Source organism: Roseibium sp. (assembly GCF_039982295.1).
GTDB lineage: Bacteria > Pseudomonadota > Alphaproteobacteria > Rhizobiales > Stappiaceae > Roseibium.
Window position 1 is genome coordinate 1 of record NZ_JBDWYP010000092.1, and the last position, 57,671, is coordinate 57,671.

Annotated in this window: 50 protein-coding genes (1 of these 50 running past the window's edge); 25 read left to right on the forward strand and 25 right to left on the reverse strand. The window is 58.3% G+C overall.

Annotated elements, in window-relative coordinates; all coding sequences use genetic code 11:
- Together ABJZ52_RS20255 and ABJZ52_RS20260 are read left to right on the forward strand one after the other, a co-directional pair.
- Positions 1–1,354: Ig-like domain-containing protein (locus ABJZ52_RS20255; protein WP_348190553.1), on the forward strand; the 1,354-nt coding region annotated here is incomplete at its 5' end.
- Between the two features lie 373 nt (positions 1,355–1,727).
- Positions 1,728–2,675 carry an NAD(P)-dependent oxidoreductase gene (locus ABJZ52_RS20260; protein WP_348190556.1) on the forward strand — a complete coding sequence of 316 codons (948 nt, stop codon included), beginning with the start codon at positions 1,728–1,730 and terminating at the stop codon, positions 2,673–2,675.
- Positions 2,676–2,692: 17 nt separating this feature from the next.
- Here ABJZ52_RS20260 and ABJZ52_RS20265 read toward each other — a convergent pair whose 3' ends face one another.
- From ABJZ52_RS20265 to ABJZ52_RS20275, 3 genes are read right to left on the reverse strand one after another with little or no spacing between them, the layout of a single operon-like run.
- Positions 2,693–4,123, reverse strand: coding sequence for an aldehyde dehydrogenase family protein (locus tag ABJZ52_RS20265; RefSeq protein WP_348190558.1), 1,431 nt, complete (start codon positions 4,121–4,123; stop codon positions 2,693–2,695).
- A 32-nt stretch (positions 4,124–4,155) separates the two neighbouring features.
- A complete protein-coding gene (locus ABJZ52_RS20270; RefSeq protein ID WP_348190561.1) occupies positions 4,156–5,364 on the reverse strand; it encodes a mandelate racemase/muconate lactonizing enzyme family protein in 1,209 nt (402 codons plus the stop codon).
- A gap of 20 nt (positions 5,365–5,384) precedes the next feature.
- Entirely contained in the window at positions 5,385–7,001 is a 1,617-nt protein-coding gene (locus ABJZ52_RS20275; RefSeq protein WP_348190564.1) for a GMC family oxidoreductase N-terminal domain-containing protein, read from the reverse strand.
- A gap of 156 nt (positions 7,002–7,157) precedes the next feature.
- Here ABJZ52_RS20275 and ABJZ52_RS20280 point away from each other — a divergent pair, with 156 nt between their 5' ends.
- The 15 genes from ABJZ52_RS20280 (at position 7,158) to ABJZ52_RS20350 (ending at position 24,547) form a co-directional block, all read left to right on the forward strand.
- Entirely contained in the window at positions 7,158–8,048 is an 891-nt protein-coding gene (locus tag ABJZ52_RS20280; protein WP_348190567.1) for a LysR substrate-binding domain-containing protein, read from the forward strand.
- Between the two features lie 305 nt (positions 8,049–8,353).
- Positions 8,354–9,754, forward strand: coding sequence for a YfcC family protein (locus tag ABJZ52_RS20285; RefSeq protein WP_348190570.1), 1,401 nt, complete (start codon positions 8,354–8,356; stop codon positions 9,752–9,754).
- 67 nt (positions 9,755–9,821) lie between these two features.
- The gene (locus ABJZ52_RS20290; RefSeq protein WP_348190573.1) at positions 9,822–11,219 is read left to right on the forward strand and encodes an amino acid permease; all 1,398 of its coding nucleotides are present in this window, start codon (positions 9,822–9,824) and stop codon (positions 11,217–11,219) included.
- Position 11,220: 1 nt separating this feature from the next.
- Positions 11,221–12,453, forward strand: a complete 1,233-nt coding sequence (arcA, locus tag ABJZ52_RS20295) for an arginine deiminase (RefSeq protein ID WP_348190576.1) — start codon at positions 11,221–11,223, stop codon at positions 12,451–12,453.
- A gap of 39 nt (positions 12,454–12,492) precedes the next feature.
- Positions 12,493–13,494: an ornithine carbamoyltransferase gene (gene argF, locus ABJZ52_RS20300; RefSeq protein WP_348190580.1), complete on the forward strand. Its 1,002-nt coding sequence runs from the start codon at positions 12,493–12,495 to the stop codon at positions 13,492–13,494.
- Between the two features lie 2 nt (positions 13,495–13,496).
- Positions 13,497–14,429: a carbamate kinase gene (gene arcC, locus ABJZ52_RS20305; protein ID WP_348190583.1), complete on the forward strand. Its 933-nt coding sequence runs from the start codon at positions 13,497–13,499 to the stop codon at positions 14,427–14,429.
- Between the two features lie 99 nt (positions 14,430–14,528).
- Positions 14,529–15,911, forward strand: coding sequence for a V-type ATP synthase subunit B (locus tag ABJZ52_RS20310; protein ID WP_348190586.1), 1,383 nt, complete (start codon positions 14,529–14,531; stop codon positions 15,909–15,911).
- Entirely contained in the window at positions 15,911–16,534 is a 624-nt protein-coding gene (locus tag ABJZ52_RS20315; RefSeq protein WP_348190589.1) for a V-type ATP synthase subunit D, read from the forward strand. The genes ABJZ52_RS20310 and ABJZ52_RS20315 overlap by 1 nt, the downstream gene beginning before the upstream one ends.
- Positions 16,531–18,324, forward strand: a complete 1,794-nt coding sequence (locus ABJZ52_RS20320) for a V-type ATP synthase subunit I (protein ID WP_348190592.1) — start codon at positions 16,531–16,533, stop codon at positions 18,322–18,324. The genes ABJZ52_RS20315 and ABJZ52_RS20320 overlap by 4 nt, the downstream gene beginning before the upstream one ends.
- Positions 18,321–18,770, forward strand: a complete 450-nt coding sequence (locus tag ABJZ52_RS20325) for an ATP synthase subunit C (RefSeq protein ID WP_153769282.1) — start codon at positions 18,321–18,323, stop codon at positions 18,768–18,770. The genes ABJZ52_RS20320 and ABJZ52_RS20325 overlap by 4 nt, the downstream gene beginning before the upstream one ends.
- A 9-nt stretch (positions 18,771–18,779) precedes the next feature.
- Positions 18,780–19,481: a hypothetical protein gene (locus ABJZ52_RS20330; protein WP_348190596.1), complete on the forward strand. Its 702-nt coding sequence runs from the start codon at positions 18,780–18,782 to the stop codon at positions 19,479–19,481.
- A 4-nt stretch (positions 19,482–19,485) separates the two neighbouring features.
- Positions 19,486–20,208, forward strand: a complete 723-nt coding sequence (locus ABJZ52_RS20335) for a hypothetical protein (RefSeq protein ID WP_348190599.1) — start codon at positions 19,486–19,488, stop codon at positions 20,206–20,208.
- Entirely contained in the window at positions 20,205–22,034 is a 1,830-nt protein-coding gene (locus ABJZ52_RS20340; protein WP_348190602.1) for a V-type ATP synthase subunit A, read from the forward strand. The genes ABJZ52_RS20335 and ABJZ52_RS20340 overlap by 4 nt, the downstream gene beginning before the upstream one ends.
- 96 nt (positions 22,035–22,130) lie before the next feature.
- Complete coding sequence (gene galE, locus ABJZ52_RS20345) at positions 22,131–23,153, forward strand: UDP-glucose 4-epimerase GalE (protein WP_348190605.1); 1,023 nt, start codon at positions 22,131–22,133, stop codon at positions 23,151–23,153.
- A gap of 176 nt (positions 23,154–23,329) precedes the next feature.
- A complete protein-coding gene (locus tag ABJZ52_RS20350) occupies positions 23,330–24,547 on the forward strand; it encodes a zinc ABC transporter substrate-binding protein (protein ID WP_348190608.1) in 1,218 nt (405 codons plus the stop codon).
- Positions 24,548–24,655: 108 nt separating this feature from the next.
- On the opposite strand, the gene ABJZ52_RS20355 is transcribed toward ABJZ52_RS20350, so the two are convergent.
- Positions 24,656–26,632 (reverse strand): L,D-transpeptidase family protein, encoded by a 1,977-nt coding sequence (locus ABJZ52_RS20355; RefSeq protein WP_348190610.1) that lies wholly within the window; start codon positions 26,630–26,632, stop codon positions 24,656–24,658.
- 398 nt (positions 26,633–27,030) lie between these two features.
- Complete coding sequence (locus ABJZ52_RS20360; protein ID WP_348190613.1) at positions 27,031–27,597, reverse strand: single-stranded DNA-binding protein; 567 nt, start codon at positions 27,595–27,597, stop codon at positions 27,031–27,033.
- 642 nt (positions 27,598–28,239) lie between these two features.
- Here ABJZ52_RS20360 and uvrA point away from each other — a divergent pair.
- The 3 genes from uvrA (at position 28,240) to ABJZ52_RS20375 (ending at position 32,194) form a co-directional block, all read left to right on the forward strand.
- Complete coding sequence (gene uvrA, locus ABJZ52_RS20365; protein WP_348190616.1) at positions 28,240–31,203, forward strand: excinuclease ABC subunit UvrA; 2,964 nt, start codon at positions 28,240–28,242, stop codon at positions 31,201–31,203.
- A gap of 221 nt (positions 31,204–31,424) precedes the next feature.
- Complete coding sequence (locus ABJZ52_RS20370) at positions 31,425–31,574, forward strand: DUF1127 domain-containing protein (RefSeq protein ID WP_348190619.1); 150 nt, start codon at positions 31,425–31,427, stop codon at positions 31,572–31,574.
- Positions 31,575–32,044: 470 nt separating this feature from the next.
- On the forward strand, positions 32,045–32,194 hold the full coding sequence (locus ABJZ52_RS20375) for a DUF1127 domain-containing protein (RefSeq protein ID WP_348190622.1): 150 nt from the start codon (positions 32,045–32,047) through the stop codon (positions 32,192–32,194).
- A gap of 134 nt (positions 32,195–32,328) precedes the next feature.
- Here ABJZ52_RS20375 and ABJZ52_RS20380 read toward each other — a convergent pair whose 3' ends face one another.
- Positions 32,329–32,961, reverse strand: coding sequence for a hypothetical protein (locus ABJZ52_RS20380; protein WP_348190625.1), 633 nt, complete (start codon positions 32,959–32,961; stop codon positions 32,329–32,331).
- A 204-nt stretch (positions 32,962–33,165) separates the two neighbouring features.
- Between ABJZ52_RS20380 and trmFO the strand changes: the two genes are divergently transcribed.
- Entirely contained in the window at positions 33,166–34,581 is a 1,416-nt protein-coding gene (gene trmFO / locus ABJZ52_RS20385; protein ID WP_348190628.1) for a methylenetetrahydrofolate--tRNA-(uracil(54)-C(5))-methyltransferase (FADH(2)-oxidizing) TrmFO, read from the forward strand.
- A 16-nt stretch (positions 34,582–34,597) separates the two neighbouring features.
- Here trmFO and ABJZ52_RS20390 read toward each other — a convergent pair whose 3' ends face one another.
- From ABJZ52_RS20390 to yajC, 5 genes are all read right to left on the reverse strand, one after another.
- Entirely contained in the window at positions 34,598–35,455 is an 858-nt protein-coding gene (locus ABJZ52_RS20390; protein ID WP_348190631.1) for a phytoene/squalene synthase family protein, read from the reverse strand.
- 27 nt (positions 35,456–35,482) lie between these two features.
- Positions 35,483–35,860, reverse strand: a complete 378-nt coding sequence (locus tag ABJZ52_RS20395) for an MTH938/NDUFAF3 family protein (RefSeq protein ID WP_348190634.1) — start codon at positions 35,858–35,860, stop codon at positions 35,483–35,485.
- Positions 35,861–35,868: 8 nt separating this feature from the next.
- A complete protein-coding gene (gene secF, locus ABJZ52_RS20400) occupies positions 35,869–36,828 on the reverse strand; it encodes a protein translocase subunit SecF (RefSeq protein WP_348190637.1) in 960 nt (319 codons plus the stop codon).
- 15 nt (positions 36,829–36,843) lie between these two features.
- On the reverse strand, positions 36,844–38,454 hold the full coding sequence (gene secD / locus ABJZ52_RS20405) for a protein translocase subunit SecD (RefSeq protein WP_348190640.1): 1,611 nt from the start codon (positions 38,452–38,454) through the stop codon (positions 36,844–36,846).
- 78 nt (positions 38,455–38,532) lie between these two features.
- Positions 38,533–38,865: a preprotein translocase subunit YajC gene (gene yajC, locus ABJZ52_RS20410; protein ID WP_153769295.1), complete on the reverse strand. Its 333-nt coding sequence runs from the start codon at positions 38,863–38,865 to the stop codon at positions 38,533–38,535.
- 238 nt (positions 38,866–39,103) lie between these two features.
- Here yajC and ABJZ52_RS20415 point away from each other — a divergent pair, with 238 nt between their 5' ends.
- Positions 39,104–39,976, forward strand: coding sequence for an ATP-binding protein (locus ABJZ52_RS20415; RefSeq protein WP_348190644.1), 873 nt, complete (start codon positions 39,104–39,106; stop codon positions 39,974–39,976).
- Between the two features lie 78 nt (positions 39,977–40,054).
- Here ABJZ52_RS20415 and ABJZ52_RS20420 read toward each other — a convergent pair whose 3' ends face one another.
- From ABJZ52_RS20420 to nagZ, 11 genes are all read right to left on the reverse strand, one after another.
- Complete coding sequence (locus tag ABJZ52_RS20420) at positions 40,055–41,572, reverse strand: peptidoglycan DD-metalloendopeptidase family protein (RefSeq protein ID WP_348190647.1); 1,518 nt, start codon at positions 41,570–41,572, stop codon at positions 40,055–40,057.
- A gap of 173 nt (positions 41,573–41,745) precedes the next feature.
- The gene (locus tag ABJZ52_RS20425; RefSeq protein ID WP_348190650.1) at positions 41,746–42,438 is read right to left on the reverse strand and encodes a protein-L-isoaspartate(D-aspartate) O-methyltransferase; all 693 of its coding nucleotides are present in this window, start codon (positions 42,436–42,438) and stop codon (positions 41,746–41,748) included.
- Between the two features lie 22 nt (positions 42,439–42,460).
- A complete protein-coding gene (surE, locus tag ABJZ52_RS20430; RefSeq protein WP_348190653.1) occupies positions 42,461–43,219 on the reverse strand; it encodes a 5'/3'-nucleotidase SurE in 759 nt (252 codons plus the stop codon).
- The gene (gene serS, locus ABJZ52_RS20435; protein WP_348190656.1) at positions 43,219–44,493 is read right to left on the reverse strand and encodes a serine--tRNA ligase; all 1,275 of its coding nucleotides are present in this window, start codon (positions 44,491–44,493) and stop codon (positions 43,219–43,221) included. The genes surE and serS overlap by 1 nt, the downstream gene beginning before the upstream one ends.
- A 69-nt stretch (positions 44,494–44,562) precedes the next feature.
- Entirely contained in the window at positions 44,563–45,357 is a 795-nt protein-coding gene (gene tatC, locus ABJZ52_RS20440) for a twin-arginine translocase subunit TatC (protein WP_348190660.1), read from the reverse strand.
- Complete coding sequence (gene tatB, locus ABJZ52_RS20445; protein WP_348190663.1) at positions 45,354–45,779, reverse strand: Sec-independent protein translocase protein TatB; 426 nt, start codon at positions 45,777–45,779, stop codon at positions 45,354–45,356. Before tatB ends, tatC begins: the two co-directional genes overlap by 4 nt.
- A gap of 60 nt (positions 45,780–45,839) precedes the next feature.
- A complete protein-coding gene (locus ABJZ52_RS20450; protein WP_348190666.1) occupies positions 45,840–46,076 on the reverse strand; it encodes a twin-arginine translocase TatA/TatE family subunit in 237 nt (78 codons plus the stop codon).
- A 118-nt stretch (positions 46,077–46,194) separates the two neighbouring features.
- On the reverse strand, positions 46,195–47,328 hold the full coding sequence (locus ABJZ52_RS20455; protein WP_348190669.1) for an ABC transporter ATP-binding protein: 1,134 nt from the start codon (positions 47,326–47,328) through the stop codon (positions 46,195–46,197).
- A 5-nt stretch (positions 47,329–47,333) separates the two neighbouring features.
- Positions 47,334–47,951: an SMC-Scp complex subunit ScpB gene (scpB, locus tag ABJZ52_RS20460; RefSeq protein WP_348190991.1), complete on the reverse strand. Its 618-nt coding sequence runs from the start codon at positions 47,949–47,951 to the stop codon at positions 47,334–47,336.
- Between the two features lie 76 nt (positions 47,952–48,027).
- Complete coding sequence (locus tag ABJZ52_RS20465; RefSeq protein ID WP_348190672.1) at positions 48,028–48,837, reverse strand: ScpA family protein; 810 nt, start codon at positions 48,835–48,837, stop codon at positions 48,028–48,030.
- Positions 48,838–48,867: 30 nt separating this feature from the next.
- A complete protein-coding gene (gene nagZ, locus ABJZ52_RS20470) occupies positions 48,868–49,887 on the reverse strand; it encodes a beta-N-acetylhexosaminidase (RefSeq protein ID WP_348190675.1) in 1,020 nt (339 codons plus the stop codon).
- Positions 49,888–50,023: 136 nt separating this feature from the next.
- Here nagZ and ABJZ52_RS20475 point away from each other — a divergent pair, with 136 nt between their 5' ends.
- Positions 50,024–51,031, forward strand: a complete 1,008-nt coding sequence (locus ABJZ52_RS20475; RefSeq protein ID WP_348190678.1) for an alpha/beta hydrolase-fold protein — start codon at positions 50,024–50,026, stop codon at positions 51,029–51,031.
- An 83-nt stretch (positions 51,032–51,114) separates the two neighbouring features.
- On the opposite strand, the gene ABJZ52_RS20480 is transcribed toward ABJZ52_RS20475, so the two are convergent.
- The 3 genes from ABJZ52_RS20480 to ABJZ52_RS20490 all read right to left on the reverse strand — a co-directional run bounded on the left by ABJZ52_RS20480 (position 51,115) and on the right by ABJZ52_RS20490 (position 56,593).
- Complete coding sequence (locus tag ABJZ52_RS20480; RefSeq protein ID WP_348190680.1) at positions 51,115–53,445, reverse strand: SPOR domain-containing protein; 2,331 nt, start codon at positions 53,443–53,445, stop codon at positions 51,115–51,117.
- A gap of 68 nt (positions 53,446–53,513) precedes the next feature.
- Positions 53,514–55,283: an arginine--tRNA ligase gene (gene argS, locus ABJZ52_RS20485; RefSeq protein WP_348190683.1), complete on the reverse strand. Its 1,770-nt coding sequence runs from the start codon at positions 55,281–55,283 to the stop codon at positions 53,514–53,516.
- 92 nt (positions 55,284–55,375) lie between these two features.
- Positions 55,376–56,593, reverse strand: coding sequence for a deoxyguanosinetriphosphate triphosphohydrolase (locus tag ABJZ52_RS20490; RefSeq protein ID WP_348190685.1), 1,218 nt, complete (start codon positions 56,591–56,593; stop codon positions 55,376–55,378).
- 193 nt (positions 56,594–56,786) lie between these two features.
- Here ABJZ52_RS20490 and erpA point away from each other — a divergent pair, with 193 nt between their 5' ends.
- Both erpA and xth read left to right on the forward strand, forming a co-directional pair.
- Complete coding sequence (gene erpA / locus ABJZ52_RS20495; RefSeq protein ID WP_348190688.1) at positions 56,787–57,128, forward strand: iron-sulfur cluster insertion protein ErpA; 342 nt, start codon at positions 56,787–56,789, stop codon at positions 57,126–57,128.
- A gap of 116 nt (positions 57,129–57,244) precedes the next feature.
- Positions 57,245–57,671 carry the 5' portion of an exodeoxyribonuclease III gene (xth, locus tag ABJZ52_RS20500; protein WP_348190691.1) on the forward strand. 356 nt of this gene lie beyond the right edge of the window, so only the first 427 of its 783 coding nucleotides appear in the window; the start codon lies at positions 57,245–57,247; the stop codon falls past the right edge of the window.

Below are 57,671 nucleotides of genomic sequence, written 5' to 3' on the forward strand. Positions count from 1 at the left end.
CGGCACCAGCTATACTGCGACGCTGACACCTGTTGCGGATGGGCGGGTTGCTTTGTCGGTAGCGGCTGGCACATTCAGCGACGCCGTTGGAAATACGAACACTGCTGCCTCAAACGAGGTAACGTCGACCTATGACACCACCGCCCCAACAGTCAGCATCTCGACCTCCACGAAAAGTGTGACCGGGCCGGAGACGGTCAGTATATCCGTCACCTTTTCCGAAGATGTCACCGGGTTTGAAATGAGCGATTTCACCGTGGCCAACGGTGCAGTCACGAACTTGCAGGGCAGCGGGGCGGATTATGTCGCAAGGGTTGCCGCAACGGGGCGAGGAGATCTGGAAGTCTCCATCCCGGCGGGCGCCGCATCAGACCCGTCTGGAAATGCCAATACTGCTTCGAACACACTTTCCATTGCCAATGAAATTGTCGAGCAAACGCAGAAAATTATTGCGCAATTCATGCAGACAAGGGCAAGCCAACTGCTTTCCAGCCAGCCAGACCTTACCGGGTTCCTGTCTGGAGGCACTCAAGGCTCCTTTGACTTCGCCATGACAAGCCTGAATGGCACATTCGACTTCGCAAGTCAGCCCGGCTCAGATAGTGGCCTCTGGACAAGACTAAACGGGTCTTGGACCCGGGAGGATACTGCAAAGTCGCAGTATGTTTTCGGAGCAATCGGCCACCATTTCAGGGTATCTTCCACGCTGCTGATTGGCGGAATGGTCGAGTTCGACTATCTGAGCCAGACTGATGAGGCTGCGCGGATAAATGGTTACGGCTGGCTTGCCGGTCCCTATGCCGTTGCCCGCCTGCCCGACCAGCCCCTGTTCCTGGAAGGGCGGCTGCTCTACGGACAGACATCAAACGACATCTCTCCTTTGGGCACCTATACGGACAGTTTCGAGACCGAGCGCATCCTGGCGCAGCTCAAGGTCTCTGGTGAGATAGGCTTTGAAAGAACGCTCGTCACGCCGTCAGTTAAACTATCCTACACGAGCGACGATCAGGAGGCTTATAGCGACAGCTTTGGCAATGTCATTCCGGAACAGGGGCTTCAATTGTTCCAGGGCGAACTTGGCCTCGATGTCAGGCATCAGGTCGGTTTGCCGACGGACAGCGCAAGTCTGGAACTGATGGGAGGATTTTCAATGATTGGCTCCTCGACCCAAGGCTCCGGCAATGCCGCACTGGTCGTGCCGACGTATGACGGCGGGCGCGCCAAGGTCATGATGGGCGCCAATTACATCTTGTCAAACGGCGGCGACTTTCTGCTGGACGCCTACTATGATGGCATCGGGGTCCAGGATTATGAAAGCTACGGCCTTCAGCTCGGCTTCAAGCTGGCATTCTGATGGCGCTGCAAACAGGTTTCACCTGACGTGAAATCTGGAGCTCTACGCCGCGCAATTTCCAGATGGTCAAGTACCAAGCAGTCACCGCAGCTTTGGTCGAAATCACCATGGGTGCGAACACTGCGACGACCATCGTGGACCTGGCTGAAACACGGTGTACGGCTCGGCATGAGGTCGTCTGCCTGCTGCATTTGAAACCGAAGCATCCCTGTCCCGGCGGGGATGCGTTTTTGTATCTAAGCAACGAGGTCAGCCGAGCCTTAAATGAGGTTTGGCCTCAGGGCGCAAAACCATTGTTTTCGCTTTGTCGGAAAAGCTGAAATCTAGGCATTGAACTCAATCAAAACGTCAGAGTCCTGAGGGAATTAAGTCAATGAAGATAGGTTTTGTGGGGCTGGGCAACGTTGGTGGAAAACTCAGCGGCAGCCTTTTGCGCAATGGTGTGGATCTCACGGTCCACGATCTCAATCCGGCCCTGGTTCAGGAATTTGTCGGTCGAGGCGCCAAAGCGGCCGAAAGTGCCGCCCAGCTGATGCGTGATTGTGACGCGGTGATCACATGCCTTCCCTCACCTGCCGCCTCCGACGCTGTCATGCAGGAAATGTTGCCGTTCGTCACCGAGGGCAAGATCTGGATGGAAATGTCCACCACGGACCAGGAAGAAGTCCAGCGTCTGGGCGCTTTGGTGATTGAGCGCGGCGGTGCGGCGGTTGATTGCCCAGTATCTGGCGGCTGTCACCGCGCGGACACCGGCAACATCGCGATTTTCGCTGGCTGCGACCGGGCGACTTTCGAACAGATCCTGCCGACACTCACCCTGATGGGGCGGCGGATCCTGCACACCGGTGATCTTGGGACCGCGTCTGTCTTGAAGGTCGTGACCAACTATCTGGCCACCGCTCACCTGCTTGCAAGCTGTGAAGCACTGATCACCTGCAAGGCTGCCGGGATGGATCTCAACACCGCCTATGAGGCGATCCGTATTTCCTCGGGCAACAGCTTCTCTCACGAGACAGAGAGCCAGGTGATCCTGAACGGATCGCGCGACATCTCTTTCACCATGGACTTGGTGAAGAAGGACATCGGCCTGTTCCAGAGCGTTGCTGATCGCGCGGGCGTTGCCCTCGACATCAATCCGGTGATGATCGACATCTTCAACGACGGGATCGAGCGCTACGGCGAACGGGAACTGTCCCCCAACATCATCCGCCGCCTTGAAGACGCAACCGGACTACAGGTCCTTGCACCGGGCTTCCCGGCGGAAATGACCGACGACGAGCCGGAAGAGCCTGGCTACGAAGTGGTTCCGAAGGGCCGCTGACGCGGCCCTTCTCGGCATCAATTCGCGAAGGGCGGGCGAACCTTGAGTTCCTGGTAATCCTCGAGCCCGAAAAGACCGCCCTCGCGACCGTTTCCGGAGCGTTTGAAGCCACCAAACGGTGATCCATAGTCCGCATTGCGGCCATTAATGTGGATACCGCCTGCGCGCAGGCGGCGCACCACCCGTTCTGCCCGTTCCGGGTCGCCGGTCTGGATATAGGCTGCCAGTCCGTATTCCGTGTCATTTGCCATGCGAATGGCGTCCTCTTCGGTGTCGAAGGGCATGATCACCAGAACCGGACCAAAGATTTCTTCGCGGACAATGCGCATCTCGGGCGACACATCGACGAAGATCGTCGGCTTGACGAACCACCCATCCTCAAGTCCTTCAGGTTTGCCAAGCCCACCAACAAGAACGCGGGCGCCTTCATCGATCCCGCTCTGGATCATGGCTTGAACGCGGTCATACTGGATCTTGTCGAACAATGGGCCGATATGGTCGCCTTCCTTCGACGGCAGACCAACTTCCTGGGCCTGTCCGGCCGCTTCTGCCAGAGCGATCGCTTCGTCGTAACAAGAGCGTTCGACGAGCATACGCGTCGGCGCATCACAGGACTGGCCCGTGTTGTAGAAGCATGTCGCAACGCCTTCAGCAACACGCGCAAGCAGGTCGCTGTCGGCAAAGACGAGGTTCGGTGATTTTCCGCCCAGCTCCAGGGTCACGCGCTTGACTGTTGCCGCAGCATCCTTGCTGACCAATGCACCTGCGCGCGTCGAGCCTGTGAAGGACATCATGTTCAGGTCTGGATGTTGGGACATGGCCGCGCCGACAGTTGGGCCATCGCCGTGAACCAGGTTGAAAACACCGGCCGGATAACCGGCTTCATGAACGATTTCGGCATAAATCGTGGCGGAAAGCGGTGTGTGTTCCGACGGCTTGAGGACACAGGTCGCGCCTGCTGCCAAAGCCGGGATAACCTTCAGGGCAATCTGGTTGATCGGCCAGTTCCAGGGCGTGATCAGCCCGCAAGGTCCAATCGGCTCGCGAGTCAGAATATCGCCGTTCGGCAGGGTCTCGCGCTCTTCCTGGCTCTTCAGGGCCGCAATGAAACCTTCAAGGTGACCGGCACCACAATCTGCCTGGGATTCGCGCGACATCGTGATCGGTGCGCCCATTTCCGAGGTGATCGCCTGAGCCAGATCTTCCATGCGAGCCCGCGTCACGTCAAGAAGCCGCTCCAGAAGCGCAAGCCGTTCGGCCTTGCTGGTCAGCGAGAATGTCTCGAAGGCACGCTTTGCGGCAGCAACTGCGCGCTGAACATCTTCTTCATTGCCAAGTGTCAGGGTGCCGATCTGGCTGTTGGTTGCCGGGTTCATGATCGGCATTGTTGCGGTTGAGGCCGGTTCGACCCAAGCCCCGTCCATATAAAACCTGTTCAGAGTCTTCATGTGTTTTCCTTTTGTATCTCGTCTTAACGGCGTCAAGGCACGACTTGTTCCTGTGCCATCCCGAGATGCAGCTCGGTGCCTGTATAGGGATTTGCGGCGATCACATCGTCGTTCAACTCGACACCCAAACCGGGCTCCGTGGGCGGAATGATGTATCCGTCTTCCCACTGGATTTTTGATGACAAGACAGACATGTAGGCGCCGTCGAAGGTTCCAATGCTTTCCAGGATCAGGAAGTTGGGGCTGCACGTTGCAATCTGGATGTTGGCCGCGGCAACGACAGGCCCGCAATACAGGTGAGGTGCAATCTGCGCCTGCCGCGTTTCAGCCATTGAGGCAATCTTCTTGGCTTCCAGAATGCCGCCGACACGCCCCAGATTCATCTGGAGGATAGACGCGGCACCCGCTTCAAGAACCCGCGCGAATTCATGCTTGGTGCAAAGACGCTCACCTGCCGCGATGGGAATCGCCGTGTAGCCCGCAATTTCCGCCATATCAGACGGGTTTTCTGGGGTCGTCGGCTCTTCGAACCAGAGCGGGTCATATTTCTCCAGCCGCCGCGCCATGCGCTTTGCGCCGGAAACCGTGAACTGGCCATGGGTGCCGAACAAAAGGTCTGCCTTGGTTCCGACAGCTTCCCGGATGCGTTTGCAAAATTGTTCGCTGAGCTCAAGGTCTTCAAGACGCGGCTGATGACCGTCATAGACTGAATATGGGCCTGCCGGATCGAATTTGACCGCCGTGAAGCCTTTGCGAACCATCTCGACAGCGACCTCGGCGGCCAGGTCCGCGTCGTTGTAGACATTCGGTTTGTCCGGATCGGGGTAAACATCCCCTTCTGGCGGATAGAGATACGTGTAGCTGCGCAGCTTGTCGTGGACCTTGCCACCTAGAAGCTCGTAGACTGGCTTGTTCGCCGCCTTGCCGACGATATCCCAACAGGCCATCTCGAGCCCGCTCAGAACACCCATGACCGTCACATCAGGTCTCTGGGTAAACCCCGCGCCATAAGTGCGTCGCCAGAGCTTCTCGATATGATGGGGATCATTGCCCGCAAACTGACGCTCGAAAACATCCTCGGCCATCGCCGCACAAAGATCGGGTCCGAAGGTCGCGTTGTAAATCTCGCCAAGGCCGGAAATGCCGCAAGCCGTTGTCAGCCGAACGAAAATGAAATAGCGGCCTCCATGGCGTGGCGGCGGGTTGCCGACAACGAAGGTTTCGATTTTTTCCAGTTTCATGGCGTTTCCAGTTTGGGTTGTCAGGCTTGGCGTGAGTGCGCTGCCTGATCTTCCAGAATTAGATCTGCGGCCCTCATGGCCAGCATGATCGTGGGGGCATTGGTGTTACCCGAGGTCACATTTGGAAAGGCCGACGCGTCCACAACGCGGAGCCCCTGCGTGCCATGAACCTTGAGCCGCGCGTCAAGCACCGATTCACCCGCGTCATGCCCCATCCGGCAGGTGCAGGTCGGATGAAAATTGGTCAGGGCACGTTCACGAAAATTCTCAAGCAGGGCTGTATCGTCCATCTTTGAAATATCCGGTTCCTTCGCAGACTGCGTAACCCGTGTGATGGCCGGCGCACTAGCTAGCACCTGCAGCAGGCGTCCTGCTCGAACAGCGTCTTCACGATCAAATTCCGTCGAAAGCGAATTGGGCTGGATCCGCGGAGCAACCCCCGGATCGTTTGAGCGAATGGTGACCTCTCCCCGGCTCGTTGGCCGGCATGGCTGAACACATAGTATAAAACCGGATTCCCTGTCGACCTGAGGAACGCCGCTGGCGCGTGTAGAGCTCGAAACCGGATTGCAGTAGATCTGCATGTCGGGAGCACCCTGACTTTCATCCGAGCGAATGAAGCCACCGACCTGATTGGTCGGGACGCTCAACGGGCCGTTTCGGGTCAACAGATATTGCAAGCCAACCATCATGCGGCCGAACGGTGTCCCAAGTCGGTCATTCAGGGTCGGCCTGTTTGCGGCAAAATGGTGGGTGATGGCCAGATGGTCCTGCATCCCCTTTCCGACCTGCCCAAGGTTTTGAACCACATCGATCCCATGTGTTTTCAGGAGATCGGCTGGCCCCAGGCCGGAGAGCTGAAGCAGCTGAGGCGAGTTCACGGCGCCCGCGCTGACGATCACTTCGCCCTTGCAGGTTGCGACATGTCGCTGATCTCCAATGCGGTACTGGACACCGGTTGCCCGTGTTCCCGAAAACGTCAGCTTCTCGACCAGAGCATTTTTGAGGAGCTGAACGTTCCCGCGCTTCAGTGCCGGCCGTAAAAAAGCATCAGCGGCGGAGCGCCGGAGACCATTGCGCACCGTGCTGCGGTAATAAGACAGGCCCTCGCAGCTACCTTCGTTCATGTCGTCAGGCGTTTTCCAACCAAGGTCTCTGGCAGCATTCAAGAACGTCTCTGAAAAGGGATGCATTCGAGTGCTGAGATCGGAAACCCGCAGTGGCCCTTCACCTCGGGCACGTCCGTTTTCCCAATGGTGTTCGACGCGTTCATAGGTCTGCCTGACGGTGTCCCAACCCCAGCCGTTTGCTCCGGCAGTTTCCCAGTCGTCAAAGTCTTGCTTGAGGCCGCGTACATAGGCCATCGCATTGATCGAGCTCGATCCGCCAACGACTTTGCCCCGGGGCCAATAGGCTTCGCGACCGTTTATGCCCGCATCCGCCTCGGCGGTGTAGCACCAGTTCACTTTCGGGTCCGAGAAGGTGAAGCCATAGCCAAGTGGAACCTTGATCCAGAACCTGGCATCCGAACCGCCAGCCTCGATCACGAGGACCCTTGTCCCCGGAGATCTGCTCAGTCGATCAGCCAGAACACACCCGGCGGAACCGGCCCCCACGACGATGTAGTCGAATTCCATGATCGTCCTGCTGACACCAAGTTTCTATAAACGTCCTTGACGGCAGAAGGCAAAATTAGACACCCAAACACAAACAATGCTTTTGACTACTGAGGCCATAAATATTTTAAAGCTAAGACAGCACGGGTCTGGATGGCCCCATGAGGATGAATTGGCATGTCACAGCTCCCGCACGTTACCTGGCTCCGAGCCTTCGAGTCGGCCGCCCGCAACAGCAGCTTCTCGTCGGCGGCAGAGGAATTGAACCTGACGCCCGCGGCTGTCAGTCAACAAATCAAACTGTTGGAGCAGCACCTTGGCGCGCCGCTCTTTCGGCGCATGGCACGCGGCGTAGCGCTGACCGACATGGGACACGCCTACGCTCAGCCGATCCGCAAGGCCTTTTCGGAGATGCAAGACGCCACAAGCGAATTGTTCACCTCCAACGCCAAGCGAACGGTGCACGTACGCGCCTCGATCAGCTATGCCGCGCTTGTGCTCGCCCCCCTCCTGAAGGGTTTCCAGGCCGCGCATCCCGACATCGATATCCGGCTCACGACCGCTGTCTGGACGGACCGTATCGAGGACGATGCCATCGATGTTGAAATCCGGTTTGGCCACGGCGACTGGGCTGAGCAGGACATTCGGCATTTGGGTCACAGGTTCGCACAGCTGGTCTGCCATCCCGATTTTGCAACATCGTTTTCCGACAATCTGTCCTTCGAGACGCTCGCTGCCCACGCGGTGCAAATCATCGGTTCCGAATCTGACTGGAGCCTGATGGCGAGGCATTTCGGGCTCGAAGGCTTGCCGGAAATCGGCGGCACGAAAGTCGACTCATCGGTGATCGCGCTTCAGATGGTTGCGGCAGGTTCCGGCGCTGCAATCGTGTCGGAAAGCTTCATCGAGAACTACGTCGCCCAAGGCGTTCTCGTTGCTCCCTTCGACCACAGAATTCCCCTGTCACGCAACTTTTTCATGGTCGTTGACGACAACGCGCAAAAGCGTCGGGAGGTCCTCCAGTTCTGCGACTGGTTGGCCGAGCAGCATCGTGAGAAAGCCATCTGAAGCCGCCTCCACAACTCTATGGTCATATCACCAAGTCGAGGGCTCCATAGGTAGCCCTTTGATGCAGGTAACCCTTATCAATGCGTTTCACGTCGCATTCCATAGATTTATGTTTTCAGATCTGCGCAGGTATTCCTACTGATACAGTTTCCTTCAAGTCATTCAGACGTCATTATCTCCTGGTCATAATTGACATCGATCAATTTTCGATATCCATTACTGAGCAACTATAAAGTGCGGGAATTAAGATTATCGAATTTTGACTGAAGACAAACCCGCTTGGCGTCACCTGGGAGGGATGCTTCATGAGTAAGTTTCAATTTCCGTCTGCCTTCACGGTCCTTTTTGCCCTTATTGTTCTCGTTGCGGCCGCAACATGGATCATTCCCGCCGGCGAGTATGAGCGAACCTTCAGTGAAAGCCTTGGACGGGATGTCCCGGTTCCTGGCACCTACCACACCGTGGAAGGCGACCAGCAGGGCGTCATCGACGTCTTCATGGCTCCGATAGCAGGCCTCTACAATCCGGAAACAGGCGAAGCAAACGCCATTGATGTTGCCGTCTTCGTCCTGATCATTGGCGGATTCTTGATGGTCGTGACCCATACGGGCGCGATAGACGCAGGCATCGCGAAGGTCATGATCGCCCTGCAAGGCCGGGAAAAGTGGATGATCCCGATCCTCATGGCCTTTTTCGCGGCAGGCGGCACAATCTACGGCATGGCTGAAGAGTCCCTCGCCTTTTACGCCCTGATCATTCCGGTGATGATCCGTGCCGGTTACGACAGCCTTACAGGCGTCGCAATCATCATGCTCGGCGCGGGCATCGGCACACTTGGCTCTACCATCAACCCCTTTGCGACAGTCATTGCGGCCAATGCTGCGGACATCGCCTTCACCGACGGCATTGCTGCACGCGCGATCATCCTTGTTCTGGGCTGGTTGACCTGCGTGTTCTGGGTGATGCGCTACGCAGAGGCGGTCAAGGCGGATCCGTCTCACTCCCTTGTCGCAGACATGCGCGAAAAGAACCGCGCCCATTTTCTCAAGAGCGGCGATGACGAAGGCCTGCTGGAGTTTACAACCACACACAAGATCGTCCTGACGATCTTCGTGCTGAGCTTTGCACTTCTGATCTACGGCGTTTCCGTGCTCGGCTGGTGGATGGGCGAGATGTCTGCCCTGTTCCTGGCGGCTGCGATCCTTGTCGGCTTCGTGGCGCGTATGGGCGAACATGAGTTCGTCGACACCTTCATCGACGGTGCGAAAGACCTGCTGGGCGTCGCCCTGATCATCGGTGTGGCGCGCGGCATCGTGGTCGTGATGGATGCTGGCAAGATCACCGACACGATCCTTTTCTGGTCGGAACAGGCGGTCAACGGCCTCGGGACCATTGCCTTCATCAATGTGATGTTCTGGCTTGAGGTTGCGCTTTCGTTCTTCGTGCCCTCGTCCTCCGGTCTCGCCGTCCTGACCATGCCGATCATGGCGCCGCTGGCAGATTTCTCCAATGTCGCTCGCGATGTGGTGGTGACAGCCTATCAATCGGCCAATGGCCTGGTGAACCTGATCAACCCGACCTTCGCGGTGGTCATGGGCGGCCTCGCCATCGGGCGTGTGCCTTACGACAAATGGTTGCGCTTCACCTGGCCCCTGCTCGCGATCCTCGCGGTGATGATCATGATCGTTCTCAGCGTAAGCGCCTGAGAGCGGATCTGAGACCTTGTCTGACGAACGATCAAACGCACCGGCAATTGAAACTCATGAGTGATCGATGAACCAGCCAATCGGCATGCAAACATCTCCGAGCAGCGACGAGACCGCACGCCGACGGCCCGGTCAACTCGGCTTGTTTGCCTGTATTGCACTGGTGGTCGGCAACATGATTGGCTCCGGCATCTTCCTGTTGCCGGCGGCACTGGCACCCTTTGGCGCAATTTCCGTCGCAGGTTGGGTGCTGACCTCGTGCGGCGCGATTGCTTTGGCCCTGATCTTTGGCCGTCTGGCGCGACTGACCAGCCGGCCCGGCGGTCCCTATGCCTACACACGGGAAGCCTTCGGCGACTTTGCCGGGTTCCTGATTGCCTGGGGCTACTGGATCGCGCTGTGGTCCGGGAATGCGGCCGTGGCCGTCGCCTTTGTCGGATACATCGGCTACGTGGTGCCAGCCATCGGCGAGAACAACCTCTATGGTCTGGGCGTCGCTCTGACGGCCATCTGGTTCCTGACGATGATAAACATTCGCGGGATCGAGGGTGCCGGCTTCGTTCAGGTGCTGACAACGGTCTTGAAGGTCCTGCCGCTGCTGGCGCTCGGCATTCTGGGGTGGGCGTGGCTGGACACAAGCCATTTCACCCCCGTCAACACGTCGGCACTGCCTGACTATGCCGCTGTTTCCGCGACAGCTGCCCTGACCCTTTGGGCCTACCTCGGACTGGAATCAGCGACTGTGCCGTCCGGCAACGTCTACCGGCCGGAAGTCACGATCCCGCGGGCGACCATTATCGGCGTTCTGTTTGCTGCTGCGATCTATATCTCCGTCACAGTGGTCGCCATAGGCGTTCTTCCCAAGGACCTTCTGGCCGCCTCCTCTGCACCGCTGGCCGATGTGGCGATGGCAATGTGGGGACCCGTTGGCGGTGTATTAATTGCGCTGGGCGCAATCATCTCGACATTCGGCACCTTGAACGGCTTCACGCTCTTGTCCGGACAGGTGCCCTATGGCGCTGCGCTCGACCGGGTCTTTCCAGAAGAATTTGCCAGCGTCAGCGATCGCGGAACGCCCGCCAACGCTCTTGTGGTTTCGAACCTTCTGGCGAGCGGCCTCGTAATCATGAATTTTTCCAAGGGACTGGTGGAAGCCTTCACCTTCATCATCCTGCTTGCGACCATGGCAAGTCTGGTTCCCTATGCGTTTTGCGCCGTCGCCGAGATCATGATCCGGGTCGCGCGCGGACACAGTCTGAACGATCCCGGTCTGGCCGGCATCGTCGGACTGGGCGCGGTCGGTTTTCTTTATTCCATCTGGGCGGTCTACGGCTCGGGCGCGGATGTCGTGTTTTTCGGCTTTCTGCTGCTCCTAGCCGGTGTCCCGGTCCACGCCTTGATCCGCTGGCGACAAGCGCGCAACGACGCATCTGCCAGCTCGCACAATCCTGCCATTGGAGGTTGATATGACGGCGCTCGGTGTACATTCGGAAATCGGCAAGCTCAGAAAGGTCATGGTCTCCCGGCCGTCTCTGGCTCATGAACGCCTGACCCCCGGGAACTGTCACGACCTGCTCTTCGATGATGTGCTCTGGGTTCACAAGGCGCGTGTCGATCACGACGATTTCCGGCTGAAGATGAAAGCCCATGATGTCGAGGTGTACGACATCCAGGATCTTCTGGCCGAAATGCTCGACAAGGTTCCCGAAGGCCGTCGTTTCGTGCTGGATCGGCGGATCACCGACAATCTGGTCGGCCCCGGGTTTGCCCGCGGCATGCGCCCATGGCTGGACGAACTGCCGGGCGAAAAGCTGGCCCGACTGCTGATGGGCGGTATTACGCTTTACGATCTTCCGCAGGAAATGCAGACGCCCCTGGCAAAGCAGGCCATCGCATCGACCGAGTTCCTCCTGGATCCGATTCCGAATGCCCTGTTTCAACGTGATTCATCGTGCTGGATGTACGGTGGTGTCACGGTCAATCCGATGTTCTGGCCGGCGCGCAAGCCCGAAACGCTCTATCAACGTGCGGTCTACAAATTCCATCCAATGTTCGCAGACGAGGACTTCCAGATCTGGTGGGGTGACAGCGACGAGGACTTCGGCCACGCCAGCATGGAAGGCGGCGACGTCATGCCAATCGGCAATGGGGTCGTCCTGATCGGCATGGGCGAACGCACGACGCGACAGGCCGTGCAACAAGTTGCAGAAAATCTCTTTGCCAAGAAAGGCGCTGAACGGGTGATCGCCTGCGCCATGCCAAAGAGCCGCGCGGCCATGCACCTTGACACGGTGTTCTCCTGCCTTGATCACGACAAGGTCACGGCTTTCCGCGAGGTGGTCGACGAAATCACCTGTTACAGCCTGCGCCCCGGGGATGACAAACAGGCCGTTGATGTAAGGTGCGAAGAAGCGCATCTGTTTGATGTCTACAAGGAAGCGTTGGGCCTTGATGACCTTCATGTCATCGGCACAGGCGGCAACGAGTTCCAGGCCGAACGCGAGCAGTGGGACGACGGCAACAATGTGGTTGCGCTCGCCCCTGGAGTGGTCGTCGGCTACGACCGCAACACACATACCAACACACTTTTGCGCAAGGCAGGCATCGAGGTCATCACGATCTCCGGTTCCGAGCTTGGCCGCGGCCGTGGCGGCGGACATTGCATGACCTGCCCCATCGCGCGCGATCCCGCATATTGATTTTCAGACAAGGCTTTCAAAAAGCCAACGGAGGATAAAATGGCGTTCAATCTCAAAGGTCGCAGTTACCTCAAGATCCTCGATTTTTCCCAGAGGGAGATGCTTTACCTGCTGGATCTTGCAAGGGATCTGAAGCGGGCGAAATACTCCGGCTCCGAGCAGGCGGTTCTGAATGGCAAGAACATCTGCCTTATCTTTGAAAAGACCTCGACACGCACGCGCTGCGCCTTCGAGGTCGCGGCCCACGATCAGGGCGCGCACATCACCTATCTGGACCCGTCGGGATCCCAGATCGGCCACAAGGAGTCCATGAAGGACACGGCCCGTGTTCTCGGACGCATGTTCGACGGCATCGAGTTTCGCGGCTCCGGCCAGAAGATGGTCGAGGAGTTGGCAGAGTTCAGTGGTGTTCCGATATACAACGGACTGACGGACGATTGGCACCCGACCCAGATGCTGGCCGACATGCTGACAATGGTCGAACACGCGGACAAGCCGCGTACACAGATTTCCTACGCCTACATGGGCGATGCGCGCTCCAACATGGGCCATTCGCTGATGATGCTCGGAGCGATCATGGGCTGCGATGTGCGCATCGTCGCGCCCAAGGAGAACTGGCCAACCGAGGACCTGATCAAGACCGCTCGGGAAACAGCAGACACCTACGGCGCCCGACTGACAATCACCGAAGACGTTGCCGAGGGCACCAAGGGCGTTGATTTCATCCACACGGATGTCTGGGTTTCCATGGGCGAACCGGCCGATGTTTGGGAAACCCGGATCAAGCTTCTGTCACCCTATCAGGTCAACATGGATGTCATGAAAGGCACCGGCAACCCCAACGTCAAGTTCATGCACTGCCTGCCCGCTTTCCATAATCGGGATACAAAGGTCGGCGAGGACATTTTCCAGAAGTTCGGAATTTCCGAGATGGAAGTGACTGAGGAAGTGTTTGAATCGCACATGAATGTCGCATTCGAGCAGGCTGAAAACCGGATGCACACAATCAAGGCCATTCTGGTCGCGACCCTGGGGAATTGACCATGAGGATCGTGGTCGCCCTGGGAGGCAACGCGCTTTTGCGCCGGGGTCAGGAGATGACCGCGGCCAACCAGCGTGAGAATGCACGCATCGCCGCCGAGGCGCTTGCGCCCATCGGTGCGGCGGAAGAGCTGGTGGTCACACACGGCAACGGGCCCCAGGTGGGACTTCTGGCTCTCCAGGAAGCCGCCTACACGGATGTCGAGGAATATCCACTCGACGTTCTTGGTGCCGAGACCGAGGGCATGATCGGCTATATGATCGAGCAGGAGCTCGGTAATCTTCTGCCAATCGAGAAACCTCTGGCGACACTCCTGACCATGGTCGAGGTCGACCCTAAAGACGCGGCCTTCCAGGATCCGACAAAGTTCATTGGCCCGGTCTACGACAAGGAAACCATCGACGAGATGGCCGCAGAAAAAGGCTGGAGCGTAAAGCCGGACGGTGACAAGTGGCGCCGTGTGGTCCCCTCACCCTTGCCCAAGCGGATTTTTCAGGTCCGGCCAATCCGCTGGCTGCTCTCGGAAGGCACGATCGTCATTGCGGCTGGTGGCGGCGGAATTCCGACCATGTATGGCGCTGATGGCAAGCTGACTGGCGTTGAATGCGTGATCGACAAGGACCGCTGTTCCGCGCTCCTGGCAAAGGACATTGAGGCCGATGTCTTTGTCATGGCCACGGATGCGGATGCTGTCTATCTGGACTGGGGCACTGAAGATCAAAAGGCGATCCAGCGCGCAACGCCGGATGCCATGGATGCCTTTGATTTCCCGGCCGGTTCCATGGGGCCGAAGGTCGAGGCGGCACAGGATTTTGCGAGGGTCACCGGCAAGAAGAGTATCATCTGCGCACTTGCAGACGTGGCGGATGCCATCGCCGGCACCAAGGGCACAACCATTGCCGTGGACGCAGGAGAGATCACCTACCACGGTTGATTGCATTTCTGACCCAAAGCGGGTCCGGATCGAGTTAAGCTACTCCTAAAGCTCGCGCTCACAAGGCGACAGCGAGCGCCGGAGAAAGAGGGAAAAGCGATGCTGGTATCCCATACCCGGATTGTCGATATTGTCGGCGACATCATCCGGATCAAGGTTTCTGCAGATCGGAAGGCCAGCGAGGGACGGCCCTGTCTCGGCGATCTCGCCCTTGTGGAGACCGGCGACGGGTCCACGTCTCTTGCCCAGGTCATCAGCATCGACCGGGACATGGTCTCACTTCAGGTCAACTCCGGAACCAAGGGGCTGGCCAACAACGCGTCGGTCCGGTTCCTGGGAGAGGCCGCCAAGGTCACCTACTCCGACAACATTCTCGGCCGGGTTTTCGATGGAGCCGGTCAGCCGATCGACCGCGGCCCTGGTCTTTCCGGTGATCCAACGGTGCCAATTGGCGGACCTTCGGCCAATCCGATGAAACGGGTTCTTGCGTCGCGCATGATCCGCACCGACGTTCCCATGATCGACATCTTCAATTGCCTGGTCGAAAGCCAGAAGATCCCGATCTTCTCCGTTTCCGGGGAGCCTTATAACGCCTTTCTCGCGCGGATCGGGATCCAGGCCGACGCGGACATTGTAATCTTTGGCGGGCTCGGGTTGATCTTCGACGATTACGCCTTCTTTCGAAAACAGTTCGAGGATGCCGGCGTTTTCCCCAGAACCGTGATGTTCGTCAATCAGGCCTCCGATCCTGTGGTCGAACGTCTGCAGGTGCCAGACATGGCGCTGGCGGTGGCTGAAAAATTCGCAGTCGAGGAAGGCAAGCGCGTCCTCGTGTTGCTGACCGACATGACCGCCTTTGCTGACGCCTTGAAGGAAGTCTCGATCGCCATGGAGCGGGTTCCCGCAAACCGCGGCTATCCCGGAGATCTCTATTCACAGCTGGCACGCCGTTACGAGAAAGCTTGTGATTTCAAGGGATCCGGCTCGGTGACAATCCTGACCGTCACGACCATGCCGGGCAACGATCTGACCCATCCGGTTCCCGACAACACGGGCTATATCACCGAGGGGCAGTTCTACCTGCACAGTGGCGTTCTGGATCCCTTCGGGTCGCTTTCACGCCTCAAGCAGCATGTCATCGGCAAGGTGACCCGCGAAGACCACAATCAGATCATGAACACGATGATCCGCTTCTATTCTGGTGCCCGGGACGCCGAACAGAAGCAGTCGATGGCGTTTGAGCTGTCCGAGTATGACCATCAACTCCTGAAATTCGGGACCTTGTTCCGTGAGCGTTTCATGGACATTGATGTTTCCATGCCACTGGAGGAAGCGCTCGATCTGTGCTGGCAAACCCTGGCGGAGTGTTTCGAGCCAGGCCAGTTGCTGATGAAACAGGGCCTGATCGACACCTATTTTCCCAAGACCGGGTCCCAAAAAACAGATCCGAGCACCACGAGACCGCCTGAGGAAGCTGCCTGATGGCAAAGCTTGCGCTCAACAAGTCCTCTCTGGCCCGCGAGACGGCGCAACTCGCCGAGTTTCGGCGTTTCCTGCCATCGCTTGAACTCAAGCGGCTTCAGGTGATGGCCGAGCGTGCGAAGGCAAAAGAGGCCGTCGCGAGGTTAGACAAGGAATACTCTCAACTCTTCAGCCAGATTGCCGACAGCATACCCATGCTGGCCAATGAACAGGTGCCTCTCGATGGGCTGATTACCCTCCAGAATGTGGAGCGCGGCAGTCAGAACCTGTCAGGCACGATCCTGCCAACTCTCGGTGATGTTGAAATCGAGACAGCACCTTATTCGCGCCTTGCTCGGCCACATTGGGTCGACCCGGTGGTCAAGGCCCTGAAGGAACTTGTGACCTTCAACTTGAGGCGCGACGTGGCGCGCGAGAGGCTAGACCTGCTGATCGAGGCGGAGGCGGTCATTTCGCGCAGGGTCAACCTGTTCGAGAAAGTCCTCATCCCCCAAGCTGAGAAGAACATCAAGAAAATCCGCATGGCCCTGGCCGACGCGGAACGCGATGCAGTCGTGCGCGCCAAGATCTCGAAGCGCAAGACCGCCGCACGGGCCGCCGAAGAAAGGATGGCCGAGTTATGACCATCACGGCACTGAAAAAGGTCAGCCTGATCGGCATCCTGGAGGACAAGGATCAGGTTCTGGAGGCGGCGCAGGCCTTTGGACGCTTTCACCTTATTCCCCTGACCCCAGCGCAGCGGGATCTGGAGGCCATCCCAAGCGGCACAGGCCGGGAAGCGGTTGAAGCGCTCCGGTGGCTTACCGACGCCCCGGCACTGCGCCGATCAACCACGGATACCGACGACTTCGATCTTCCCCGGATTGTCGAGCGAACGCTTCTCAACAAGACAAATTTCAAGGCTTGCGAGGACAAGCGTGCCAAGCTGGTTCGCCGGATCAAGGACGTTCGCCCCTGGGGGCAGTTCGACTTCGCGGACCTGTCAGAAATCGGCGATTATCGGCTCTGGTTCTATGTGGTTCCGCTCGCCAAACTGAAGGCTGTTGATCCTTCCGACAAGATCATGGAGATCGTTCATCAGGACAAGTACCGCGCCTATGTTGTCCTGCTGGATCCGGACGAGCCACCGCTCGATGCCATGCCGGTGCCACGAGTTCATGTCGGCGAGGTATCTTTGTCGGAGTTGGAACACCGGCTGGAGCAAACTGAAGTCCGTCTTGAAGGTCTGGAACTGGAACGCCATGCGCTGACAAAATGGTGCGGTCTTTTGAATCAGCATCTGGCAGACGCCCGGGATCGGGCCGCACGAGGACGCGCGGCCTTGGAGACGGCAGACGACGAACGTATCTTTGTCCTGCAGGCTTGGGCTCCGGCGGCCGAAGAAGACGGTATCCGTGCGCTGTGCCAGCAGCTTGGCATTGCAGCCCATGTCGAGGATCCGGCAGAGGACGAGGACCCGCCAACGCTTCTTTCAAACCCGCCTGCTCTCGCGGCGGGCGAAGATCTGGTCCAGTTTTACCAAACCCCCGGATATCGGGACTGGGACCCGTCGATCGTCGTCTACCTGTCCTTCATCCTCTTCTTCGGCATGATCATGACCGACGCAGGCTACGGCTTGTTGCTGCTTGGCGCGCTCTATCTGTTCAAAAAGCGCTTCGGCACCTCGGCCGGAGCCTTGAGAATGTGGACCATGTCCGTCTGGTTGATGGTCTCTACGACAGCCTTCGGTGTGCTTACCGGCAGCTATTTCGGTGTTTCACCTCCGCCAGGAAGCCTGCTGGATCAGCTGAAGGTCATGCAGCTGGACGATGTCGAGACGATGATGAAAATCACGCTCACGATTGGCGTCGTCCACATCACGCTCGCCAACGTCGTGCGCGCTCTTCATGGCAACAGTTTGAGCGACCGCGCGGTTCCGATCGGATGGTCCCTCGTCGCCATTGGCGGCCTTTGCACCTTCCTCGGAGCCGAAACGCTTTTCGCGACGTTCGGTCCGGTCATGATCGTTGCGGGCCTGCTTTGCGTCGGATTTTTCGCAAGCGACCGCAAAGTGCACTCGATCAAGAGTGCTGGCCTTCGACTGTTCGACGCCTTTGCCGGGCTGGCGCGGATCGTCAACATTTTCTCCGATGTGCTCAGCTACATGCGCCTTTTCGCTCTCGGACTGGCTGCGGCCTCGCTGGCATCGACCATCAACGATCTTTCGGATCAGCTGCTGCATGCGGTTCCCGGCATCGGCCTGCTGATTGCGATCCTGGTGCTGGCCGTTGGCCATGCCATCAACATAGGCCTCGGGCTGATTGCCGGCGTCGTCCATGGCCTGAGACTGAATGTCATCGAATTTTTCAACTGGGGTTTGAAGGATGAAGGCACGCCCTTTCGTCCGTTCAAGAAAGAGGAGTCAGGCTTGTGAACGAATTCGTACTCGCCCTCGGATGGTTCGGGCTATACGCACCGGTCGCCCTGGGAGCCATCGGTAGCGCATGGGGATGTGCCCTGGGCGGCAGTGCAGCGATTGGCGCGATGCTCGACACGGATGGCGGTTATGGCCGTTTCATCGGTGTCTCGCTGATGCCGTCCTCTCAGGTGATCTACGGCATCGTCATCATGTTCACCTTGCAGCATGACGCCATGACGGCGGAAATCGGCGCGGCTACATTCGGCATCGGAATTCTCTCCGGCTTCGCCCTGCTTTTCACGGGCGTGCGGCAGGGCGAAGTCCTCGCGTCTGCCATTCATGCCTCCAAGGCCAAGCCCGAGATTTTCGGCGTTTCGCTTGCGCCTGCAGCGGTGCTGGAAGGCTTTTCGGTCTTTGCCCTGGTCTTCGCCCTGGTTCTTGCCGGATCCATACCCGGCTAGGAGGCCCTGATGACCCAGCATGACAAGCTGACAGCCACCGAAAATCCGGCAGGAGCCGGCGTGCAAGCCCTGATCGATCGCCTCAAGAGCGAGGGCATTTCGGCGGGACAGGCCGAGGCGGACGCACTTTTGGCAAACGCGGAAGCCAAGGCGCATGACATCGTCGCGCGCGCCGAAGCCGAAGCCAGCGCGATCCTGACGAAGGCTCGGACCGAGGCGGAGAAGGAGCAGGCTGCCACGCGCGACAGCCTGCAGATCGCAGCACGCGATCTTGTGCTCAATCTGCGCAATGAGCTCGAAACTCGAATAGAAGACGAAGCAGGACGCCTCGTATCATCGACCCTCAGCGATGAGGCCTTCCTGCAGAAGCTCATTATCGCCATGGCCGGAAAGGCTCGTGAAGCGGCGGCCATCGGCGCACACGACAAGATCGAGATCAGTCTGCCCGATCGCATCGTGACGTTCGAGGAGTTGAAGCAGTCGCCCGAAGCGGTCGAGCCCGGCACTCTCACTCATTTCGCCATTGCCCTGGCCGGTGACGTGCTGCGCAAGGGCGTGACTTTTTCCAGCGCACCCGGGTTTGACGGGATCAAGATCAAGGTTCAGGACCGGGACGTCAGTATCGATCTGACAGCGGAAGCGATTGCCGCCCTTTTAATCCAGCACTTGCAACCGCGCCTGCGCGCGATCATGGAAGGGGTTCTTCGCTAAGCCCATGTCCGAGCGCTTTCGCTATATCACCCTGGCCACCAGCTTGCCCCACCTTGGGACCCTGTTTTCCCAGGCAAAGGTACCGCTGTCAGAGTTTCGCCTGAAGCAGCGCGTCAAGATGCTGTCGCCTGACCACCAACGCCTGATGAACCGGGTGATCGAGGTGACGGCATGGTCGGGCGTTGTGCGCTTTTCGGATGACAAGGATGTCATTCGGCTGGCGAAAGCGGTCATTGATGAGCTTGAAGACAATCCAACACTTCAGGATCTTGTTCGCGCACGAATGGAAACGCGCACGACAATCGCTGCACTTCGGCGCCGACATGACGGACAAGAGGATGCCGGAACGATATCCGAATGGGGCTTTGGGCGCTGGTGCCGCCAGATTGAGACCCATTGGACAGATCCTGGTTTCGGCCTGTCGCATTTCATGCCCTGGATCTCCGAAGCCAACCGGCTGATCCAGGCAGACGAACATATCGCGATGGAACGTCTCGTGCTCGGCGAGGTCTTTTCGCAGCTCGATCAAAGTGGTGCGTGGCATGAGTTCGATTTCGAAGCGGTCGTCATCTACGTCCTGCGCTGGATCATCGTCGACCGCTGGTCGCGCTACAGCACCGACGCAGCACGTGGACGTCTTGAAACCCTTGTCGGCGACATCCTGGCGCCCCCAACAGCTGCAGATACGGCGCAAGTGAACCCGCGCCCCGAGGAGGTCCTTTCATGACCAGTCATGTCACTCTGCCAGATCCAAGCGCTGAAATCATCGCCGTCCAGGATGATCTGGTGACACTTGCGCCGCTCGCAGACCATCCCCTGATCAAAAACGAGGTGGTCTACATCATCCCCCACGGACCTGAACGTGAAGGGCGGCCAACGGAATATCTGAAGGCGGAAGTGCTTCGCGTGCGCGGCAAGACCGCAGAGGCCCAGGTATTTGAAAGCACAAGCGGTGTGCGGATTGGCGACAAAGTCATCCAGACCGGTGAGATGCTCTCAGTGGCACTCGGCCCCGGCCTTCTGAGCACCGTCTTTGACGGATTGCAAAACCCTCTGGCGGATATCGCCGCCCAACACGGTTTTTTCCTACCGCGTGGCGTGCTGACCAATGCGCTCGACACTGCTCGCAAATGGGCGTTCGAACCGGCCGTAAAATCCGGCGACCTGGTCCGGGCCGGTGACGTGCTTGGCAAGGTGCCGGAGGGACGCTTCGAGCACCGGATCATGGTCCCCTTCTCGCTCAAGGGACGATGGTCCGTGGAGCGCGTGCGGGAAGGCAGCTACACCATTGATGAGATCGTGGTGACGCTGAAGGATGATCGCGGCCAGACACGTGACCTGACCATGGTCCAGCACTGGCCGGTGCGCCGCGCTATCCCCGACGCCATGGTCTCAGCCGGTCAGAGTGAACGGCTGTACCCTTCCGAGCCGCTGATCACGACCCTGCGCCTGATCGATACGTTCTTCCCGATTGCTCGTGGTGGCATGGGCTGTATCCCTGGTCCTTTCGGTGCCGGAAAGACTGTGTTGCAGTCGCTGATTTCCAGGTTTTCTGCGGTGAATATCGTGATCGTTGTTGCCTGCGGTGAACGTGCTGGCGAGGTCGTGGAGACGATCACCGAATTTCCGCAACAGTCCGACCCGTCGGGCGATGGCACACTGATGGATCGAACCGTCATCATCTGCAATACCTCGTCCATGCCAGTGGCGGCACGCGAGGCTTCGATTTATACAGGCATCACACTCGGCGAATATTACAGGCAGATGGGGTTTGATGTGCTGTTGATCGCTGACAGTACGTCGCGCTGGGCGCAGGCCATGCGCGAAACGTCTGGCCGCCTTGAAGAAATTCCTGGCGAAGAAGCCTTCCCGGCCTATCTGGATTCGGCGATCAAGGGCATCTACGAGCGCGCCGGGGTCCTGACCAATGCCGAGGGTGAAACCGGCAGCCTGACCATGATCGGCACCGTTTCTCCTGCTGGCGGCAACTTCGAGGAACCGGTTACCCAGTCTACCCTCGGCACCGTCAAGACCTTTCTCGGCCTGTCCGCCGAGCGGGCCTACAAGCGGTTCTACCCGGCCGTCGACCCACTGTTGTCCTGGTCCCGCTATCACGCACAGCTCGGCGATTGGTATCAGGAGAACATTGGTCCGGACTGGGTCGCACGTGTTGAAGAGATGATTGAGCTGCTCGGACGCGGCGACGAGATCAGCCGAATGATGCAGGTCACAGGCGAAGAAGGCATCTCCACAGACGACTTCGTCGTTCAGCAAAAGGCACTGTTCCTGGATATGGTCTACCTGCAGCAGGATGCATTCGACGATGTTGATGCGTCCGCCCCCTTGGCCCGACAGCAGGAGACATTCGATCTGGTTTATCGGATCGCAACGCGGCATTTTGCGTTCGATGACAAGGATGCAGTTCGCAAATCCTTCACCGAACTGACCTCCCTGTTCAAGAATCTCAATTATGCTGCCGACGGGTCCAAGGAACGAACCGGCCTGATTTCGCAGATCAAGACCCTTGTCGGCGACCTGCCGACTGCGCAATAAGTTTGTGGCACAGATGAACCGTCGGCATTGACCGGCATTCGCTCAAAGTGGTTTTAAAAGTGCGCCGTTTCCAGGTGCCCATGGGTTTGTTTTAGAATGACAATTTTGATTACCGGCGGAGCTGGCTATATCGGCTCGCATTGTTGCGTCACATTTCTGGAAGCCGGCCACGATGTGGTGGTGGTCGACAATCTGAGCAACTCGCGCGCCGAAAGCCTGAAGCGCGTTGAGTCGATTACAGGGCAGAAGGTCAAATACGAAGAGGCGGATATCCGCGACCGTTCGGCCCTTGAAGACATCATGACCCGCTACAAATGCACCGCCGTGGTGCATTTTGCCGGGCTCAAGGCTGTCGGCGAATCCGTCGCCAAGCCGCTTGAGTACTATGAGAACAACGTCATCGGCACTCATAGCCTTTTGAGCGCGATGGAGACCGTCGGTGTTCACAGACTGATTTTCTCCTCTTCCGCCACGGTTTACGGTGAACCTCAGTTCCTGCCGCTGACGGAAAGCCACCCGACGGGTCCGGTCAATCCATATGGACGAACCAAGCTAATGGTCGAGGAGATGCTGCGCGACCTGGCGGCGAGCGACCCGAAGTGGCGTTTTACGATCCTGCGCTATTTCAATCCGGTGGGCGCCCATTCAAGCGGTCTGATCGGGGAGAACCCGCTCGGAATACCCAACAATCTCATGCCCTTTATCACTCAGGTGGCTGATGGCCGGCGCGAGCAGCTTTCCGTCTTTGGCGACGACTATGACACGGCCGACGGCACTGGAATTCGCGATTACATCCATGTGGTCGACCTGGTGGAAGGGCATCTGAAAGCCCATGAGGCGCTTTCCAATCTGACAGGTGCTGACAATTGTCTCACCGTCAATCTTGGCACGGGCAACGGCTATTCTGTATTGCAGATGGTCAGGGCGTTTGAACGCTCCTCCAACAAGAGCATCCCCTACACGATCGCACCGCGCCGAGAAGGCGATGTCGCAGAATGCTATGCCGACACGAGCAAGGCGGACCAAAAGCTTTCCTGGGCGGCCCAGAAAGACCTGGAAGCCATGTGTCACGACACCTGGAATTGGGTTTGCAAGAACCCGAGGGGATACGAGGACTGACGGACGTCTGCCCTCCGGATTGTACAAAAGACAACGACCGTACCAAGCTACTTTCAACGTGCTCATCGCGACTGAAAGACGCGCCCGGTTCTGGCAATCTCTGCCTTGCGAATGCCTGCCTGCGATGTTACTTAATTACATGTTATAAAATAACGTGACATTCGTTGGAGAGTTCCTTGTCCGCTTCAAATCCCCGTTTCTCGAAGCTGCCCGGCAGAAAAGCCCTGATCGCCGCAGGCCTGTTTGCCACGACACTTCTAGCCGGATCCTTCGCCCACGCCGAACCGCGTGTCGTGACGACAATCAAGCCAATTCACTCGCTGGTGTCAGGTGTGATGGAGGGCGTAGCAACGCCTGACATCCTGATAGATGGTGCCGCGTCACCCCATGGTTTTGCTCTGAAACCTTCGCAGGCTGCGCAGCTGCAGGATGCCGATCTGGTATTCTGGGTCGGAGAAAGCATGGAGACAGCCCTTGCCAAGGCACTGACATCAGTTGCCGGCAATGCCGAAGTCATCGAACTCATGGAAGCGCCCGGACTGACCCTGCTGCCCTATCGTACGAGCGCAGGTTTCGGCGCGCATGACCATGGCGATCACGGCCACGATCACGGCGAAGATGATCATGACGACGACGATGATCACGCGCATGACAAGCACGACGAAGACCATGATGATGATCATGCGCATGGTCACGATGACCATGACAAAGATCACGACGAGCACGAGGAACATGCAGACGGCCATGATGGTCATGACCACGATCATGATGATGATGATCATAAACATGATGAACATGAGCATGATGATCACGCCAAGGATCATGACGACCATGACGAAGGGCATGACCACGCTGCTGGCCATGATGGCCATGACCACGATGGGATGGACGCGCACATCTGGCTAGATCCAAACAATGCGCTGGCAATGATTGACGTCATTGTGGCAGAACTTGCAGAAAACGACGCTGAAAATGCCGACGCATATGCAGCGAACGCAGACGCGATGAAAAAGCGGATCACAGAGCTGACCGCTGAAATCGACAACGAGCTTGCAGATATCCGCGGACGCCCCTTTGTCGTGTTCCACGATGCCTATCACTACTTTGAGGACCGCTTTTCGGTCCAGGCTGCAGGCGCCATCACTCTTAATCCGGAAACACCTGCCGGTGCCGACCGGATTTCCGAAGTCCGCGAGACCATCAAGGATCTGGGCGTTGTCTGCGTCTTTTCCGAGCCTCAGTTCACGCCCAAGCTCGTGAACGTTGTTCTGGAAGGATCCAACGCAAAAACTGCTGTTCTCGACCCCCTCGGCACAGGCATCGAAAACGGTCCTGGTCTTTACGAAGCCCTGTTGCGCAAAACGGCAGCTTCAATGAACGATTGCCTCTCGTAAGACGGCAGCCGACAGAAGCAAGATAGGCATACCGCCACACAAGAAAGGCCGCGTCCCATTGGGACGCGGCCTTTTTTCTTTTCCTGGAAAGTACTGAGAGGACGAGGCTTATCCGCGTGCCTTGTCCGTCGCCTCAAGTGCCTTGATCAGGTAACGATCGCGATCATAGACATCGGCGAAGTAATCGACTTCACCGTCCATATTCGGCCAGGCCGTGAAATAGGAAACATAGACCGGGATATCGCCACCGACCTTTTCCTGGGCGTTTTGACCCTGACCGATCCGTGTCGAGACATAATCCTTGGACTTGCCAAGAACAGCTGCCGCCATCGCCTTTGGATCATGCAGGCGAATGCAGCCATGGCTGAATGCACGCATGTCCTTCTTGAACAGGCTCTTGGACGGTGTGTCGTGCATGTAGATGTGATGTTTGTTCGGGAAGAGGATCTTCACCTCACCAAGCGCATTGCTGCGGCCCGGGTACTGGCGAACATTCACAGAGGACTTCTTTGCTGCCACCGAATACCAGTCGATGCTGGCCGAGGAGACTTTTTTGCCGCCGACAGTCGTCACTTCATATCCCGACCGATCAAGGTAGCTTGGGTCCTTGGCCAGTTTCGGGATCATTTCATTGACGATGATCGAGTAGGGAACGCCCCAATATGGATTGTACTCAACCACTTCGATCGTGTCGTAGAAGAAGTTGGTCTGGTTGGATTTTTTGCCAACGACGACGCGCATGGACAGCGGATCTTCACCCGGAGCTGTATAGGTCGCGGTGAAGGCCGGCTGGTTGATGAAGACCTTGCGCTCACCCAGGTCCTCAGGCAGCCAACGGCTGCGCTCCATGGCCAGTTCGACCTTCGAGATTTTGGCTTCGTTGGTAACTCCGACCATGGCCCGAATGGAGTTTTTGCCGACGATGCCATCCGCGGACAGACCGTTTTCCTTCTGGAAGGACTTCACAAGAGCAACCAGTTCAGGCGTGTAGTCCTCGCCATCCTGATAGGCATCGAGCGTCGCAGCGTGTTCCAGCTTCAGCTCGTCACTACCGTTCTTCTTGACGGCAGCGACCACATTCTTCATCTCCGGGCTGGCCTTGCCCGGCTTGAGGAAGGTACCCGGAGCGATGACGATCCGGTCTTCTTCATGATCCTGCGAGCGGAGCTCGGCCAGCTCATCTTTCAGAGCCTTGAAATGCGCGCTTTGAGGCTGATGTCCTTCAATCGAGGTCTGTGCATTGGCAGCAGAAACAATCTGCTCCATTGCTGCGACCAAGTCAGGCTTGTGTCTCGGTAGGTCGTGATAGCCGGAAATCCGATTGGGATCGACGCGGCCACGCTCGGCATCAAGAATGTAGGTCATGACCGCAGACGTCATTTGCATCTCGAATGCCATGACTGCCGTGTCCCGTTCTGCGCCTGCAAGACCCGAGAGGTCTGGCAATGCAACCTGGTAATCCGTGCTGTCGAGACCAAAATCGGCGGCGTTTTCGAGGGCCAAAAGCGCTTCCATCGCCTTGGCAGTCGGAGCTCCATCCTCGATCCAGACGAAATTGGGATGCTCGCGGTAAAATGCCTTCAGGCCTTCCGCCACTTCGGGCAATGCCTCGATCGACATGGACTTGAGCGCCGGACGTGCTTCATCGAAAGGCGTCAGAACGATTGGCGCGCCGTCCAGTTCGCTCACACTCTCCTGCCCCGTGCCCGCGTCTGTTGCGGGTGCTTCAACCGCAGCGGTATTGACCTTGGAGAGGTCGGTCAGAGACACACTTTTCAGGCGATCGGGCTTGTACGTGAAATATTTGGGCGAGGAGACCCGAACCTTGATTGCCTTCTTTCGCTCGAGTTCCTCTTTCGCCTTCAACTCGCGCAGCCGCGCACCTTCCGGATTGAAGAGACGCTGGAAGAAGCCCTGGGCGTCTGCATCGGAGACCGACAGGGGCAGCATGACACCGGACACGCCAACGGACAGGACGCTGGCAAGTAATGCGGACGCGAGCCGGTTCCGGCCGCCAGCCTCAGGCGCCTTTCCCTCTCGCACGTATCGGGCTTTCATCAGGTCACATGGTGCCAAGCTGTTCATTTCGTTTCGCCTTGATCGAAAGGCCGTTTGCCGAGCCTGAAATGGCCGGCCCAAACGGCGTTCATCCATAAATATTTGCCACGCCTCATGCCTGCCCCGACATCAGCGCATTTCACTTTTCAGTTTAGAACCGGAAACAGCCCACTCGCTTCCAATCCTGCCGCAACATGACGCCAAATACACGCACCATCACACGGCAACCAACTTCAACGTCTTTACTATACCAATGCAGGTCAGCTGGTTAAGGGCGTTTATGACAACAAGCAGCTCGCTTCACGATGCTGTGACCCAAATGCCGCGATCAGACGCGTGCTGCCGCCATTTTCGCCAGCCCTCCAGATGCAAAAAAGCCGGACAGGCCAATGCCCATCCGGCCAATTCGCAACTGAACCGTCGAATCAGAACGGAATTTCGTCGTCCATAGGACCGGCACCGCCGCCCTGCGGGCCGCCATATCCGCCGCCACCGGACGCGCCACCTCCGTAGCCGCTACCGGATCCACCAGCAGAACCACCGCCGGATCCTCCGCCATAGTCGCCGCCGCCAGAGCCACCACCATAACCACCGCCAGATCCGCCGCCGTAGCCGCCACCGCCTTCGCTACCGCCCTCACCGCGGCCATCGAGCATGGTCAGCGTCGAGTTGAAGCCCTGCAGGACGACCTCCGTCGAATACTTGTCCTGTCCGGACTGGTCCTGCCACTTGCGCGTCTGCAGCTGCCCCTCGAGGTAGACCTTGGATCCCTTGCGCAGATATTGCTCAGCGACCTTGCACAGTCCTTCATTGAAGATGACAACGCGGTGCCATTCCGTCTTTTCCCGGCGTTCGCCGCTTCCCCGGTCGCGCCAGGTTTCAGACGTTGCGATGCGCAGATTTGCGATCGGACGCCCGTCCTGCGTGCGGCGGATTTCGGGATCAGCTCCCAGGTTTCCGACCAGAATGACCTTGTTGACGCTACCCGCCATGACGCAAACTCCTTCGTCCGTGATCGACCCTGCAGCTTGTAAGCACTGTCCGCAGACGACCAAACCTGGCCGACCTGCGGATGCGGCGTGGCTGCTTGCCGACCCTTCGCTCCTGTTGTTTTCCCGAACCTAGACCGATCAGGCAGCCGTCGCGGGATGTTTTCCCGCGTCAGGCGGCCTTTTCCACAAGGCGCTGGGCCTTTTGCAAGCCGACAAAGCGGTTCCTCGAGTGCGAACAGCTGCCAACAGGCACCTATTTATAAATTCACCCAACCGCAAAAGCCAAAATAAAAGACAGAATGTTCTTCTTTTGTTTCTTTAGCAGGAATTGTCAGGAAGTGAAAGAAGCGGGCTGTTTTCCACTTGCACATGGCGCTCCGTTCCACATATGTTCCCATACGTTGCATGCCTTTTTCGCCGCGCCTGCCAGCTTACGACTGGGTCAGCGCCACCTCATACGCATGTGCATGGTGGCGCAGGCGATCTAAGTTGCTATATGCGTCGTAAGCATTGGCGCAATCCGGTCGTCGTGAAACGACAGGATCAAGCCTTTCTGCCCGTTTCCTAACGTGTGCAGACCAACACATTCGAATTGACCGCCGCAAACATCGCCCGACCGGTCACATCAGGGACGTTTACCGCATGACCAAGAACGCCTCAGGAAGCCGCCCCGGCGCCACAGCATTTGACCCGACACGGGTTATTTCGGTGCGCGGAGCGCGTGAGCACAATCTGAAAGGCGTCGACCTGGACCTTCCGCGGGACAAACTGATCGTCATGACCGGACTGTCGGGCTCAGGAAAATCCTCACTCGCGTTCGATACGATCTACGCCGAGGGTCAGCGCCGATATGTCGAAAGTCTGTCCGCCTACGCGAGACAGTTCCTCGAGATGATGCAAAAGCCGGACGTCGATCAGATCGACGGCCTGTCCCCCGCCATCTCCATCGAGCAAAAGACGACCTCACGCAATCCGCGCTCGACCGTGGGCACGGTGACCGAGATCTACGATTACATGCGGCTGCTCTTCGCGCGCGTGGGCATTCCGTATTCACCGGCGACAGGGCTGCCAATCGAGAGCCAGACGGTGAGCCAGATGGTTGACCGGATCATGGAGCTTGAAGAAGGCACACGACTGTTCCTGCTGGCGCCAATCGTGCGTGGCCGCAAGGGCGAGTATCGCAAGGAACTCGCCGAGCTGATGAAAAAGGGCTTCCAGCGGGTCAAGATCGACGGTGCCTTCCACGAGATCTCTGAAGCCCCTGCCCTCGACAAGAAATACAAGCACGATATTGATATAGTCGTGGACAGAATAGTCGTGCGCGATGATATCGCGGGCCGCCTTGCGGACTCCATCGAAACCGCGCTTGGTTTGGCAGACGGAATCGCGATTGCCGAGTTTGCGGACAAGCCGCTGGACGCACCTGCAAAAGGCGCTGTCTTGCAGAACCAGAACGAAACCCACGAGCGGTTGGTGTTCTCGGAAAAATTCGCATGCCCGGTGTCCGGCTTCACGATTGAGGAAGTCGAACCCAGGCTGTTTTCCTTCAACAATCCTTTTGGCGCATGCCCAACGTGTGACGGACTGGGGACCAAGCTGGCGTTCGAGGCCGATTTAGTCGTACCCGATCAATCTTTGTCATTACGTGAGGGCGCGATATTGCCCTGGGCGAAAACCGGCTCAACATCGCCCTATTACAATCAGACACTTGAGGCCCTTTGCCACCATTTCGACATCTCCATGGCGACGCCCTGGAGAGACCTTCCGAAGGAAGCTCAAGACGGCATTCTGTTCGGCACAGGCAAGACGAAGATCGAGTTCGTCTATGATGACGGCGTGCGCAGCTACCGTGCTGCAAAAGCCTTCGAAGGCGTCATCGGCAACATTGAACGCCGCTGGCGCGAGACGGAATCGAACTGGGTGCGCGAGGAGCTGGCACGGTTTCAGTCGGACCACGACTGTCCGTCCTGCGGCGGATACAGGCTCAAACCCGAAGCCCTGGCCGTCAAGATCGCCGACCGGCATATTGGTCAGATCACCGAACTTTCGATCCGCGATGCGGCTCTCTGGTTCAACGATCTGCCGGAAAAATTAAGTCAGAAACAGGAAGAAATCGCCGGGCGCATTCTCAAGGAAATCCGCGACAGGCTGAAATTTCTCAATGATGTCGGACTGGAATACCTGAGCATGTCCCGTTCGTCAGGCACGCTTTCGGGCGGGGAAAGCCAGCGTATTCGCCTTGCCTCCCAAATCGGCTCCGGATTGACGGGCGTTCTTTACGTACTCGACGAACCCTCCATTGGCCTGCACCAGCGGGACAATGCACGGCTGATCGAGACACTCAAGCATCTGCGCGACCTCGGCAACACGGTCATTGTCGTCGAACATGACGAGGATGCCGTATTGACGGCTGACCATGTCGTGGATGTGGGGCCCGGCGCCGGCGTACACGGCGGCGAGATCATCGCGACGGGCACACCTGCGGATGTCATGGCCAATCCAAAATCCCTCACCGGACAGTATCTGTCCGGCGCAAAGACCATCCCCCAGCCGGATGAACGGCGCAAGATCAACAAGAAGCGAAAGCTGTCTGTGGTAGGCGCGAGGGGAAACAACCTCAAGGATGTGAGCGTTGATGTGCCGCTTGGCACTTTCACCTGTGTGACCGGCGTTTCCGGCGGCGGCAAATCGACGTTCCTCATCGATACGCTGTTCAAGTCGGCTGCGCGGCGCCTTAATGGCGCCCGCGAAAATCCTGCGCCGCACGACCGGATCGATGGACTGGAACATCTCGATAAGGTCATCGATATCGACCAGTCGCCAATCGGGCGGACACCTCGCTCGAACCCGGCAACCTACACAGGCGCATTCACTCCGATCCGAGAATGGTTTGCCGGCATGCCTGAAGCCAAGGCGCGCGGCTATCAGCCGGGCAGGTTCTCATTCAACGTGAAGGGTGGACGCTGTGAGGCCTGTCAGGGCGACGGTGTCATCAAGATCGAGATGCACTTCCTTCCGGACGTCTATGTGACGTGTGACGTCTGCAAGGGAAAGCGCTACAATCGCGAAACACTGGAAGTCCAGTTCAAGGGCAAGTCGATTGCCGATGTGCTCGACATGACCGTTGAGGAAGCCGCAGGCTTTTTCTCTGCGGTGCCCTCTGTTCGCGACAAGATGGAGACCCTGGCACGGGTCGGCCTCGGCTATATCAAGGTCGGGCAGCAGGCAACGACGCTTTCCGGCGGCGAAGCACAGCGGGTAAAACTGGCGAAAGAGTTGTCGCGGCGATCGACCGGACGCACCCTCTATATTCTGGATGAGCCGACCACAGGTCTGCATTTCCATGACGTCGCAAAACTGCTGGATGTTCTCCATGAGCTGGTCGACCAGGGCAACAGCGTTCTGGTCATCGAGCACAATCTTGAGGTGATCAAGACAGCCGACTGGATCATCGATCTTGGCCCGGAGGGCGGGGACGGCGGTGGAACGATCGTGGCAACCGGACGACCGGAGGATGTCGCACGCGTCGAGGCCAGCTACACAGGCAAGTTCCTCGCGGAGCTTCTCGACCGGCGGCCATTGAAAGCCACCGACGCGGCCGAGTGATATCGCAACGCAGCAATTTACTGTAGATCACTGTTTCCATTGCAAAATATTTGTTCAATTGCGTATTATTGTGACAGTCTTATGTTGCAATGCACTGGGCGCATGACAGTCATGCGCTATTTGCGCTTCTTTTATTTCGACCCTCGAATTATATCTTCCTCATCAGATTGATGACGCGGCGCACAAACAAATGCTGCGACGCCGAATAAAGGACCGTTAAGATGTTGGACAACGTCGCTAGCAAGTACAGCAGCTGGGTTAAGTACCGTCGCACCGTCGATGAGCTTTCCCGCCTGTCACAACGCGAACTGCGTGACCTCGGCATAAACCGCAACGAGATCAAGTTCGTTGCGCGCCGGAACGCAGTCTAAATAGAGATCGCGTCCCCAAGAGCCGCCTCCTCCCAGGCTCCGGGACGTGTGACACCGGCGAGGCACCCTCCTCCCAGTCTCGCCAAGTCAAAACGTCGCCCACCAGCACCTCCTCCCGCTGGTGGGCGCTCGTTTTTTCAGGAGGCTGTTTCAATAGACAACGCCAACCTGGTAGCTCTTCGAAGTATTCACGCCAAGCCATGACCGCCACCTTGATAAAGGTTTGGCGGTATTTTTGTGTTCCCCGCCTGCTTCTTCGCCATCTGGCTCTATCCACACGTGCGGGATCCGGATTTTTATCTATGACCCAAACCTTAATACCTACGATGACCTGCGTTCCACGCAGAACAGCTGTGCATTTTGACCTCTACCGCAATGTAACATCCTCGCCTATTTACCTCTCACAAGATTTGAACGGGCCAGACGCCGATCCGCGGAGCCATGGCCATAAAGATAGAAAGGCTACTTCGATGATCGATACTGTTGTTCGCAAATACCAGAACTGGAAGCGTTTCCGGACCACTTATGATGAGCTGTCCCAGCTCTCCAACCGTGAACTCAATGACCTCGGCATCAGCCGTGCGGACATTGCCCGTCACGCGCGAGGTTCCATGCGCTAAAAATTCCCGTCGGTTCCGATCCTCCCACGGAACCGATTGGTGCGCTCCGCTTGCAGCGCGGAGCAGAACAACGCCTGCCGGATCCTCCCACCGGCAGGCGTTTTCTATTTCCGGCCCTTCGCTGGCCTTCAGCCCTAGCCTGAACGCAGCGACATCCAGACGGACAGTTCAGAAATTCTTGGCGGCTTTCCATTCGACTCAGGCCAGGAGTCAACCGCGTAGACGGTGCCGGTCTTCTTTTCCCGAACGGTCGCCGTCGCATGCGGGTATCGGCCGTCGAGGAAGAACCCCCGAGCGACTGGCGAACTCACCGTATGATGCTTGAGATATCCGTGGCGCTGCGCGACCAGCAGCAATGAGTTCGTATTCGTCGATTCGTCGATACAATCCATCTGCCCACGAACGCCGGCATTTTGCATATCCAGTCCGCCCACATCCTTGGCGGAACCAACCGTGCTCGCAACCCGACGTTCCTGCCACTGAACCGCCTTTGCAATTGCCTTTCGCTCGCTTGCTGGAGATTGCCGTCCAGATGCGAGGATCGAACGCAAACGGGCGAGATCTCGGGTCGAGAAGTCGACCGGTGTCTTGTAGGCACAGCCAAAGCCATGACAGATGTAGATACGATTTTCCTTGGGCGCGATTCCTTTACTGCCGTCATACCAGCCATTGGCGTCACCGTTGGCCTGTCCCGCGCAGCCTGCGAACATCAGCCCAAGACACAAAAGCGCTGGCGCGATCAAAGATCTGCCGGAAAATATGCGCATCCAGTCGTCCCCCCGCTTTTTCCGCACAGCAACGCGTGGCGTTGCATCATTCATTCCCCGAGGTCATTTTGCACGATGGCATTGCCGCAAGCGAGCCAAGACTGTAATCAGGGCCATGAAAAGTGCCGCCGGAGGCCGTTTCAAGTCTTGCCGACATGAGCAAGCGTAACCCCCCGCGGTCAATTGTTCCCGAAGGATGAAAGAATGAACCCCATCCATGTGATAGGCGGCGGTCTCGCCGGTACGGAAGCTGCCTGGCAAATCGCGCGCCAGGGCATCCCGGTCGTGGTCCACGAGATGCGGCCCGTGCGCAAGACCGATGCGCACAAGGGTGAGGGTCTTGCAGAGCTCGTCTGCTCCAATTCCTTCCGCTCCGACGACAGCGAGCAAAACGCTGTCGGCCTGCTTCATCACGAACTGCGCCGGTCCGGCTCCCTGATCATGTCCTGTGCCGACGCAAACCAGGTCCCCGCCGGGAGCGCGCTCGCAGTGGACCGCGACGGATTTTCAGATGCGGTGACAAAGGCTCTTGAAGATCACCCGCTGATCACCGTCACACGCGAAGAAATCTCCGGTCTGCCGCCGGCGGATTGGGACAGCGTCATCGTTGCAACGGGTCCGCTTACCTCTCCGGCGCTCTCCGAAGCCGTGCTCGAGCGATGCGGTGAAGACGCCCTGGCCTTCTTTGATGCCATAGCGCCGATCGTTCACTTTGAAAGTGTCGATCTGTCCAAGGCCTGGTTTCAGTCCCGTTACGACAAGGTTGGACCGGGCGGCAACGGCAAGGACTATCTCAACTGCCCAATGGACAAGGACCAGTATGACGCCTTTATCGATGCATTGATCGAAGGCGACACGACCGACTTCAAGGAATGGGAAGAAAACACGCCATATTTCGACGGCTGTCTGCCAATCGAAGTGATGGCCGCGCGGGGCCGGGAAACATTACGCCACGGCCCGATGAAGCCAATGGGCCTGACCAATGCGCATAACCCTGACGTCAAAGCCTACGCTGTGGTTCAGCTGCGTCAGGACAATGCTCTCGGCACGCTCTACAATATGGTCGGTTTCCAGACCAAACTGAAGTACGGCGCTCAGGGAGACATCTTCAAGATGATACCCGGGCTTGAGAATGCCCAGTTTGCCCGCCTTGGAGGTCTGCACAGGAACACATTCCTGAACTCGCCGAAGGTTCTTGATGGCAGCCTAAGGCTGAAGGCCGAGCCGCGCTTGCGCTTTGCCGGTCAGATTACCGGCTGCGAAGGCTATGTGGAATCCGCCAGCGTTGGGTGCATGACCGGTTTGTTCGCCGCAAAGGAACGACTGGGTCAGACATTTGAAAGCCCACCGGAAACCACGGCCATGGGCGCGCTCCTTGGACATATCACCGGGGGGCACATTGCCCGTGAGACGGAGCAAGGCTCACCGCGTTCGTTCCAGCCGATGAATGTGAATTTTGGCCTGTTCCCACCAATTGAAGCTCCCAAAACAGATGCTGATGGCAAACGCCTCAAGGGCAAGGACAAGACACGCGCCAAAAAAGGTGCAATGACACAGCGCGCCAAGCAGGACTTCGAGGGCTGGATTTCGTCTCTGGAACCGAGGCTTGCTGCGGAATAGTGGCAAGCCTTCAAGGTCAACCTGCCAGCGCAACGCCTGATTTGCGCGCTGCCCGCCAGAGCGCCCACTGACGTCGCAATTGTGACAGCTCCGCAGGCGTTTTGAGCGGATCGTGGCCTAGCCCTTCCATCTTCTTCAAGAAGGGCTCGACGAGCGCCAATGGCAAGAAAGCCGGCGCCATCTTGGCCGGAATGTCAGAGACAGATGCGCGGACACGGCCAAGGTGATGCCTTACGTGGGATCTGAGTTCTTTGAGCGCGGCCACCAGCTCCGGTGTCGTTTCACCCTTGAAGACTGACTGCGTTTCGACATTGTGGCGCACGAGCAGGTCGGCGGGAAGAAACATCTGACCGCGTGCTGCATGCCAGGGCAGCGCGCGCATGAGACCACAAAGACCGTAGGCCACGCCGGCATGTCCGGCCACTTCCGCTGTGCCCGGGTCGGCGCCCTCGTTGAGAACGATCGCTCCGAGCTGAATCAGCGCCGATACGGTCTCGCCGCAATACCCCTCCAGATCATTCAGGCTCGGCATCGGATCGTCGTAAAGATCGAAAACCCTGGCATCGATCATCGAGACAAGCGCCGCCTTGGGCAGTTGATATCGATCGACTGTATCGGCGAGCGCCGCAGCGACGGGGTTGGCGTTTGCAACGCCATGTTCAGTACCTTGGAGAAAATCGCGCCACCACTGCAGCCGGACCTCGCCTGGCAGAGGATCTCTGACAAGATCGCGAACACGGGAAATCTCGGCATTGAACGCATAAAGCGCCAAAAGCCCGGGACGCGTCGTCTCGGCCGCAAAAAGCGCCGCAAGATAGCGATCGCGATCCTGGGCATAAACCAGGTCTCGCACGTGATCGAAATTACTGCTCATCGCTGTTCATATGGCGCTCGCGCCCTTTTAGTCCACGGCAAGGAGTGCTGCCGCGACGGCGCGCTCTTCCGACAACATCACGTTGAAGGTCCGAACCGCCGCCCCCGTGGACATGCTGTCGACCATCATCCCGGCGTCCCGAAAGGCCTGTTTCAGATCTGCCGACAATGGCCGAAGGTCCGTACCGGTTCCAACGAGCACGACTTCGATGTCTTGCTGCTCATCGAAACACCGCTGAAAGGCAGAGATATCGAGATCCGCGAAGCTGACGGGGCTCCATCCGTGAATTCCCGAAGGAACGCAAAGAATGGAGCCCAGATGGGACATCCCTGCGAAGCGGAAGCCGCCGCCGCCATAAGCATCAAGCGGCGCCCGCCCCGGAAAATGCGCGTCCCGGATTTCCATGACGTGTCCTAGACAGCTGCGGCCGGGTCGGCGTCTGCCTCGGGTTCCGCATCATCTCCATCCGGCGATTTTCCGTCTCCACGCAAGTTGAGGAGGATCAGGAAGGGAGCTGCAAGGAAGATCGAGGAATAGGTGCCGATCACGATGCCGAAGATCATCGCCAGGGTGAAGGAGCGGATCACTTCACCGCCGAAGATCCAGAGCGAAATCAGGGCAAGAAGCGTCGTCACGGACGTCAGGGTCGTTCTGGACAAGGTCTCATTGATCGACCGGTCGAGAACATCCGTCAGCGACATCTTCTTATAGCGTCTGAGGTTCTCACGGATGCGGTCATAGACAACAACCGTATCGTTCAGAGAATAGCCGATGATCGTCAGGACTGCCGCAATGGAAGACAGCGAAAAGTCCAGCTGCAGGATGACGAAAAGACCAATCGTGACAATAACGTCGTTCGCTGTCGTCAAGATCGCACCGACGGCGAACTGCCATTCGAAACGGAACCAGATGTAGAACAGGATCGCGATCAGGGACGCCGCAACCGCGATGGCGCCAGCTCGCGCCAACTCGCTCGAAACACGTGGCCCGACAACCTCGACGCGGCGGAAGTCGATGTTGTCATCCTCGAACGCCGCACGCACCTTGCCGACAACCGATTGCTGTGCCAGTTCGCCGCCTGGCTGCTCTTCGATGCGTACAAGCACTTCTTCGGGAGACCCGAATTCCTGCACCTGGACATCACCCAGGTTCAACGTGCCCAGCTCGGTGCGGATGGCGCCGATGTCGGCCGGTCCTTCCGTCCTCATTTCGATCACGGTGCCGCCCTTGAAGTCGATACCGTAGTTCAGACCGATGGTCACAAAGACCGCGATCGACGCCACCGCCAGCACAATGGACAGGGGGAAGCTTATCTTGCGCCACCACATGAAGCGGTAGCTGGTTTCATCCGGAACAAGTCGGAGCAATGCCATTTCTTCTTCTCCGGATCAGATTGGGAGTTTCGACGGCCGGCGATGACGCACCCAGAGGGCGACCATCATACGGCTGAAGGTAAAGGCGGAAAACACTGTGGTGAAGATCCCGATGGCCAGCGTGACGGCAAAGCCGCGCACAGGACCCGAGCCCAGCTGGAACAGGATCAACGCCGCAATGAGCGTGGTCACATTCGCATCGACGATGGTTCCAAGCGCGCGCTTGTAGCCAGCATCAATGGCCGATATGGCCGATCTGCCAGCCCTCGCCTCTTCTCGAATACGCTCGAAGATCAGCACGTTCGCATCAACGGCCATACCGATGGTCAGGACAATGCCCGCGATACCGGGCAAGGTCAGCGTTGCCTGTAAGATGGTCAGGGCACCGAAGATCAGGAAGATGTTGGCCGCGAGCGCAATGTCTGCAATCAGGCCGAACCGTCCATAGGACAGCAGCATGAATATGACCACTGCTGCTCCGGCGATCATCGAGGCAAGCTTGCCGGCCTCAATGGAATCTGCGCCAAGGCCCGGACCGATGGACCGTTCCTCGATCACAGTCAGTTTGGCGGGAAGCGCACCTGCCCGCAGCAGCACGGCAAGGTCGTTTGCGCCATCGACAGTGAAGTTGCCGGAGATCTGACCGGAACCGCCCGTGATCGGCTCACGGATCACTGGTGCGGAGATCACCTCTTCATCCAGAACAATGGCAAAGGGACGGCCGACGTTCTGCTGCGTCACGACCGAGAACTTGCGCGCGCCGGAGGTGTTGAACCGGAAGTTTACGACCGGCTCGTTGTTGCGCTGATCGAAGGTGACCTGCGCATCGACGAGGTCTTCGCCTGTCAACAGAGGCGACTCTTCCAGCAAATAGGGAATGGGGGGATCATCTACCGACATCATCACCACAGTGCCCGCGGGCGGACGCGACTGCATCGCCTGATCGCCGGACATGGAGGTGTCGACCATGTGGAAGGTGAGCTGCGCGGTCTGACCGACCAGATCCTTCAGGCGTTCGGGATCATTTTCACCCGGAGCTTCCACGAGGATGCGGTCAGAACCCTGGCGCTGGATGTTCGGCTCTGTCGTGCCAAGTTCATCGACGCGGCGGCGAATGACCTCAATCGACTGTTCCACAATCGACTGCATCCGCTGGGAAAGGCCTTCATCCGTGTAGGTGAAGCGGACCAATCCATCGTCGGTCATCTCAAAGTCAAACTCATTGACCTGCTGGCCGCCGAAGACTGAGGACACAAGCGGATTGACCAGTTCGGAGAGACGCGTTCGTGCGTCATCCAGACGGTCAAGATCACGGATACGAACCTGTGCAGATTCGCCCTGAACACCGAGGCCCGTATATCCGATCCGTGGCTGCTCGCGCAGCGACACGCGGATATCGCCCACCAATGTCTTGAAGCGCTTCTGGATGTAGTCCGGCTTGTCGATCTCATAGAGGAGATAGGCGCCGCCTTGCAGATCCAGGCCGAGAACCATCTGGCTCTTGGGCAGGAAGTCGGGCCAGCTTTCAACGGTCTTGGCAGAAAAGAAGTTCGGCAGCGTGGTGAGGACACCAGCCGCGACCACAAGGGCGATCAACGCGATCTTCCAGCGGGCAAAATAAAGCATGACGAAAGCCTGTCTTGGGAAGCCAGGCCGGCGAACCGGCCCGGCGCAGGAGCATTTTTCCTGGCTCGGAAGGACGCGTTATGCGCCTTCTTTGGCCGGCTCCGACTTGGACCGTACTTCCTGGACCATGGAACGCACGATGCGAACCTTGACGCCCTCGGAAAGTTCAACCTGGAGCTCTGAATCGTCCACCACCTTGGCAACCTTGCCGATCAATCCGCCGGTGGTCACGATGGTATCGCCGCGGCGCAGGTTCGCGATCAGCTCCTGATGCTGCTTCATGCGCTGACGTTGAGGCCGGATGATCAGGAAATACATGATCGCGAAGATCAGCACGAACGGCAGAAGCGACATCAGAAAGTCCGGGCTCAACGGGCTTCCGGACTGCGCATAGGCTGGGGTGATAAACATCAAATTCTCCTCAAGGGCCACTCTCACCAGGCACCCCGTTTGGGCTCCCTTGTGAAAATCGCCAAATTCCAGTGGCCGGACTATACCGGCGGCGCTCCGGTTTTCAAGTAAAGCAGACGCTTTCAGGCGTACCGCTTTGCGAATAAGCGGCGTTTTCCAGATGCATTGGCCGTGCTACTCGTCGTGAACGCCCTGTCAGACCCCAAAGTGGGTCGAAGAACAAAGGTTACAAGAGCAAATGTCCGAGCGTTCCGAGCTGACCTCCCTTAATGAAAAACTCGATTCCCTGATCGCATTGATTTCGCGGGCAGTTCCCCAGGAGCCTTCTGCCCCGGACTTCAGTGCGTCCGACGCGTTCGTTTGGAGCGCAAACCCTGGCGAGCTTGTGCCCGTGGAAAAAGTGAACCGGGTCGACATTGCGCTGCTTTGCTCGGTCTCACGTGTGCGTGACCAACTGCTTGACAACACCCGGAGGTTTGCTTCGGGCCTGCCTGCAAACAACGCACTGTTGTGGGGCGCGCGGGGCATGGGGAAATCGTCGCTCGTGAAAGCGGCTCATGCTGCCATAAACAGCGAACTCAAGAGCAACACGCTCAAGCTTGTCGAGATCCACCGAGAGGATATTGAAAGCCTGCCCGCGTTGATGAAGCAAATCCGGGACGCCTCCCAGCGTTTCATCATCTTTTGCGATGATCTCAGCTTTGATCACGACGATACATCCTACAAGTCGCTGAAAGCGGTGCTGGAAGGCGGTATCGAAGGTCGTCCGCACAATGTGCTCTTTTACGCCACCTCCAACCGACGCCACCTTCTGCCACGCGACATGATGGAAAATGAACGCTCCACGGCAATCAATCCGTCAGAGGCTGTAGAGGAAAAAGTCTCACTATCTGACCGCTTCGGGCTCTGGCTCGGGTTTCACAAGTGCAGCCAGGACGACTACCTGGAGATGGTCACCGGCTATGCGGATCACTACGGTCTGAAGCTGGAGGCAGCGGACCTCAGGGCACAGGCGCTGGAATGGGCAACAACACGGGGAAGCCGCTCCGGCCGTGTTGCCTATCAGTTCATTCAGGATCTGGCTGGACGTCTTGGACAAAGCCTCGACTAGTCGGAACGCGTCCTGAACCACAAACGAAAACGGCCCCGGATCATTTCCGGGGCCGTTTTCCTTAAACTGCAGACACAATCAGGTCTTGGGCATATAGCGCATCGGATCGACGGGCTTGTTGCCACGCCGAAGCTCGAAATGAACCTGGGGCTGGGACACCGAACCGGAGGCGCCGGCCAGACCGATCACTTCACCGCGTGAAACAGAATCACCACGTTTGACGTTCAGCTTCGAATTGTGAGCATAGGCGGAGACCCAGCCGTCCTGGTGACGCAGCAGAACCAGATTGCCATAGCCCTTCAACTCATTGCCCGAGTAGATCACCGTTCCCGCATCTGCAGCCTTCACCGGAGTTCCCTCCGGCACGGCGAGATTGACGCCGTCATTGCGTGCACCGCCCGGCTTCGTGCCAAACTCCGAGATGATCCGCCCGCGAACAGGCCAGCGGAAGTTCGGCCCACTTTCAACCGCGGGATCCACGCTGGCGACCACCTGCGGTCGCTGGATCGGCGCAGTCGGTTTGACATCTTTCTGGACGACAGAGGGCGTCGTCGAGACAACAGCCGCACGCGGGGTGTTCGCCGAGCGACCTGGCATTGCCGCCGGCGTCGGCACGTTTCCACTGACAGAAGAGACCTGCGTCTGGACATTGACACTGCCCGTGTGAACAACAGTTGGCTTGGAGCGCGGCGCCGCACTTATGCGGATGGGAGCAGCATCGCTAGAGATCCCGCCACTCTTCACTTCCGCAAAGCTGGGCTGACGGAACGGCTTGCGATGAGGCGATGGCGCGGAGGCCGTTATGGTCTGCGTCGGTCGAACCGAACCTGTGACAATTTGATCGTCGGAAAGGCCACGTTTCGGCGCACGCTGGGGAAGACGGGTGATTTTCGTCGGCTTGATCGGCTTGTCGTCGGCTGTGGGCGCACTCGAAGAGCCATTGCGATCAGAATAGACGTAAGTCGGAATGACAATGGTCTGACCAGGACGGACTTGAGCGGGGTCTTCAATACCGTTGACGGCAACGATCGCCTTCACCGGGACGCCGTAACGACGTGACAGGCTCGTGACCGTATCACCGGAACGCACTGGAATACGGGTCCCGCCTGCAGAACTCCAGCCGCGCCAGGTCGTCGGCGCACTGGCTGCAATTTCAGGAGCCGGGGCAGTTACGACTGGCGCGCTCACCGTCGGAGCTTCATAGGTCGGCGCCTGGTAAGTTGGGGCCTTGTAGGTCGGAGCCTTGTAAACCGGTTGCGTGTATGTCGGAGCCTTCGCCACGGCAGGAAGAGGAGCCGTCGCAACCGGAGACCTGCGCGGTGTATCGGTAATTGAGCCCGTTGTCAGCGGCTGACTGGAAGCAGGTGGAAGACCTGCGACCGTTCCACCTGGACCATTGACGATGTCCTTGTAGGTCGGCTGTTGTTCGCCATTGGCCAGAATGGCCCGCTGATTGTTGGTACCACCGGTATAGATCGGAGCTTCACCGAAGCGTTCTGTCGCGGCACTACACCCCGCCAGAACTCCTGCGGCCAGTGATACAAGAGCAACCCTTGAAATGAGGTCACTGCGGAGGGTGTGCTCCCGCTTGATCATCGCTCTACTCAAACCAATACTACTGTTTCCGTTATGGTTAAGAGTAGAAACCAGTAAGGTTTACAAAGAACTAAGAGCGCAGGGAAAGTTGCTCGCAAACGGCACGAAACCACAGCCGGTCGACGGAAAGATCGAATGCGATCCAGCGAGCTTCGACCCGAGGGAATTGTCGGCTACAAGCGCTCGGCCGCGCCCCTGATGAGGCTGACCATTCGCACGGTTTCCAATTCCTCGCTTCGGTCGCCGCCCTCATCCCGTGTAATGCGGGTCATGATCTGAGGTTTTCCGGCAAGGCCGACAGGCGCCATCAGGATGCCGCCCGGAGCCAGCTGGGCCAACAATGCGCCCGGGATCTCTTCAACGGCACCTGTCAAAATGATTCGATCGAAAGGTGCTTTCTGCTTCAGACCGTCCATGCCATCGCCCACGTGAATGCGGACATTCGACAGCTTGAGCGCAGCAGTACGTTGGCCCGCGAGGCTCGCAAGCGTCGCATATCGATCAATACTGTCGACCTGCCCGGCCAAATGCGCCAATACCGCCGCCTGATATCCGGAACCGGTCCCGACCTCGAGGACACGATGGCCTGCTTCAAGGCGAAGCGCCTGTGCCATGCGAGCCACAAAGGAAGGCGCGAGCACCACCTGGCCGCATTCGATCGGCAGGGATGAATCCTCATAAGCAAGACCGTGGTGGACGGCGGCGAGGAACAGCCGCCGGGGCACCCGCTCGATGGCAGACAAGACGGCCCGGTCACCGATGCCGTGACCGCGAAGCGCCAACACGAGCTGAGCGCGCGCCTGGACCTCGTCCGTTTCAACGCTGAGGGGATCAGAGGGGAGTTGCATCGGCGACAGCTCGGTCATGATGGTTCATCCCCTTCCCTGTTCAGGCGAGCGCACCGGCCAATTGCTCGACCATATCATGCGCCGTCAGATCGATTCGCAGCGGCGTGACGGAAATATAGCCTTCACCGACGGCATGAAGATCACTGTTGGCGAGGATCGACTTGCCGCGATCCTGGAATCCGAGCCAGAAATAGGGATAGCCGCGACCATCTCGGCGCTCGTCGATCGTCAGTCCCGATTGCTCGTGATGCCCTTGCACCGTGACCTTCATGCCTTTGACCTCTTCCGCAGCGCAGGCAGGGAAGTTCACGTTCAGCAGCGTGTGACGCGGCAACGGGAAATCGATGAGTTTCCTGAACAGTTCCGGCGCATGGGCCTCGGCGGTGGCGTAATTCGGCTCACTCCCCACGTCCCAGTTATAGGCCTGGGACACGGCGATGGAGCGAATGCCGAGGATCGATGCTTCCATCGCCCCTGCCACGGTTCCCGAGTAGGTCACGTCCTCTGCGAGATTCTGGCCACGATTGATCCCCGAGAGGACCAGATCCGGCATACCCGGCAAAACCTTGCGCACACCCATGATCACGCAATCGGTTGGCGTGCCGCGCAGCGCGAAATGCCGGTCGGAAATCTCACGCAGACGCAAGGGGTCGCTCAAGGTCAAGGAATGAGCGACGCCGCTCTGATCGGTTTCGGGCGCGACCACCCAGACATCATCGGACAGGGTCCGGGCGATACGCTCAAGAGCAGTAAGGCCGGGTGAATGAATGCCGTCGTCGTTGGTGATCAGGATGCGCATCAGCCGATTGTCTCCAACCCGTTCATGTAGGGACGCAACACCTCCGGCACGGTGATCGTGCCGTCTGCGTTCTGGTAGTTCTCAAGCACTGCGATCAGGGCGCGGCCAACAGCGACACCAGACCCATTGAGCGTATGGACATGACCGAGCTGCTTCGAGCCTTCCGGACGATAGCGGGCGTTCATGCGCCGCGCCTGGAAGTCACCGCAGACCGAGCAAGACGAGATCTCGCGGTAAGTGTCCTGACCGGGCAACCAGACCTCGATGTCGTAGGTCTTGCGCGCACCGAAGCCCATGTCACCCGTGCAAAGCGTCATCACACGGTAATGCAGTCCGAGCTTTTGCAGAACCGTCTCGGCGCAGCCAAGCATGCGGTCCAGTTCATTGATCGATTCGTCCGGCCTGGTGATCGATACCAGCTCGCATTTCATGAACTGGTGCTGTCGCAGCATGCCGCGAGTGTCGCGCCCGGCAGAGCCAGCTTCAGAACGGAAACAATAGGTCAGCGCGGTCACGCGCATCGGCAGGGAATCTTCCGGAAGAATTTCACCCGCTGCCATACTGGTCAGCGGAACTTCAGCCGTCGGGATCAGATAGTGATCGCCATTGGTCTTGAAGAGATCTTCCTCGAACTTTGGCAGCTGGCCAGTGCCGAAAAGCGCAGTGTCATGCACGAGAAGCGGCGGCGACACTTCCATGTAGCCGTGCTCCTGGGTGTGCAGATCAATCATGAACTGGCCAATGGCCCGCTCGAGACGTGCGATCTGGCCCTTCAGGAGTACGAAACGCGAGCCAGCCAATTTGGCTGCCGTTCCAAAGTCCAGGCCAGCCTCGGCGCTGGAGATCTCGAAGTGCTCCTTCGGCTCGAAATCCAGAACCGGCTTTTCGCCAACGGTGCGCAACTCGACGTTATCCGCCTCGTCTTCGCCCTGAGGCACATCGTCCAGGGGCAGGTTCGGAATGACAGCCATGGCGTCTTCCAGGGCAGCATTGAGCTCGCGCTCTGTCGCCTCGCCGTCCTGGATGAAGGACTTGATCCCGGCAACCTCATCCTTGAGGGCCTGGGCCGTCGCTTCATCCTTGGCGGCCATCGCCTTGCCAATTTCCTTGGAGGCGGCGTTGCGCCGTTCCTGGGCTTCCTGGAGCTTGGTCACATGGGATCGGCGGGCATCGTCCAGGGCGATCAGTTTGTCGGCCGAGGCCTTGTAGCCACGACGTGCCAGTGCCTTGTCGAAGGCTTCGCTGTTATCCCTGATCCATTTGATATCGAACATCGTGCTTCCCGGGCGACGCTTGAGGTGATGGCCTGACAAGCGGCGCCGGGTGCAAGGTAAGTGGCAAGATCAGGCCTCTTCAGCCTTCCTCGCCTCCTCGCGTGCGGCACGCTTGCGCTCGACAAGCCGAACGGAAATGATGGAGACTTCGTAGAGAAGCAGCGTCGGCAGTGCAAGACCGATCTGCGAGATCGGATCGGGCGGCGTCAAAATGGCCGCAGCGGCGAATGCTGCCACAATCGCGTATTTGCGCTTGTCCTTCAGACCCTCCGAGGAAACCAGCCCTGTCCGGCCCAGCAACGTCAACACGACCGGCAGCTGGAAGACCAGGCCGAACGCGAAGATCAGAACCATGATCAGGCCAAGGTATTCACTGACCTTTGCCAGATGCTGGATCGCGACCTGCCCTTCACCGCCCGTTTGCTCCATGGACAGGAAGAATCCCATCGCCATGGGCATGATCAGGAAATAGACGAGACAGGCACCGATTGCGAAGAGGATCGGTGTCGCGACCAGAAACGGCAGAAACGCGCCTTTTTCTTCCTTGTAGAGCCCCGGAGCCACGAACATGTAGATCTGGCTGGCGACCACAGGGAACGCGAGGAACAATGCACCGAAAAGGGCAAGCTTCAGCTGAGTGAAAAACCACTCCTGAGGTGCGGTGAAAATCATCTGCACGGCGGTCGGGTCCGGCGCGGCGCGCAGATACGGAACCGTGAGGATATTGTAGATATCGGTCGCGAAATAGAAGCAGACGATGAACATCAGGATGATCGCGATCACCGACTTCATCAACCGCTGACGCAGCTCGACAAGATGTTCGATCAGGGGCGCCTTCGAGGCATCGATATCTTCGTCGCTCATGCCTTGGTATCTTCCGGTGCCTGCTTGGCCGCTTCGGCAGCCGGTGGCGTGTCTGCTGCAGGCGCAGTCGCCGCAGTCTTTTCTGACGTGACCGGCGCAGCCGTTGCTGACGGCGTCGGCGGGACAGCATCAGTCATGGGTTTCGCAACCGGCTTGTCGTCCTCGATCGACTTTTTCAAATCTCCCAAGGGATTGAAATTGCCGACGTCCTCGACCTGCTTCTTCATGTCAGCGATGTCAGCCTGTTTCTCGGCCTCACGAATCGCATCATTGAAAGTCGACTGAAATTCGCGCGACATGCGACGCACCTTGCCCATCGTCTGGCCAAGGGTTCGCAGCATGCGCGGGAGGTCTTTCGGACCGACGACGATGATCGCCACGCAAGCGATCACCATAAGCTCGGTCCATCCGATATCGAACATTTAGGGTCCAGACCCGTTCGTTACAGGGATGAAGCAGGTTTGCTCAAAGGCACAGCGAGATCAGCTCGCCTTTGACTGGTCTTCGGCCTTTTCAGCCGCGACGGTTTCGCCGGCCTGATGATCGATTGTCTTGGGCGCTTCAGACGCGCTGGAAGCCGTGTCGTCTTCCGCCATGCCCTTCTTGAAGCTTTTGATCCCCTTGGCGACGTCGCCCATAAGATCGGAGATCTTGCCACGTCCAAAAAGCAGGATAACGATCACCGCGATGATCAAGATCTGCCAAACACTAATGCCCATACGCCAAACTCCCGGTTCGCATAGCCTTTCGGCCAAGCGCCACTATTACAAAAAAGGCCCACTCGCCGCAACATGATCCCTTCTAAGACCATGTGGGTATGCGGGGCCAGCATTCAATTCATCTTTTTGCCTCAAAGACCAAGACATCTTGCGGATCTGTTGCCAGATCAACGTCCATTCCGACCTCAAAACCACTGCCGGGACGCACTCTTGAATGCAACGGGCGGTCGTGTCCCTCAATTATGATGGTCAGAAGATCCACTTCACCGACGAATCTCTTCGTTGCGATTCGCCCGGTCACGCCCGTGCTTCCAACCGCTTTGGGCAAGATCCCGTGGGGGCGAATGCAAACATCCATCCTTGTGCCGACCGCTGTACCATTTGCAGCAACAAGACCGACAGGTGTCTCGATACCACGCTCCGTAACAATGCCGGCCAGTTCATTGAGTTCGGAAAAGAACTTGGCCGCAAAAATATCCACTGGAGCGCTGTAGAGCTCCGCCGCACTTGCATGCTGCACGAGACGTCCCTGCCGCATGAGCGCGATCTTGTCACCCATGCGCATGGCCTCTTCAGGGTCGTGAGTGACAATGATGCAGGTCGCTCGGGTTTCGCGCAGGATGGTCAGTGTCTCCTCGCGCACATTGTCCCGCAGTCGCCGATCAAGGCCCGAGAAGGGTTCGTCCATCAACAGAACGCCGGGCCGTGGTGCGATCGCGCGGGCAAGGGCAACGCGCTGCTGTTCGCCGCCCGAGAGCGCATGCGGATAATCGTCAGCGTAGCCCTTGAGGCCGACCCGCTCCAGAGACGCAAGCGCTTCCCGGTTAGCGGCCTCCCGCGGCAGGGCGTTCAAGCCAAAGAGAACATTTTCCAAGATGGTCATATGCGGAAACAACGCATAGTCCTGAAACATCAGGCCGACACCGCGCTTTTCCGGAGGAACGAAGCTCTTGGGTCCGGACACTTCGCGCCCATTGATCAGGACACGGCCTGCGGCCTGCTGCTCGACGCCGGCGGCAATGCGCATCAAGGTTGTCTTGCCACACCCGGAATGGCCGAGGAGGCACATCACCTCGCCGGGCGCGACCTCCAGCGACAGGTCAACGACCGAGGCATTGCCGTCATATTCATGGGAGATATTCTCGAAGACGAGTCCGGCCGCGATGGTCGCACGTGCTGTGCCCCGCGCGCCCCACCTTGGATCAGGGCTGCCTGGTGCCAGAGCGCCTCGTTCTGAGGTCTTGTCAGTCATGTCGGTCAGGATTCCAGATCCATTTCTTCGTCGTCGAACAGATCGCCTTCTTCGAGCGGATCCTCATCCTCGTCAAGTTCTGCATCGTCGTTGGGCTTTGGCACCATGAATGACGCGGGGATCGCGCTGTCAAGCAACCCTGCCCCCTTGAGCTCTTCCAGTCCCGGCAGATCCTTGATGCTGTCGAGGCCGAAATGCACCAAAAACAACTCGGTCGTGCCATAAGTCACGGGTCGGCCAGGCGTTCTTCGACGGCCACGCATCCTGATCCAGGACGTCTCCAGCAGCACGTCAAGCGTGCCCTTTGATGTCGAGACCCCGCGAATTTCCTCGATCTCCGCGCGGGTTACCGGCTGGTGATAGCCGATGATTGCCAAGGTCTCCAAGGCAGCGCGAGAGAGCTTTCGCTCCTCTTCGCGGTCACGGTGCATCAAGAACGAGAGATCTTCGGCCGTCCTGAACATCCATTTTCCGGCCAGGCGCACCAGATTGACGCCCCTAGCTTCGTAGTGGGTCACAAGTTCAGCCAAAAGAGAAGGAACGTCACAGCCCTTGGGCAGACGCTCAATCAGCTCGGCTTCAGACAGAGGCTCTGCGGCGGCAAAAAGCAAAGCTTCGAGCATGCGCAGGCCGTCGCGATCAATGACCTCTTCGGCCTCGTGCTCATCATCCGCGTCGGTGAGGCCCAGAAGATCACCGTCAATTTCCATGGTTTTCTCCGGTGCTGCGCGCGCGAATATAGACCGGCGCGAACGGTTCGCTCTGGCGGATATCAACCTGGCCTTCCCGCACCATTTCCAGACTTGCCGAGAAGGTGCTGGCGATGATGGTCGCCCGCTCTTCGCCGTCGTAGAGATAGTCGGAAAGATAGCTTTCGATCGGAGCCCATTCCCCGATCCGCCCGACCAGCCTCAGAAGCAGATCACGGGCCTCCTGCAAGGACCAGACATTGCGGCGAAGGACGCGAACCGATGTCACCGCGTGACGCTGTCTCTGGGTCGCATAGGCAGAAAGCAATTCATAGACCGTTGCGGACCAAATGCTCTTGCGTTCAACCGAGGTGGTTTCGGGCATACCGCGCGCGTAGAAATTCCGTCCAAGCCGATCTCGTGCCATCAACCTAGCAGACGCCTCCCGCATGGCCTCCAGCCTCTGAAGGCGGAACGCGAGCGCTGCCGCCAGCTCCTCGCCTGTCGGCTCATCCTCATCCTTTTGTTCCGGCAAAAGAAGCCGCGACTTCAGATAGGCAAGCCAGGCGGCCATGACCAGGTAGTCCGCCGCGAGCTCGAGACGCATCCGACGTGCCTCATTGACGAAGGTCAGATATTGCTCGACCAGGGCCAGAATGGAAATGCGCGCCAGATCGACCTTCTGAGTGCGCGCAAGAGACAACAGGAGATCCAGCGGCCCTTCGAAGCCATCGACATCAACCACCAGCTCGGGATCCGAGGACGTGCGATCGCTCTCCAGCGCCGAACTGAGCAGATCCTGTTCGTCTCCTGTTTCCATCCTCAGTATCGTTCCCACTTGCCAGACTGATCAGGCATACCCCTCACCGATCAGCACCTGAAGCCGCGCGCGTCCTGCCGCTTCATCGAAATCCGGGTTCACCGGCGTCAGCGCGGCCAAAGCCGTCGCACAACGTACCTCCGCCAGCCCTGAAAGCTTCGGCGCAACATCAGCAACGGCCTCCATTTCCGACAGTTCACCGTTACAATGAAGCACAAGATCGCAGCCCGCGCCAAAGGTTGCAGCGCATCTTTCCCGCATATCCCCACCAAGCGCTTTCATGGAGATATCGTCACTCATCAGACATCCCGAAAAACCCATTTTGCCGCGAATGATGTTTTCGATGACTGCGGCGCTCTGTGTTGCAGGCGCCAGCGGATCCACTTGCGGGAAAAGGATGTGCGCGGTCATCGCCAGCGGAAAGCGGTTCAGCGCCTTGAATGGCACGAAGTCGATCGCCTGCATCTCCTCGAGCGTCGCATCGACCCTGGGCAATTCGAGATGGCTGTCGACCACGGCGCGGCCATGGCCAGGCAAGTGCTTGAGTACCGGGAGCACGCCTCCCGAAAGCAGTCCCGCGCAAACCTGCTCACCAAGATCTGCAACCACTTTGGGATCGCCAGAAATCGAGCGATCCCCGATGGCATCGACCATGCCCTCAAAGGCAACGTCCAAAAGAGGCAGACAATCCACAGTGATCCCAAGCTTGCGAAGGTCGCAGGCGATCAGCCTTGCGCCAAGTGCTGCAGCTTCACGCCCGCGTTCCGGATCAGCCCGGTAAAGATCCCCATAGTGCTTTTGGGGTGGATATTTCGACCAATACGGCGGGCGCAGTCGTTGTACGCGCCCCCCTTCCTGATCGATCAGCACCGGGGCATCGTCACGGGAAACCGCCTCCCTGAAGGAACTCACGAGCTTGGTAATCTGTTCAGGGGTCTCGCAGTTGCGCCGAAACAGAATCAACCCCCAAGGATCGTGGTCCCGAAAAAACGCTATCTCCGACGCCGTCAGGGTGGTCCCTGCGCATCCACTGATAAATGCCTTGGTCATGCCAAGGCCTTAGCTTTGCTGCCCGGGCGGGTCAAGTTCGTCAAATATTTCCAGGCAACACTCGGGCGGTAGAGTGCCTTGCACTTGCTGCGCTGACCGGACCATAAAGAAGCATCATCAGCATTGCGGAGTTCACATGCGCGCTCATCCAGATATTCCAGCCGGCACACTCCATCGCCTGACCGTTGCCTCAAAGATCCTCCATAGGAACATGCTCGGCGATCCTGCCGAGCGTGAGGTCGTTGTTTACATCCCGAATGGTCACAAGGGCGAGGACTTGCCGCTTTTGGTCGACCTCGTCGGCTATACGTCCGGTGGACCGGCCCATGTGAACTGGAAAAACTTCGGCGAGAATGTACCTGAACGCCTGGATCGCTTGATCCATGAAGGCGTCCTGCCACCGGTCGCGGTCGCCTTTCCAGACTGCTTCACGCGGCTTGGCGGCAACCAGTATATCGACAGTGCGGCGATGGGGCCCTGGGCGACGTTTCTGACGACGGAGATGCTGGAGGCTGTCGAGACCCGCTTTGGCTGCGGCGGTTCCGGAAAACGCGCGTGTTTTGGAAAATCCTCGGGCGGCTATGGTTCAATGGTCCATGCGATGTTGCATTCGGACGTTTGGTCCGCCGCCGCATGCCTGTCAGGAGATATGGCGTTCGAACTCTGCTACCTGCCTGAAATGCCGAGCGCCTTGCGTGCCATTCAGCGCAAGGGATCGATCGAGGCCTTCGTGCGCGACTTCGAGACAGGCCCGAAATACTCCGGCTCGGCCATGCATGATCTCATGACATTCGCCATGGCAGCGACCTATGACCCCGATCCCGACGCCTTCTGTGGCATACGGCTGCCCGTCACCCCTGACACATGCGAAATCATCGACGGCCTTTGGGCCAACTGGCTCGCCTGGGATCCCGTTGTGATGGTTGATAAACACGCCGATGCGCTGCAGTCCCTGAAGGGGCTTTGGATCGAGTGCGGCAATGTCGACCAGTACAATCTGGTCCATGGCGCGCGGCGGCTGACTAGGAAGCTCCACGCTGCCGACGTGCCCCATGTCTATGAGGAATTCGACGACAACCATTCCTCCATCGACTATCGAATGGACAAGTGCCTGCCCTATCTGGCGAACGCCTTGCTCAGCTGAACTGGCCAGAGATGCGATGCCAAAAACGAAAAAGGCCGGTGATTTTCGTCACCGGCCTTTTTTGTTCTGTTTTGCCTTCTCGATCAGTTCCGTCGAACGAAACAGTCTCCGCCGGCAGCCTGAAGCGATTCACACAAGCTGAGTGCTTCGGCACGTGATCCCATGGGGATCCGCGCGCGGTAGAAGGTGCCCCGGTCCTGGATCGCAGCTGAAACGATCACAGCACTCTGCGAACCAAGGATCGACGGATAGCGCCGCTGCAGACTTGAATAGGCATCCCGTGCGGCAGTCTCCGACCGCTGCGAGGTCACCTGAACCACATAGGTTCCTGCCGGGATCGAACCGCTGCTGGTCGAGGCTGGCGCTGCCGCAACAGGTGCAGCGGCAACAGGCGCCGGTTGACCAGAAGAACTGTTCAGATCGAGTGGACCGCTTTGTGTGGACGCCTGAGGCGCCGTTGCCACTTGAACAGGAGCCGCAGGTTTCTTCTTCGGCAGGATCGTCGGAATATCGGCGGGCTGAACAGGCAGCGACGCCTCGTCAGACGTCGAGACGATCGCGGGCGTTCCCGGAGCCGTGGCGTTCAGGTCCGTTGCAGCGACTGCAGGCTCCGGCTGCGTCACTGCCGCGGGAGCCGGAACAGCCGCTACCGGTGCTGTCACGTCCGGCTGAGTGGTCGCCGCAGGGGTCTGCGTTGTCGTCACCGGCGTTGTGGAAACTGTCCTGGGTGCAGGCGTATCCGGCGCAGAGACAATCGTCCCATCCGGGCGCACGACCAGCGTACGCACCTTCTTGGGGGCACCTGGAACAAGCGGGTCCGCTGTTGCGACGCCCTCTGGTGCCGGCGGCAATTCAGCCGGGCGTGTGTTTTCAGGCAGAACAAGACGCTCGCGCGAAGGATCCTCGCCATTGCCCACACGATCATAGATCAGTTTGGACGTTTGGCTTTCTGTCTCCGGCTGCGCATCGGGATAAACCTTCAGCGGTCCCTGGAGGCCTGCGATGACAGGTGGTGGTCCATCAGGCACAGAGACCGCGGACCCGTCCATGAACATGAAGACGCCGCCACCAAGAACAGCGACTGCCAAAACTGCGGCAGCAGCATAGAGGCCTTTGCGAGAGGCTTCCGGCTGCGGTGCAGCAGCCTTTTCCGCTGTTGTATGCGGCGGCAAGACACCTGCTGACCCGAGGGTCGGATCACTCTCCTGCATGGCCTTGGCGACCGCGTCGAGATCATACCCCTCAGGCGGCGGAGGCGTCTCGTCCTCTGTGGCATAGGCAGGAACCGCTGCCGCTGCAGCTGGCCAGGCCATGTCATCGATGTCGTCGGCTGCCGGCTCCGCAGCAGTTGCTGTCTGAGACGGCGGCTGCAGATCGGCAAAAAGATTGTCGAATGGATCAGCTGCAGAACTATCCGCTTCCGCAGGTGCGCCGACTGTTGAGACAGCGCCAAGTTCGGCGAAGAGATCGTCTTCAGAAATCGGACTCGTGCGAAGCGGTGTTTCGTCAAGGCTTTCCGCCGTCAACGCATCAGCACTTTCCACGTTCTCAGACGCTGTTTCGCGAACAACTGACACCTCGGCGGCAAGAGCTGCCTCATCCAGGGTGAAGCTGTTTTGGACCGGCGGGCTTTCATAAGACGTCTGAGCGGGCTCGACGTGAACATCCGCAGAATAGGCCTCAGTGCTCACGACAGGCGCGACTTCGGGAGCCCTCACTTCTGCAAAATGGTAGTCTGCAGGCTGCCCCCTGGACAGCGTGTCGTCAATCACGGGTTCCGCGAAAGAAGGCTCGTCCGTACCCGGGTGCGCGCTTGGAACCTCGCCCGCATCATGAGGCACTGCAACTGCAGAATCGAAGTTCTGCCTGAAGGCCCCGATAAGCTCATCCTCGAGTTCAGCCGTCAGACTGTTTTCAAGATCCAGGGCAACGCCAGTCTCAAGCGTGCTCTCAGGAATATCGAGACCCAGGTCATCAGCCGGAGGACCATCAACACCCGACGCGGGAACTTCATTTGAAGCAGGAGCTTCAAAGTGAACATTGGTATCCGGCAGAGACGTATGGTCCAACTCCGCCTGCGCGGAGAGTGAAGACACCTCGGCGACCGTTTGGGCAGCGGGAGTCAGGTCGACCTGTTCAAGCGAACCCAACTCAAAGGTTGGCTCAACCCGGGCACCAGACCTGTCATTGGCTGTCACAGGCGGTGCAGCGGGCTCGCCCAGATCTTCCAGGCCAGCAAAATAGTCCGTCTGACCTACACGATCACCGCCAACGCCAGCGCCAGGCTGCCTGTTGCGGTTCACGATTCGCGCCAATTCAACCAGCGGATCTTCCGCCGCCTGATTGCCACCAGTCGCACCCGCCGGTTCTGCCGGCGGCACATCTGAGGTCGGATAGTTGTTGTCTTTTGCCATGGGCGTAATGCAATCCGGCCGATCTTCTTCGGTCCCAGCTTTTGGCTGGCAGACCTCCTGTCAATACTTCAGCGCATTTCCTCAGGTGCATCCACACCCAGGACCGCGAGACCTGAAGCAAGCACCAAGGATACGGCACGGACCAGGGCAAGACGCGCTACGGTTAATTTGGTGTTGTCAGCGTTAATAAAACGTAATTGCGGCAATTCCTTGCCTCGATTCCAGTGTCCATGCAAGGAACTGGCGAGGTCATAAAGGTAGAACGCAACCCGGTGCGGCTCATGTGTTTCCGCCGATGCATCGACGATCTTGGGCCATTCAGCCATCTTCGCAATAAGATCGAGTTCTCCACTGTCATCAAGCAGTGAAAAGTCGGCTTTTGCCAGTTCTGCGTCGGACACATCGAGATTCGGCAACTCCTCCACCGCCTGTCTCAGTACAGAACAGCACCTTGCGTGGCCGTACTGGACATAGAAAACGGGGTTGTCTTTCGACTGCTCCGTGACCTTCTGGAAGTCAAAGTCGAGCGGCGCGTCGTTTTTCCGGTAAAGCATCATGAAGCGGACCGGATCTCGTCCCACCTCCTCGACCACATCCCGCAGTGTGACGAAATCGCCTGACCGCTTGGACATCTTGACCGGTTCGCCGGCGCGGAACAGCTTGACGAGCTGACACAGGCGAACAATGACCTCGGACTTGCCGCCCGAAATGGCCTTGCCCACGGCCTGCAACCGCTTGACGTAGCCGCCATGGTCCGCTCCAAGAATGTAGATCATCTCGTCAAAACCGCGAAGATACTTGTCGCGGAAGTAAGCAACATCGGCGGCAAAATAGGTATAGGAACCGTCTGACTTCTTCAGGGCACGGTCAGTGTCGTCGCCGAAGTCCGAGGCCCTGAACAGGGTTTGTTCCCGATCTTCCCAGTCCTCCGGCACCTGCCCCTTGGGCGGCGGCAAGGTGCCTTCATAGATAAGGCCGTCACCGCGCAACGCCTCAAGCATCTCGTCGATCTTTGACGGTGCGTTGCCGTCATGCGCATGAAGTGTCTTTTCAGAAAAGAAGACATCATGCTCAACGTTCAGCTGCAGGAGATCCTGACGGATCAGGTCCATCATGGCCGACACGGCGTCCGCCTTGACGATCTCCATCCACTCGGCCTTTGGCATGGCCTTCAAAGCGTCCTTGTGGAGCTCTGCCAGTTTTTCGCCGACAGGCTTCAGATAGTCGCCAGGATAAAGACCTGCAGGAATTTCGCCGATGTCTTCGCCCAGCGCTTCGCGGTAACGCAGGAAGGCACTCTCGGCGAGCGTATCGATCTGCGAGCCGGCATCATTGATGTAATATTCTCGAACGACCTCGTAACCGGCATAGGCCAGAAGGTTTGCCAGAGCGTCGCCGACCACCGCGCCGCGGGTATGTCCGACGTGCATCGGTCCGGTGGGATTTGCCGAAACATATTCGACATTCACCTTTTTGCCGTCGCCGCGTGACGAGCGGCCAAAGTCGAGCCCACGAGCGACGACGGATGCCAGCACACGCTGCCAGGCAGACGGAGCGAGGCGCATATTGATGAAACCTGGTCCGGCGACCGACACTTCCGTGATGTCGGCATCTTCGCGCAGCGCTTCGGCCAACTTGTCGGCAAGCTCGCGCGGCTTCATGCCGACCTGTTTCGCCAGAACCATGGCAGCATTGGTCGCCAAGTCACCATGCGCAGGATCGCGCGGTGATTCCACGGTGACGCGTGAAAGGTCAGGCGATGCGCCCTCCGGCCCTTTCAGAGCGAGAGTGGAAACCGCGGCTTTAACGCGCTCGGAGAATTCGGCGAAAATATTCATAACCATCCAACCGGCTGGAACAAGAAACACAACGGCCCCGCGCGCTGCGGGCTTTGACGCCCGGCGCTGCGAGGGCCGATCCGAAGTGCGAACTAACCCAAATCGGGTGTATCGTCAAACAATCTGCGGTGTTCGTCTATTGCGAAGCGGTCGGTCATGCCGGCGATATAGTCGCATACCCTGCGCGCCACCTGCTCTTCTTTCAGCCCGTCAAGACCGTCACACCAAGGAGCGGGCATGGCCTGCGGCTCGGCCATGAACCGACCAAAGAGATCTCGGACGACCCTCGAAACCTGCCTGCGGACCGCGAGAACGTCCTCGTGACGATAGACACGGGCGAAGAGGAACTTCTTTACCTCTTTTTCGGCGGCAGCCATCTCAGGTGAAAAATCAACGATGCAATGACCGGCATCGCGAATATCGTTCGTCGATCTCGGGTCGAGGGCTTTCAGCCGTTTCAGGGCCTCGGCGATCACATCTTCGACCATGCGGGTGATCGACCGGCGCACGATCTCATGAATGCGCCGACTTTCTTCCAGGCCAGGATATTTGCTGTCGACCTCATCCAGTATCGAGGCCAGATACCGCACATCCCGCATTTCCTCGATGGCGAAGAGCCCTGCCCGCAAGCCATCGTCCAGATCATGGGCATCATAGGCGATGTCGTCCGCGATGGCTGCGGCCTGTGCTTCAGCCGAAGGCCATGTGTCCAGAAGAAGATCCTGCTTTTCGGCGTAGGCGCGAATGGCAAATGGCAGCTCACTGTCCTTGAACTTGCCCAGAGGCGCGCCCTCCTGCGACAAAAGCGGGCCATTGTGCTTGACCAGGCCTTCCAGCGTTTCCCAGGCGAGATTCAACCCGTCAAACTCTGCGTAGCGCTGTTCAAGCGATGTCACGACCCGCAGGGATTGGGCGTTATGGTCGAAACCGCCATAGGGCGCCATGCATTCATGCATCACGTCTTCGCCCTCATGGCCAAAGGGCGTGTGGCCAAGATCGTGAGCCAACGCCAGGCATTCAGCCAGATCCTCATCCAGTCGCAACGCACGCGCAAGAGATCGAGCGATCTGCGAGACCTCGATTGTGTGCGTCAGGCGCGTTCGGAAGTGATCGCCTTCATGGTAGACAAAAACCTGTGTCTTGTGCTTCAGGCGGCGGAACGCGGAGGAATGGATGATCCTGTCCCTGTCGCGCTGAAAGGGTGTGCGGGTCGGGCTTTCCGGCTCGGGACAAAGACGTCCACGGCTTTCGAAGGGCGCCTGAGCAAAAATCGCGCGCGACTGAGCGCCAAACCCGAGATCGGCTTCCATTTTTTCTCCTGAACAAGTCACTTTTTCACCTGCAACGCTGCTTCCCGATTGCCGGTCATTGACGCAAGCCCTTCCAAACCATACCTATCGGTAGGAGACGATATGTTTTCAGCAGGCTCAGGTATTCCATTTGGCTTCGGCGGAGGAAGACTGCGGTTTGCAACGAGGCCCTTACTCGCACCATGGCTGCAAGATGACCGAAACACTTGAACATCCCGTAACAGTCAGCGACCGCGCTGCCAAGCGGATCGCCAAGATTATCGAAAGCGAACCTGAAGGCACTGCCCTGCGTGTCAGCGTCGAGGGTGGAGGCTGTTCTGGTCTGCAGTACAAGTACGACCTTGTCACTGACCGGGAGGACGATGATCTTGTCCTTCGGAAGAATGGCATCGAGGTGCTGATTGATTCGGTCTCGCTGCAATACATGTCCGGATCGCAGATCGATTTCGTGGATGATCTCATCGGTCAGGCGTTCCAGATCAACAACCCCAATGCAGTTGCAGGCTGCGGATGTGGAACCAGCTTCACCATCTAGACCAGCACATGTTGCCATGGGCTGTGAATTCGCAGCCTGAGAGCCAGTTGGGCGCGACAAAACCCGTTGCCAGATGCTAGACAAAGCCATTCACAAACAAGCTGGATGAGCTTTCGATGAAAATTGCCACCTGGAACATCAATGGCGTGAAAGCCCGCATCGACGTTGTGTTGGAATGGCTTAAGGAAGCTCAGCCTGACGTTGCCTGCTTTCAGGAAATCAAGTCCGTCGACGAGAATTTTCCACGTCAGGCCATTGAGGACCTTGGCTACAACGTCGAGACACACGGCCAGAAAAGCTTCAATGGCGTTGCTCTCCTGTCCAAACTTCCGCTTGAAGATGTACAGCGCGGCCTGCCTGGCGACGACAGCGACGAACAGGCGCGGTACATTGAGGCCAGCGTCTCAAGCGAGAATGGCGCGATCCGATTTGGCTGCCTTTACCTTCCCAATGGCAATCCGCTGGGCACCGAAAAATTTACTTACAAGCTCGGCTGGATGGATCGGCTGATCGAACACGCCAAGCTTCGGCTTGCCGAAGAGA

Bases quoted from the DNA above. Each gene is read 5' to 3' on its own strand.
- ABJZ52_RS20280 (WP_348190567.1), top strand. From the start codon at position 7,158: ATGTCACAGCTCCCGCACGTTACCTGGCTCCGAGCCTTCGAGTCGGCC.
- scpB (WP_348190991.1), bottom strand. From the start codon at position 47,951: ATGCTCGAAGCTTTGCTTTTTGCCGCCGCAGAGCCTCTGTCTGAAGCC.
- secD (WP_348190640.1), bottom strand. From the start codon at position 38,454: ATGCTTTATTTTGCCCGCTGGAAGATCGCGTTGATCGCCCTTGTGGTC.
- ABJZ52_RS20260 (WP_348190556.1), top strand. From the start codon at position 1,728: ATGAAGATAGGTTTTGTGGGGCTGGGCAACGTTGGTGGAAAACTCAGC.
- secF (WP_348190637.1), bottom strand. From the start codon at position 36,828: ATGGCATTGCTCCGACTTGTTCCGGATGAAACCAGCTACCGCTTCATG.
- ABJZ52_RS20335 (WP_348190599.1), top strand. From the start codon at position 19,486: ATGTCCGAGCGCTTTCGCTATATCACCCTGGCCACCAGCTTGCCCCAC.
- yajC (WP_153769295.1), bottom strand. From the start codon at position 38,865: ATGTTTATCACCCCAGCCTATGCGCAGTCCGGAAGCCCGTTGAGCCCG.
- ABJZ52_RS20490 (WP_348190685.1), bottom strand. From the start codon at position 56,593: ATGGAAGCCGATCTCGGGTTTGGCGCTCAGTCGCGCGCGATTTTTGCT.
- ABJZ52_RS20265 (WP_348190558.1), bottom strand. From the start codon at position 4,123: ATGAAGACTCTGAACAGGTTTTATATGGACGGGGCTTGGGTCGAACCG.
- ABJZ52_RS20320 (WP_348190592.1), top strand. From the start codon at position 16,531: ATGACCATCACGGCACTGAAAAAGGTCAGCCTGATCGGCATCCTGGAG.
- ABJZ52_RS20290 (WP_348190573.1), top strand. From the start codon at position 9,822: ATGAACCAGCCAATCGGCATGCAAACATCTCCGAGCAGCGACGAGACC.
- arcC (WP_348190583.1), top strand. From the start codon at position 13,497: ATGAGGATCGTGGTCGCCCTGGGAGGCAACGCGCTTTTGCGCCGGGGT.
- ABJZ52_RS20275 (WP_348190564.1), bottom strand. From the start codon at position 7,001: ATGGAATTCGACTACATCGTCGTGGGGGCCGGTTCCGCCGGGTGTGTT.
- ABJZ52_RS20375 (WP_348190622.1), top strand. From the start codon at position 32,045: ATGATCGATACTGTTGTTCGCAAATACCAGAACTGGAAGCGTTTCCGG.
- arcA (WP_348190576.1), top strand. From the start codon at position 11,221: ATGACGGCGCTCGGTGTACATTCGGAAATCGGCAAGCTCAGAAAGGTC.
- uvrA (WP_348190616.1), top strand. From the start codon at position 28,240: ATGACCAAGAACGCCTCAGGAAGCCGCCCCGGCGCCACAGCATTTGAC.
- trmFO (WP_348190628.1), top strand. From the start codon at position 33,166: ATGAACCCCATCCATGTGATAGGCGGCGGTCTCGCCGGTACGGAAGCT.
- ABJZ52_RS20455 (WP_348190669.1), bottom strand. From the start codon at position 47,328: ATGACTGACAAGACCTCAGAACGAGGCGCTCTGGCACCAGGCAGCCCT.
- argF (WP_348190580.1), top strand. From the start codon at position 12,493: ATGGCGTTCAATCTCAAAGGTCGCAGTTACCTCAAGATCCTCGATTTT.
- galE (WP_348190605.1), top strand. From the start codon at position 22,131: ATGACAATTTTGATTACCGGCGGAGCTGGCTATATCGGCTCGCATTGT.
- ABJZ52_RS20395 (WP_348190634.1), bottom strand. From the start codon at position 35,860: ATGGAAATCCGGGACGCGCATTTTCCGGGGCGGGCGCCGCTTGATGCT.
- surE (WP_348190653.1), bottom strand. From the start codon at position 43,219: ATGCGCATCCTGATCACCAACGACGACGGCATTCATTCACCCGGCCTT.
- ABJZ52_RS20475 (WP_348190678.1), top strand. From the start codon at position 50,024: ATGCGCGCTCATCCAGATATTCCAGCCGGCACACTCCATCGCCTGACC.
- ABJZ52_RS20285 (WP_348190570.1), top strand. From the start codon at position 8,354: ATGAGTAAGTTTCAATTTCCGTCTGCCTTCACGGTCCTTTTTGCCCTT.
- ABJZ52_RS20390 (WP_348190631.1), bottom strand. From the start codon at position 35,455: ATGAGCAGTAATTTCGATCACGTGCGAGACCTGGTTTATGCCCAGGAT.
- ABJZ52_RS20450 (WP_348190666.1), bottom strand. From the start codon at position 46,076: ATGGGCATTAGTGTTTGGCAGATCTTGATCATCGCGGTGATCGTTATC.
- ABJZ52_RS20480 (WP_348190680.1), bottom strand. From the start codon at position 53,445: ATGGCAAAAGACAACAACTATCCGACCTCAGATGTGCCGCCGGCAGAA.
- argS (WP_348190683.1), bottom strand. From the start codon at position 55,283: ATGAATATTTTCGCCGAATTCTCCGAGCGCGTTAAAGCCGCGGTTTCC.
- ABJZ52_RS20315 (WP_348190589.1), top strand. From the start codon at position 15,911: ATGGCAAAGCTTGCGCTCAACAAGTCCTCTCTGGCCCGCGAGACGGCG.
- ABJZ52_RS20355 (WP_348190610.1), bottom strand. From the start codon at position 26,632: ATGAACAGCTTGGCACCATGTGACCTGATGAAAGCCCGATACGTGCGA.
- ABJZ52_RS20425 (WP_348190650.1), bottom strand. From the start codon at position 42,438: ATGACCGAGCTGTCGCCGATGCAACTCCCCTCTGATCCCCTCAGCGTT.
- ABJZ52_RS20340 (WP_348190602.1), top strand. From the start codon at position 20,205: ATGACCAGTCATGTCACTCTGCCAGATCCAAGCGCTGAAATCATCGCC.
- ABJZ52_RS20380 (WP_348190625.1), bottom strand. From the start codon at position 32,961: ATGCGCATATTTTCCGGCAGATCTTTGATCGCGCCAGCGCTTTTGTGT.
- nagZ (WP_348190675.1), bottom strand. From the start codon at position 49,887: ATGACCAAGGCATTTATCAGTGGATGCGCAGGGACCACCCTGACGGCG.
- ABJZ52_RS20465 (WP_348190672.1), bottom strand. From the start codon at position 48,837: ATGGAAACAGGAGACGAACAGGATCTGCTCAGTTCGGCGCTGGAGAGC.
- tatB (WP_348190663.1), bottom strand. From the start codon at position 45,779: ATGTTCGATATCGGATGGACCGAGCTTATGGTGATCGCTTGCGTGGCG.
- serS (WP_348190656.1), bottom strand. From the start codon at position 44,493: ATGTTCGATATCAAATGGATCAGGGATAACAGCGAAGCCTTCGACAAG.
- tatC (WP_348190660.1), bottom strand. From the start codon at position 45,357: ATGAGCGACGAAGATATCGATGCCTCGAAGGCGCCCCTGATCGAACAT.
- ABJZ52_RS20415 (WP_348190644.1), top strand. From the start codon at position 39,104: ATGTCCGAGCGTTCCGAGCTGACCTCCCTTAATGAAAAACTCGATTCC.
- ABJZ52_RS20270 (WP_348190561.1), bottom strand. From the start codon at position 5,364: ATGAAACTGGAAAAAATCGAAACCTTCGTTGTCGGCAACCCGCCGCCA.
- ABJZ52_RS20330 (WP_348190596.1), top strand. From the start codon at position 18,780: ATGACCCAGCATGACAAGCTGACAGCCACCGAAAATCCGGCAGGAGCC.
- ABJZ52_RS20420 (WP_348190647.1), bottom strand. From the start codon at position 41,572: ATGATCAAGCGGGAGCACACCCTCCGCAGTGACCTCATTTCAAGGGTT.
- ABJZ52_RS20360 (WP_348190613.1), bottom strand. From the start codon at position 27,597: ATGGCGGGTAGCGTCAACAAGGTCATTCTGGTCGGAAACCTGGGAGCT.
- erpA (WP_348190688.1), top strand. From the start codon at position 56,787: ATGACCGAAACACTTGAACATCCCGTAACAGTCAGCGACCGCGCTGCC.
- ABJZ52_RS20370 (WP_348190619.1), top strand. From the start codon at position 31,425: ATGTTGGACAACGTCGCTAGCAAGTACAGCAGCTGGGTTAAGTACCGT.
- ABJZ52_RS20310 (WP_348190586.1), top strand. From the start codon at position 14,529: ATGCTGGTATCCCATACCCGGATTGTCGATATTGTCGGCGACATCATC.